We start from the raw sequence: 57671 nt of genomic DNA, 5'->3' as shown, positions 1-57671 counted from the left end.
TTGCACCTGGAAGAGAAGAACATCCTGTTCGCGGATCGTGCAAACCGACGGATGGCCGCATCCGGCAGCCTGATCGACTTCGGTCTGTACTTCTTTCACAATGCGCAGACGCTGATCGATTCCGGGACGGGGCCGTACTTCTACCTGCCGAAGCTCGAGAGCCATCGGGAAGCCCGCTGGTGGAATGAGGTGTTCACCTTCGCCGAAGAGCGCGTTGGAATAGCGCATGGCACAATCCGGGCAACGGTGCTGATCGAGACGATCCAGGCGGCTTTCGAGATGCAGGAGATTCTCTACGAACTGCGCGAGCACTGCGCCGGCCTGAACGCGGGGCGGTGGGACTACATCTTCAGCATTATCAAGACCTTTCGCGCTCGCGGCCGGAGGTTCGTCTTTCCCGACCGCAAACAGATCACCATGACGGTGCCATTTATGCGCGACTACACCGAGCTGCTCGTCGCCACCTGCCACCAGCGCGGCGCATATGCCATTGGCGGCATGAGCGCGTTCATCCCGAACCGCCGTGACCCTGCGGTCACCGCGCGCGCTCTCGAGCAGGTCGCTGCCGATAAGCGTCGCGAGGCCGTCAACGGCTTCGACGGCACCTGGGTTGCCCACCCCGACCTGATTCCAACCGCGCAGGCCGAGTTCGATCGAGTCCTCGCGGAACGACCGAACCAGCTCGGGCGCACGCGCGATTGGGTGCGCATCACCGCGGAACAGCTTCTCGACATCTCAAGCATCGGCGGCGAGATTACTGAGGCAGGCGTGCGCGATAACGTGGTGATCGCCCTGAAATACATCGAAGCCTGGCTGCGTGGGCAGGGTGCTGTGGCCATCGACAATCTGATGGAAGATGCCGCGACGGCCGAGATTTCACGCTCGCAGATCTGGCAGTGGATTCACGACAACTCGATTACCGCAGAGGGGCAGCGCATCGACGTGACCTGGGTTGAGTCGCTCGTGGCCGAGGTGTTCGGTTCGCTTGATCGCACACCGGACGACCGCTTCGACGATGCCCGTGAAGTGTTACGGGCTTCGGCGCTTGAACCAGAGTTTCCGATGTTTTTCACAGTGGGGGCGTACGCCCGCTTCCTCTGATTCACCCCCGCGAGTCGCTGCGAACCGCGAGTCACCGCAGACAAGGCCCCCTGGACACGCTCCGGGGGGCCTTCGTCTGCCGTCATTCATGACCAAAAAAGTTTCACATCTGAACCGGTTGATGTCATCTTCAGGATGACTTCGACCGGTTTTGTGCGTTCTACCCGCGAACTGGGGTATGGCGCATTCGATCCTGCCCGGAATCGAAAAAGAGAGAAATTCAGCATTACTGTCGAGTTTTTCTCGTGAATGGCCTTCGGGCGCAAGGCTCTTGCGTGCCAAGTGGACCCTGCGCCTGTTTTGTGCATTTCGCCCACTTTTCGAAACGGAAAGGTGCGCCCCACACTGGGGTAGTCCGGGGACAGACAAGGCGTTCTATCCGCACATAGAGTTCTTACTGCTGATCGAGCGCCGTCAAATCTGAGGCCGAGCGCACGGCAAGCATCCCAGCCTCTCCCGCCCCTCCGGTGGGCCTCATCGGCATGTCCTGCGCACTGCCACGAAAGGAATCATCATGAACAAGCTCCTCAAGGGATCCCTCGCCGGAGCCGCCGGCATCGCCCTCCTCCTCGGGGGCGCGGGCACGTTCGCCTCGTGGAACGACACGGCAGGCGTCACCGGTGGCACAATTGTCGCCGGCAACTTGAAGCTCATCGACAGCACGACCGGAACCTGGACGGTTTCGCACGACGGAGGCGCGCCCGCGGCGATCGCAAACATCGCTACCTTCCGCGCAGTTCCCGGCGACGTCTTGACCTACAGCAGCAGTGTGAAGGTCGTTGCGACCGGAGACAATCTCGTCGCAACGCTGTCGCTGAGCGCCACGTCGGTCACCCCGACCGTGACCACCAATGCCGCGGACATCGCACTCGCCGCTTACCTCACGAAGAACGCCACCATCACGGCGACCGGTACCGGCATTACGGCGATCGGCTCCACTGGTACGTACAAGATCACCAATGGCGCCAACTCGGTCGCGGCGGTAAAGGTGGCCTTTGGCTTCCCGAAGGATGCCGTTGCAGGCGCTGAGGACGACACGAAGTTGGGTTCGGTCAACTTCAGCGCTCTCGCCGTCACGCTCGCGCAGAACTAGCGGAAATCTGGTGTGCGCCTCGTGACGGAGGTGCACACCAGAATCTCCCGCACATTCGCTTCATCATTCTCCATCCTCACGGTCGGTCTCTGACCAGTCACCACGCATTCGATCCTGGAAGGTACGTCACGCTCATGATTTCGAAGCCTGGCAGCGCGCCGAAGGTGGCGCTGGGACGCATGGCGATGACGGCAGGTGGGTTCGCGCTTGCACTCTTCTTGGCGGTCACCGCGGCAGGAGGGAGCTACGCCTTCCTGAGTCAGCAATCAAACGCTGCGCCGGCAACGACCCTCGGCTCAGGCACCGCAAGCCTGACGGTGACGACACCGCTCTCGCTGTCGGTTGCAAAGCTCTACCCGGGGGCGACCGTCGTGGGAACCGCGACAGTGAAAAACGCGGGCGACGTGGCGCTTGCCCTGCGCCTGAACGGGTTGACGGCCCCGGCCGTGCCGAACGCCTTCTCCAGCTCACTCGTCGTCGGCCTCAGCGTGGTGGCAAGCGCGGCGCAGTGCACCAGCGCGACTGCAGCGGTGTGGTCAGGCAGCTTCGCCGCTGCGTCGACCGGCTCGCTCAACTCGACGTTGCCCGTCGGCTCATCGGGAATCCTCTGCGTGAGCGTGACGCTTCCCTCCACCGCGCCGGCCGCGAGCCAAGGGCAGCTGGCCACCGGCTTCGGAATTCTGATCGATGGGACGCAGGTCTAACCCATGACCGGCTCGACGAAACCCACACGGATGCGGTCGCGACTCAGCGTCGCGTTAGGCTTCACCCTCTTTCTTACTCTGGCCGGTACGGCCGGAGCTTCGGCGTACTGGACGGCTCCAGCCGCGACGTTGAATGCGTCCGCCGGGGCGGGCACCATCGGTATCTCTCAGAGCGGATTCGACGCGCTCGCGGTGCAATACACGGTTGGCACGCTCAGCACGACCAAGCCCGTGACGGTGACGAACACTGGTGCGGGTACCGCGCCGTACAGTCTCACCCTGGCCGCACCGGGCGGCGCCCTCGCTACGGGAATCGTCGTGAAGATCTGGTCAGTCGCACGGACCAACCTGTGCACGACTGGCGCGACGGCGCCGACGACCAGCTACAACTGGACGACGATCCCCGCTCAGACTGGAAGCCTCGCGTCCGGGGCATCGGTGTTCTTCTGCGTGCGCACCTCGATCACGGCTGCGCAGCAGAACACACTGGCCGCGCAAACCGTCACGGGCACGTCAAACGCTGTCACGACTCTTGGCAACTGGACGTCGAGCGCTCCGGTGGCCACCGCCACACAATCGGTGCTCGATACGCAGCCCCCGACCGTTCCCGGCACTCCAACGTTCTCGGGTACGACGACGACGGCGACCACTCTGACCTGGGCAGCCTCGACCGACAACGTCGGTGTTGTCGCCTACGACGTGTATCGCGACGGCGTGCTGCTTGTGCCGGCTTCACCCTCGACGACATTCACCGACACCGCGCTCACCCCGTCGAAGGCTTATAGCTACACCGTCAGGGCAAAGGATGCTGCAGGGAATGCCTCGCAAGTCTCCACGTCCGCCTCGGTGACGACGATCGCGGCTGCCCCTTCCCCGACGCTCTGGTACACGATTTCGAACCCGACCAGCGGATACTGTTTCGACGGTGAAGGGGCCAACTCGGCCTCGGGCACCCGGCTGATCACGTTCGGCTGCCACGGCGGGACGAACCAGCAGTGGAAGTTCCTGGCCGACGGAACGATCCAGGCGCGATACGCTTCGCTCTCGCTGAGGGCGGCCGGCACGAACGCCGGCGCCTCCCTGACCCTGGTCAACTCGGCAGCCGGGCCGACCTCATGGGCGGTGAACGCCGCCACCGGGTTCCCCGGGCAGTTCCAGATCAAGCAGAGCACGGCGAACATGTGCATCGATGTCACAGGGCTGGGATCTGTCGGCTACGTCGTGCAGCAGAGCTGCAGTGCGACGTCGTCGGGTCAGCGATTCACGATGACGGCGGTGAACTGACCATGAGGTTCTCACTCACACAGACTCGTGCGGCGGTGCTTGCAACTCTGGCCGGCGCGGCGTTAGCACTCGGCGGCGCGGTGGCTCCGGCCTCAGCGCTCGACGCTCATCCCACCCAGATCCTGCTCAGCAGCGATGGCGTCACCTGGGGAACGAGTCTCAGCGGCTCGCTCTTCGACGGTCTCGGTCGTTTGATTCCCGGTGAGTCGGCCTCAGCGAAACTCTGGGTGAAGAACCCGACGAGCGAACCGGCAGAGGTGCGGATGAGCGCACGATCCCTGGTGGCTTCATCCGATCTGTTCGCCGAAAATGTCACGATGTCCACCTGGAACTCCGCCGATGACGGAACGCTCTCTACCGTGCTCGGAAGAGTGGGGGCCTGCCAGACCATGGTCGATTCTCAGACACTCGCCGGCGGGGCCACCATGAAGATGGTCGTGACCTTCACGATGGCGGATGTCTCGGGCACGGTTGGTCAGAACGACACGGTCAGCTTCTCGGCACTCGTGGCCATGCGCGCCGCAGATGCCGGGCCGTTCCCCCCATCGGCCTGCGACGATGACGGTGTCATCGTCGGCCCGACCACTCCTCCAGCAGGGCCCCCCGCTCCAGCGGGACCCGCCGCACCGGGCGGCAGCACGGCGAGTGCGCCCGGGTTGGCTCACACTGGTGCACAGGTGGCGACCCCGCTTCTGGTTGTCGGCGGTCTTCTCGGGGGAGGGGTGCTGTTCTTCCTCCTCGGACGCCGTCGCCGAAGGATTGACGGATCATGACATCGCCCGAGATCGTCGGCATCCTGGAACCTCAAGCCGACCCGCTGCCGCACGGTCGGCCCGAGGCACCGACTCCGGAACGGGGACTGTGGGGCTCTCTCGGCCTCGCGCTGAGCGCGGCGCTTCTGATTCTCGTGATCGCGCTGGCGATGCTGGTGATCGTGGTTCCGAAGATTGCCGGCGCCACCCCGATGACGGTGCTGACGAGTTCGATGGAACCGGGCCTGCCCCCGGGCACCCTCATCATCGTCAAGCCCATCGACCCGAATCGACTGCAGTTCGGTGACGTGGCGACCTATCAGATCGAGTCGGGCAAGCCCGGCGTCATCACCCACCGCGTGGTCGCCATCACTCTGCTCGCCAACGGTGAACGCGGCTTCATCTTTCAGGGTGACAACAACAGCGCTCAGGATGCCCCGGTGAAGTCGATTCAGATTCAGGGCAAGCTGTGGTATTCGATTCCGCTGCTGGGTTGGGTGAACAACGCGGTCAACGGTGCGAACAGGTCATGGGTCACTCCGCTGGCCGCCGGAGGGCTCTTCGCCTACTTCGCCTACACGGTGTTGAGTGCGGTGAGCGACGCGAGGAAGAAGCGCCGCGCCCGCGCTGCGGCGCAATCGGCGGTTTAGGCCTCGGGGGAGACGCGCAAGACGATCTTGCCGCGGGTGTGCCCCTGCTCGATCAAGCGGTGGGCCTCCGCACCCTCGGCGAGGTCAAAGATCGCATCGACATGCGGTCGCACCACTCCCGCGTCGATCAGCGTCGTGATCTCGTCGAGCACGCGCGCATCGGGCGAGACCTTGTAGTGGGTGGCCCGGATGCCTGCTGCCGCGGCTTCGTCCGCCATTGTCGGCCAGCTGCCGCTCGGCGCGTTCACCAGAATGCCGTGGGGGCGCACTACGCGCAGTGACCGGCTGCCCGTGTTGTCGTGCACATTTCCGATCAGATCGATGACGGCATCGAGGCCCGAGAGCACCTCGTCGAAACGCGTCGTCGAATAGTCGAGCACCTCGTCGGCGCCGAGGCGACGCAAAAAGTCGTGGTTGCGTGCCGAGCCGGTAGCCACCACATGTGCGCCGAGGTGACGGGCGAACTGCACCACGAAATGACCGACGCCTCCGCTGGCAGCGTGCACGAGCATCCGTGTGCCCGGGCCGACCTCGGCCAGGGCGAGCATTCCCCAGGCGGTCAGGGCGGCGACTGGCACGGCGGCGGCCTCGTCATGGCTCAGGCGTGCGGGTTTGCGGGCGACGCTCAAGGCTGTGACCGGCAGAAACTCGGCATAGCTGCCGGTTGTGCGTGGCACGCGGGCCATGCCGTAGACCGCGTCGCCAGGCTGCAGCGGGAACGACTCGTAGGGGGCGCTGACCACGATTCCGCTGAAGTCGCTGCCGAGCACGACGGGGAATCCGTCGAAGGCCCCGGTCACACCGGACCCGGCACGGGTCTTCGCGTCGATCGGATTCACGCTCGCTGAGACCACACGCACAAGCAGTTCGTCGCTCACGGCGAGGGGCAGCGGAACCTCAGTCAGCCGGAGTTCGTCGGGGCCGCCGGAACGATCGATTGTGAGAGCTTTCATAGTCGGCGGTCGATCAGTGACGCTGGGCATGCCTACAGTGTGGCGCATGAGTAGGCTGCACGTAACGGCGCAGCCGTCGAAACTCGGGAGGCAGCTCGTGAGAAGAACATATGGCGCAATTCGTTTCGTTGCGGCCGCGGGCATCGTCGTCGCAATCGTCGGGCAACTCGTCTACAGCCTCAGCCTTCTTGAGGTCAACACCAGTGCATTCCTCTGGAACTTCTTCAGCTTCTTCACTGTTCTCTCGAACTGCCTGGCCGCTGTGGTTCTCGTGTTCGGCGCCTGGTATTGCTTTCGGATGCCGGCCGACCCGCCCTGGTTCAACCTCGCGCACACCTCAGTGGTCACCTACATGGTGACAACAGGAATCGTCTACAACCTGCTGCTGCGGAACATTTCACTCGACCAGGGCACAACACTCGGGTGGTCGAACGAGATCTTGCACGTCTGGGCGCCACTCTATCTGCTGGCCGACTGGCTGTTCGCCGCGGGGCGCAGCGCCCTCCTCTGGCGTCGGCTCTGGGTGGTCGTGCTGTTTCCCGTCGCCTGGGCGATCTACACGATGATTCGAGGCGGGATCCTCGACTGGTATCCGTATCCGTTCCTCAACCCGGCGCAGCCCGCCGGGTATATCGGAGTGGTGTTGCACGTGCTGCTGATCACCGTGGTGATTCTCGCCATCGCGGCGGGGCTATTCGCGCTCAGTCGGGTGCGCGCGCTGCAACCGCCCGACTAAGCACAGGGAAGGGTCAGGCGTCGCCCAGTGAGATCGCTTCGGCTTCTTCCAGGGCACCTTCGGTCGCGCCGTCGGCTCTGCGAAGATGCTTGCGGCCGATGATCACGATCGCCGTGGCGATGAGCGCCGTGATGGCTCCGGCCCAGAACGGCATCGCCGGCGAGATCGTTGCGGCGAGCAGCGCAGCAGCCGGGGGAGCGATGGCCCCGCCCAAGAAGCGCACACCTGAGTAGGCCGACGACGCCACCGCGCGCGGAAGGTCGGTCGCCTCCATCACAGATTCAGTCAGAACCGTGTTCAAGATGCCAAGGAGCAGGCCGCCGACGATCACGCTGACGATCAGTCCGACTGCGGAATCCACGAGCAACGCCAGGGCGACCAGGTCGAGGGCGAGCAGGGGAAGTACACACCAGAGCACGCGGGTGCGCGGCATCCGTGCGGTGAGAAACGGGGCGACCCAGACCGAGGTCACCGCGACGGACAGGCCCCAGCCAAAGAAGATGAAGCCGAGCGTGATGGCATCGGAGAGCCCGAGCGGCACGAGCGCGAACGGCGTGTAGGCCAGCATGACGAAGAAGCTCATGTTGTAGAACAGTGCGGCGGCGGCGAGAATGCCGAGTCCCGGTCGGGCCAGCGCCCGGAACGGCGCGGAGAGCCGCGTCGGCGTCGGCGTGACCGCTGGCGTCTTCAGCAGGGTGACGATGGCGATGAAGCCGATGGCCATGAGTGTCGCGGTGCCGAAAAAGGGGCCGCGCCAGCTGATGCTGCCGAGCAGGCCGCCGGCGAGGGGGCCGATGGCCAGGCCGAGCCCGAGGGACGCCTCATAGAGGATGATCGCCGATGAGGTGCCACCGGCCGCGGCGCCGACGATCGTCGCGAGTGCGGTCGAGATGAACAGCGCGTTGCCGAGACCCCAGCCGGCCCGAAAGCCGATGATCGATTCAACGTCGCTCGACAGCCCGGCGAAGAGAGCAAACGCCACGATGAGGCCGAGCCCGATCAGCAGGGTCTTCTTGGCGCCGATGCGGCTCGACAGCCAACTCGTGAAGAACATCGCCACACCGGTGATCACGAGGTAGCTCGTGAAGAGCAGTTCGGTTTGTGCAGCGGATGCCTGCAGGTCGTGGGCAATGGCCGGCAGAATCGGGTCGACCAGGCCGATGCCCATGAATGCGACGACGCACGCGAAGGCGACGGCCCAGACGGCTTTCGGCTGGTGCAGGATGCTTGAGGAGGGCTTCGATGTGGCGTTCACAACCGTGCTCCGGTTCCGACGCTGCCGACTGTGTCACCGCCGGCTGCGCCAACGACATCGACGGGGTCGACGCGGGCGGCAACGATCTCGACGGCATGACGGAGCGTCTCGATCTCGGCCGGTCCGAGATCGGCAAAGAGCGGCATCAGCGCGGCGATGAGCTTGTCTCGCCAGGCGTCGAGCGCGGCGAGACCCGCGTCGCTGGCCTCGATCAGGCTCGCTCGGGCATCCGTGGGATCGGCGCGGCGGTGCACCCAGCCGAGCTCGTCAAGGGTCGTCACCAGATTGGTGGCCGTCGGCTGGGAGACCCGGCTGCTCTCGGCCAGCGCGCCGAGCCGCAACGGCCCGCTGCCGCGCAGTACGCTGAGTGTTCGCCAGAGGGCCGGTGATTCAGTGCCTCCCGCCGCCCGCGCGGCGACACGGGTGAGACGGTGATTGACGACGACGAGATCGCCGAGCACCTGGTGCAGATCTGATTCCATTCCTTAACTATACATAGCTTGCCTATGTAAATGCTGAATCTTTGCTGTCACGACGTCGCGACCTGAATTCTCTCAGGAACCAGGTCAATCGCCTCGCGACGGATGGCCGCGGCTACCACCACGCTCAGCACAAGTCCCAGCGCGGCCATCACGCTGAAGCTCAGCAGCCAACTGTTCGTCGCCGTCTGAATGAGCCCGATCGCCAGTGATCCGGCCCCGGCGATCACGTAGCCGGCGCCCTGCCCGATGGCGGAGACCACGCCAGCCGTGGCGGGGTTCGTCGACATCGTGATGATCAGGCTGAGGGAGAGGCCGAAGGCCGCACTCTGCACGGCTCCGAGGCCGCCGACAATCCAGAAGATCTGTTCGTTCGACGACAGATAGAGCGCGAGCATTCCGATCGCAATGGCGACTCCGAGACCCGGCCCGACCCACCGCAGGACCGCGCGACGTCGCGCAAGGATGGGCGTGACCAGGGTGGGCACAAAGCCGGCGATGCTGAACCACGCCAGCAGCCATCCCGTCTGCGCCGAGTCCTGGCCACGTTCGGCGAGCAGAAGCGGCATCCAGGCGGTCATCGCAAAGTAGAGCAAGGCCTGCAGCCCGAAGACCAAGGTCAGGATCGCGATCGTCCTCATGTTGCGAGGGGTGAACACGAGTGCCGCGCGCGGCGGAGTCGGGGTGGGTCCTGCGGCGCGCAGCCTCCGCATCCCCTGCATGAGGGGGATGCCGGCGAGCAGAGCGGGCACCGCCCAGACGCCCCAGGCGATCTCAAGGCGCGGGCCCGACATCGCGTAGATCGGTGCGGTGAGTGCCGCGCCCAGTGCTGCTCCGACGCCAAAACTCATGCTGCTGAGTCCCACCCACAGTGCCGGGGCATCCACTGATTTCAAAAACTGCGGCAGCAGTGTGCCGGCCGCCATGATCGCCGCGCCGGCGACAAACGTTCCTGGCAGCAGAAGTGCGGGCCAGAGAACCCGAATCACCAGACCGGCCGCGAGTGCCCACATCGCACAGAGCAGCACGCGCGAGACGCCGAACCGGCGTGCCAGCCACGGCCCGAGTGGTGCGCTCACGCCAAATGCGATGACGGGGAGTGTGGCCAGCACCGTCGTCTCACTGGCACTGAGCCCGAGCGCGCGGGATGCCTCATCGAGAGTTGCCGCCACCGTCGTCACGGCCGGGCGCAGGTTGAGCCCGATCAGCAGTGCCGCGACGAGGCCCAGCAATCGGGTCGAGTCCGGACGCGCGCGGCTCGACTTACGCCGAGACGACATGGAGCCCCTCGGCCACAACCCGGCCATCATGCAGAACGGTTCGGTCATTCCCGCGATCCATCACTGCGCTGGTGACGGTCTCCCCGTCAACCAGAAGCAGGTCTGCTCGATCTCCGACCGAGACACCGGGCCGGTCGAGAATGCCGCGCAGTCGTGGCGCCTCCGGGCTCATCACGCTCGCCCCACCCATCGTCGCCACCGCGAGTGCGTGCTCGATCTGCTCGTCGCGTCGGAAGTCGTTCGTGAACGCCAGCTGCCAGGTGCGGTCGAGCATGTCGCAATTACCGTAGGGGCTCCAATAGTCACGCTGGCCGTCTTCGCCGAGGCCCACGCGCACGCCCGCTTCGGTCAGGGCGAGGAGCGAGAGTTGAGTGGTGGCGGGTGGCGCGACGGTTGCCATCGCCACATCGAGTTCGGCGAACTGCTCGATCAAACGGCGACTCACGGCCTCGGAAACCGAGCCGAGATCGTAGGCATGCGACAGCGTGACTTTGCCCTGCATGCCGAGCGCCCGGATGCGTTCAAGCACCAACTCGGTGCTGAATACGCCCAGTTCGCCGGGTTCATGCAGGTGAATGTCAATCTCCACCTGGTACTTCTCGGCCAGGCCGAAGACGATGTCGAGGTGCCGCGCGGGGTCGCGGTCGAGTTGGCTCGGATCGATACCACCCATGACATCCGCACCCTGTTTGAGTGATTCCTCCAGCAGCTCGACGGTGCCCTCTTCACGCAGGATGCCGGCTTGGGGGAACGTCATCACCTGCACGTCGGCCTGCCCGGCGAACTTCTGCTTCGCCGCCATCACGGCGTCGAACCGCTGAAGTTTGCAGTCGACGTCGACCTGGGCGTAGGAGCGCACACGCGTCGTGCCGCGCGCGATCATCCGTTCGAGCGTTCCCGCCACGCGCTTCTCGATGCCGATCTCGGCGGTGCGCCAGTTATTGCGGTCGTTCAGCATCATTCCCCAGACTCCGGGCGCACCGGTGTGGGGCCGAAACGGCAGCCCGATGCGGGTGGAATCGAGGTGTACGTGCACATCGCTGAAGGACGGCACGACGAGACGGCCGCGACCGTCGACGACATCGCGATCAGCAGGCGCAGTGGTCTGCGCAGCAGGTATGGAGACGTGCGGGGTGCTGGCTGCGATGCGCCCGTTCTCGATCAGCAAATCGACGGCATCGGTACCCCAGGGTCGAACGTTGGTGATGATCATGGGGCCAAATGGTATACCAAAGTGCTGAGAGCGGTGTAGCTCTCAGTATGATGACGGAATGACAGTCACACCGCGCAACGTCGGCGAGACGGTGCGTGTCACCGGTGTGTTACGAGACCAGATCATTGGTGGCGAACGGGCGCCGGGTGCCCGCCTCGTTGAACGTGAGATCGCCACGGCGCTCGGTGTGAGCCGGGTTCCGGTGCGGGAAGCGCTTCGGGTCTTGCTCGCAGAAGGGCTGGTGCTGGCCCGGCCGCATAGCTGGATGACGGTGCGACAGTTCACCGAGCGCGACATCGAAGAGCTCTTTCAGGTGCGCGCTGCGTTCGACTCGCTCGCTTTCGCGTTGGCCGCACGCGAAGCAGGCCCTGACGCGCTCGCCCGCCTCGCGCTCGTGCTCTCGGCCGAGTCGGACGCGTCCGCCAAAGCCGGCGCCTCTCGCGCGGCGTCTGCCTCGTTTCATGACCTCGTCATCGAGATCTCCGGCAACTCGCTTCTTGCCGAGCTGTGGCGCACACTGAGCGGACGCATGCGCTGGTTGCTCGGACAGCATGACCACCCGATCGAGATGCATGAGGAGCATGCTCGCCTCTACGCTGCCATCGCGGCCGGCGACGAGAAGGCGGCAGCGGCGCTGGCGATGAGTCACCTCGAAACCAGTCGTCGCGCGTTCGAGGCCCGCATCGGCTCCCGCAGCCCCACGCCTGAACAAAAAACACGGCGCCACTCCCGAAGGAGTGACGCCGTGAAAGGAAACGCAGAAGCTACTTGATGGTAGCGGTTGCGCCGGCCTCAACGAGGGCAGCGTGTGCCTTCTCGGCAGCTTCCTTGCCAACGGCTTCGAGAACGGCCTTCGGAGCACCGTCAACGACTGCCTTGGCTTCGCCGAGGCCCAGGCTGGTGAGCTCGCGCACAACCTTGATGACCTGGATCTTCTTGTCGCCAGCGGCTTCGAGAATGACGTCGAACTCAGTCTTCTCTTCGACCTCTTCAGCGGCTGCGGCGGGGCCAGCAGCTGCAGCAGCAGCAACCGGAGCAGCAGCGGTGACCTCGAAGGTCTCCTCGAACGCCTTGACGAACTCGCTGAGCTCGATGAGGGTCAGGCCCTTGAACTGCTCGAGCAGCTCTTCAGTGGAAAGCTTTGCCATGATTTTCTCCTTAGTTTTCTTAATTACTCACCGCGATACCAGGCCGATGCCTAGTTCGCGGACTCCTGCTTCTCACGCAGCGCGTCGATGGTGCGAACAGCCTTCGACAGTGGTGCGTTGAACAGATATGCGGCTCCGAACAGCGAGGCCTTGAAGGCGCCGGCAAGCTTGCCGAGCAGAACTTCACGAGACTCGAGGTCGGCGAGCTTGCCTACCTCTGCGGCGGTGAGCGGGTTACCGTCGAAGTAACCGCCCTTGACCACCAGGAGAGGGTTTGCCTTGGCAAAGGTGCGCATGGCCTTCGCAACAGCGACAGGGTCGCCGTGAACGAATGCGATTGCGGACGGTCCGACAAGCTCGTCGTCAAACGACGTGATGCCGGCGTTGTTCGCCGCAATCTTGGTCAGCGTGTTCTTTACCACGGCGTACGTGGCGTCCTCACTGATGGAAACGCGCAGCTCCTTGAGCTTTGCAACAGTGAGACCGCGGTACTCGGTGAGCAGAACGGCGGTCGAGCTCTGGAATTTCTCCGTCAGCTCGGCGACCGATGCTTCCTTGTTCGCCATGGTGCTCCTCTTATAATCATGTGCCGGTAGCCCCGGGCGCAGACATGAAAAAAGCTCCAGCGCAAGGCCGGAGCTGAGGTGCAATTCTTTCGAACAGCGACAAAACTTCGAATCCTGCGCGGGCCGTTCACATCGTGAACCTTCGATTGCTGCATACATTTCTGCACACGGCAATAACCGGCGGTCTTTGGCTTTGCTCCACACTACGGGATGCGCGCATCCGTTGGCAAATCGTATGCCGACGCGTCGGCGCCACGGAAGTGGTTGACATGAGTCCACTAGTTATATATAGTTGACACTTATCAATTACTAGCAGGAGACAGATGTCACGCGCCGAGAACACGGTTAAAGCACCACCCAAAAACCCTAAACGTCCAATTTCCGCTGACGGAACCATGACCAAGCGCCAGGTGCTCGAGGCCCTTTCGGGGCTGCTCCTCGGTATGTTCGTGTCGATCCTCGCGGGCACGGTGGTGAGCACGTCGATGCCGCTCATCATCTCTGACCTCCAGGGCAACCAATCGGCTTACACCTGGGTCATCACCTCGACGATGCTGGCGACCACGGTCTCCACCCCGCTCTGGGGCAAGTTCGCCGACCTCTTCAACCGCAAGCTGCTCATTCAGCTCGCGCTGGTCGTCTTCGTACTCGGCTCGGCGCTGGCCGGCTTCTCTCAGAACACCGAGACGCTCATCGGGTTCCGTGTGCTGCAGGGTCTCGGTGCCGGTGGCCTCGCCGCACTGAGCCAGATCATCATGGCCGACATCATCAGCCCGCGCGACCGTGGAAAGTACGCCGGATTGTTCGGCGCTGTCATGGCGCTCGGCACCGTCGGCGGTCCGCTGCTGGGTGGCGTCGTCACGGATGCCTTCGGCTGGCGCTGGAACTTCTTCATCGCGCTGCCCGTAGCAATCGCGGCGATCATCATGCTGCAGCTCACCCTGCACCTGCCCAAGCACCCCAAGCGCGCGGTGCGCATCGACTACCTCGGCGCCGTGCTCATCACGGCCGGTGTCTCGCTGCTGCTGATCTGGGTGAGCATGGGTGGAAGCCAATTCGAATGGTCCTCCATTGAGTCGTACTTCATGATCGGCGGAGCGGTGCTTCTGCTGATCGCTGCGGTGATCGTCGAGTTCAAGGTTCCCGAACCGATCATTCCGCTCACCATGTTCAAGAACCGCACCTTCACCCTCTCGGTGATTGCCAGCATCGCGGTCGGCGTCAGCATGTTCGGCACCGCAGTGTTCCTGTCGCAGTACATGCAATTGGCCCGTGGCGCAACGCCGACACAGTCCGGACTGCTGACTATTCCGATGATGGGTGGACTGCTCATTGCCTCGACCTTCTTCGGAAACCTGATCAGCCGTCGCGGCACCTGGAAGTCAATCATGGTGGTCGGCAGCGCGCTGATCGTGGCCGGTTCGGCTCTGCTCGGTACGCTCAACGCCACCACCTCGCTCGTGCTTGTCGGTGTGTACATGGCTATCCTCGGCGCCGGCGTCGGCATGATCATGCAGAACCTCGTGCTGGTTGTGCAGAACTCGATCGAGGTCAAGAACCTCGGCGTGGCAACGAGCGCCGTCACATTCTTCCGGAGCCTCGGCGGCACCATCGGTGTCACGGTTCTCGGTTCCATGCTGGGAACGTTCGTGGCCCAACACATCAAGGACGGCATTCCGAAGCTCAGCCCCGCCGACCAGGCTGCTGCGGTGAAGGCTCTGGGCAGTGGAAACATCCCTCACGTCTCGCAGCTGCCGGATGTCGTTCGCTCGCTCGTTGAGGGTGCCTACGGTTCTGGTGTCGGCATCGTCTTCCTGTACAGCGTGCCGCTGGCGATCGTCACATTGATCGCGGTGATCTTCATGCCGAACGCACCGCTCGGCACCAAGACCGCGGTGCAGCTGAAGGCCGCGGCTCGGTCCAAGACCGGTGCGATCAACACGGCCGACGTCGCCGCAGTGCGCAAGCGCGAGATCGAAGATATGGAAGACATCCTGATTGAAGTGAGTGCGGCCGCCGTCGCCTTGCCTCCCGTGGGCGAGGCGCACCCCACCGGGTCGATCCAGGCGGTCACGTCATCTGAACTGGAGCCGTCGGGACTCGATTCGGATCTTGATTCAGGGCTTGAGCTGGAACTCGAGTCGAAATCTGAGTCAACCCCCGGTTCCGGTCGATAGCCTGACATCATGACCGAGAATGCTTCGACAGATACCCGGGCTCGGCTGTGCTCCTGCCTGTGCTCGTGTGCCGATGTGCCCAGCTCACAGCGCGCGGCTGGCAGCGAGGGCGCCTCGGATGCCGTCGCCGTGGCAATCGCAGAGGTCGAGGAGCAGATCGGGGTGCTCGCCGGACACATTCGGGCGAGCATCCGGATCGCTGCAATCTCGATCGACCCGGCGTTGCAGCCGTTCGGCCTGAAGATGCTTCGTGTGCTCACCGCGCACGGACCGATGCACGCCAGTAAGCTGGCCGAGGTGATGCTGGTCGATCGCAGCATCATCAGTCGGCAGACGAGGCAGCTTCACGAACTCGGGCTGGTCGAACTGCAGACCGATCCGGATGACGGGCGTGCGCGTTATGTGGCAGCCACCGCGGTTGCGATGGAACGGCTTAATGCCGTGCGTACCGGCGATGAGCTGGCGATCGTCACTCACATGAGCACCTGGCCCGTCGATGATCTTCGTCAGTTCACCGGTCTTCTCAAGCGACTGACTCAGTCGGACTCCTAGCGACGCACCGCAGTGCGTGAACGGCCTCGTCGGCATTATCGGCGGGGCCGTTCGTTGTGGGTAGCGCCGGGGTGATGCGGGGGCAAACGCTTCGTGCAACGCCGCGTGCGCGACGAAAAACCGAGTTCTTTCTACCCCCGTCGGGAAATCCTGCGAGGGGAGCGCGGCCGGTCAATCCGGTGTGATCCGGGGCCAGCTGCAGGGTGCGACCGAGCCCAGATACCGCAAAAGCGAAAAACAACTGTTTTAATCACCCCAGTCTTGGGGGAAATAGTCGTCATAGCACGCTTTCGCCCCAGGGGTGCTGGTGCTCCATGTCATTCTTTATGAGGACAGAACTTTCAAAAACGTCACGATCTATAAATCGTGGCCGGCGATGAAGCGTTCGGTCTCACTTTGCATCCTGGTCACGGCTTCGTCGGCTCTCAGCATCCTGCTGCGGGAACACGTTGGCGTCCGACATAAATAGAGGTAGTAGCTCATGAGTTCACGTCGCCAACTCGACGCTCCGCGGCCCCGTCTGCGCACTCGCGTGATGAAGGTCGTCGCGGCAACCGCCACGACCGCGTTGCTCGTGGGCAGCTTCGTTGCGGTCGGCTTCGCCGGCACCGCGCTCAGCGCGCAGGCGGTCGACGACACGACGCAGACCTCGGATGTCACAGCGCCCGAGGCGGAGAGCCCCGCCCCGGTCGCTCCGGTCGTTCCGCAGAGCGCTCCGGTCGTTGACGACGCTGCTGGGGGGACGGACGCATACCCCACGATGGAGCAGGTCGCCGCCGCGATCGAAACCGATGGCACTAAAATTCCTCTCTCGGGCGCGGTGACACCGTTCCCTGAGGGCATGGGACGTGCCTGGATCGTGCAGGGCGCGGGATCAAACTCCTCGGTGCGCAACGTCATCAACAGCCCCACCGGCATGACCTTCGCGGACAGCACCGGCACTATCGGCAAGATGACGCTGAACGCCCTTGCCTTCGACCAGAAGAACCGCATTCTCTATGCCATGCGCATTTATAGTGGTGACGCTCAGATGATCCGCATCGGCGCCAACAGCGAGTATCAGGTCGTTCCACTCAAGCGCCAGGGCGGTGCTCCGATTGGAAAGGACTCCTGGTATTCCGGAACCTGGGGCTTGAATAGCGCAGGCGCGGGTGTCTACTACTTCCGTGCCCAGGCCGGAATCCAGACCATTGCCAATCCCGAATCGAACAACGTGGCCTACCAGCACAGCGTGGCGGGCGAACTGCCCGACACGATGGACTTCTCATTCAAAGACGGTTTTCTGTGGGCGGCAATGGGGCTTGTCGCAAAGCCGCGGATGTACCGCATTAACGTAGCGAATCCGAGTAGCTACGTCGCCGAGTCCTGGCCGCTTGCTGGTGTGAAGGGTGCTTCTCCATATGGCGCCCAGTGGTTTTATGGAAACGGCGATCTCGCGATCTCTCGGAACACCCTTCCCGGTCAAAGCCTTCAGCCCTACTACCAGATCCAGATCACGAACGGCGAAACAGCACAGCCGAGCTTCGCTGTCTATGCCACCACCCCCGGTACCTCCAGCGACAACAACGACGGTGCTGCATACATGGGCCTGCCGGTCGACCTGGGAGTTGTGAAGACGTCCAGCGAGCTGTTCATCGGCGGCCCCACCTCGAGTGGCCCGAACATCATTCAGTACACCATCACGGTGACCAACAATGAAGACCCGAACGGAGTTCCGCAGCGCACCTCGAGCGGCTTCCAGCTGACCGATAAATTGCCGCTGAAGCTCAAGAATCCCCGAGTGGTCCAGCCGGCCAGCAACTCGTGCGAGCTCACCCCCGGCACGGCGACCGTGCAGGGCACCTACGCCTGCGCCGGTGGTGAACTGGCGCCGGGCGCAAGTATTGCGTACGTCATTGAGGGCGAAACCGAGGGCATCGTCAAGGACGAGTGCATGCGCAATGACATTCGGGTCAAGGGTTTCGAGCGTGACGATAACCCGGCCAACGACACCTCGTTTGCAGAGCCGTGCGCGGGCAAGAAGGCTCCCGAAGGCTTCCTCGTGAGCAAGGCCGCCGTGGTAGCGCCGCAGGCCGGCACAACCGCGACGTCCACGGTTCCCGGCGGTACCGTCAACTACGGCATCACCGTGAAGAATATTGACAAGAATGCGTACACCGTTGGGCGTCCGGCGTCGTTCATCGACGACGTGTCGGCTGTGCTCGACGACGCCGACATCACGCTGACGGCACCCGTCGACCCAAACCTGGTGTTCGACCCGGTGGCGAAGACAATCAGATGGTCCGGCCCCCTGGCTCTGGACGAAGAGCGCACGTTCCGCTATTCGGCCAAGGTAAAGGCCCCGGTCACCGGAAACTACTCGCTGGACAACGTCGTGTCGCCCGGAGTGAGCGGCGACTGCGTGAGCGCTGCAGCATGCCGCACGAGCACGCCGGTGAGCAGCTTCGTCGTCACGAAGAAGGCAAACAAGACCGCAGTCCACGCTGGTGACACCATCACGTACACCGTTGATGTCACGAACATCGGCCAGGTCAACTACACGGACGCTTCGTTCAGCGATGACCTGTCGAAGGTCACCACCAACGCCACGTTCAACAACGATGCCAAGCTCGTCCCCGTCGCCCCGCAGACCGCGGCGGACGGCGGAGCATTCAGCTTTGACGCCGGAGCGTCCCGCCTCGACTGGGTCGGCGCTTTGAAAATCGGCGAGAAGAAGACCTTCCGCTACTCCGCAACAGTCAAGACGGGTGCGGCCGGAAAGCTGACGAACACCGTCAAGCCCACCGAGGTCACCGGCCTGTGCACCACGGTCGCCGAGTGCACCGTGACAACCCCGATCGGTTCCTACGTGTCGGCAAAGGTGGTCGACAAAAAGTCCGCAAAGCCGGGCGAAACTGTCACCTACACCGTCACAATGACGAACACCGGCCTCGTCGCCTATGACAAGGCGATCAACCCGGCAGTGTTCACCGACGATATGACCGACGTGCTCGATGACGGAAAACTCGTCAAGAACACGGTCTCGGCAACCGTCACCGTCGGCGCCGGCCCGGCAACAGCCACTGATCTGCCGGTGTTCACCGGGGCCGACCCGGCAACGAACACCCCGGCGCAGGCAATCTGGAGCGGAAGCCTGCCCCTGAACGCCACGGTCACAGTCAGCTACCAGGTGAAGATCAACAACCTGGTCAAGGGCAACCACGTTCTTCGCAATGGGGTCACCTCACCGGGCTGCGACACGGGCATCTGCCGACCGGTAGAAACGCCCATCTACGATTTCACGGTCGACAAGACCGCGGACAAGGTCTCGACGGCTACGGGCGACATCGTTTCCTACACTCTGACGGTCACGAACACCGGACAGGTCGCCTACACGAACGCCGTTCCCGCTGCCTGGGAGGATGATCTGACCGGAGTGCTCGACGACGCCGTCTTCAACAATGACGCGAACGCGAGCGCTGGAGCACTGAACTACACAGCACCGAAGTTGAGCTGGACCGGGCCCCTTCCCCTCGCCGGTGTCGTGACGATCACTTACACCGTGACCGTCAAGCCGACGATTGACCCGGCATCCACCGCCATTCTCGAGAACCAGGTCTGCTGGACGGTCGCCGTTGCCGGTGCACCGATTTGCGACCGAGTTGATGTGCCGATCGTCAGCTACAAGGTCGAGAAGGTCGCCAGCAAGACCGTTGCCAAGCCGGGCGACAAGGTGCTGTACACGCTCACCGTAACGAACACCGGCGATGTGCAGGGTGGCCCTGCAAGTGGCTTCTCTGCAGAGATTACAGACGCCCTGACCAACGTCTTTGATGACGCGAACCTCGACCCGGACTACGCCATTACCGGTGGCGCATCATTTGTGGCCGCGGGTTCTGGTTTGCCGGCACGAATTGTCTGGACGGGTGACCTTCCGCTGCTGCCCATTGCCGGCAATGACAACGCCCACGTGATTACCTTCCAGGTGATTGTGAAGCCGATCAAGAATCAGACCGGTAACAACCTTCTCGTCAACGCAGTGTGCGCCGGACCGAGCTGTGTGCCGCCGCCCGTTTGCACACCGACCCACCAGCAGAACAAGCTGTGCGCCATCACCAACATTCAGCGCAGCGACGTGACAAAGTCGGCCGACAAGACCGACGCCAAGCCCGGCGACGCCGTCACCTACACCGTGACGGTCGCGAACACCGGCACGGTCGACTTCACCGCTGCCGACCCGGCCACACTGTTTGACAACGTGAGTAATGTGCTCGACGATGCCACGTTTGACCCGGCTACGATCACAATCGTGGGCGGCAACGGCGTTGCGCCGACGTACACCGCTCCGACACTGAGTTGGTCTGGTGCTCTCGCCGTCGGTCAGACCGTGAAAATCAGCTACGTGGTGGTCGTCAAGGGTGCTGCGCGCGGTGACAACATCCTTCGAAATGCGGTGTGCTTTGATGCCGCACTGAAGGAGTGCAAGCCACCTGTTCTGGTTCCGGTGCGTGCCCACGAGATCGTGAAGACGGTCGACAAGCCTCGCGCCGCTCCGGGCGAAACCGTTAACTACACGATCACCGTCACCAATACCGGCGAGCTGGATTACACCGCCGCTAACAAGGTGACGTGGAAGGACGACCTGTCCGACGTGCTCGATGACGCAACGTTCGACTACACGACTGTTCAGCTGAGCAGCGTTCCGGCTGCCGGCGCCGTGGGAGCCACGAGCTATACGAAGCCGACACTGTCCTGGTCGGGAACACTCGCCAAGGGTCAGACGACAACCATCACGTTCTCGGTGGTCGTCAAGGCAACCGGAAGTCGCGGCGATAGCGTCCTGAAGAATGCGGTCTGCTGGACCGCGACCGACTGTGGCGGACTGCTGCTCACCCCGGTCTACGACTACACGGTTGACAAGTCGGCCGATAAGTCAACCGTCGCTCCGGGCGAGACCGTCACCTACACGATTACCGTCACCAACACCGGTGCTGACCCCTACACGCTGGCCAAGCCGGCTACCTGGAGTGACAGCCTCGCCGAGGTTCTCGATGACGCCACGTTCGATGGGACCACCCAGATTCTCAGTGGTGGCGGAACCGTGACCTACGTCGAGCCAGTGTTGAGCTGGTCCGGTCCGCTCGAGGTCGGTACTCCGGTCGTGATCACCTACTCGGTGACCGTGCCCAAGCCGACGCTGGCGGGCAGTGACAACGTTCTGACGAACGTCGTGTGCAAGACGCTCGCCAACAATTGCGGTCCCGTGATTCGAATTCCAGTCATGGAATACGACGTGGCGAAGACTGCGTCCCCCGGAGCAGCACAGCCGGGCGATGTCGTCACCTACACACTGACGGTGACGAACACGGGTGAGGCTGACTACACGACGGCGAACCCCGCCAGCATCACTGACAGCCTCAGCGCTGTCCTGGATGACGCAACGTTCAACGCAGGCAGCATCACCACGAAGCTGAATGGCGTGACTGTCGCACCGGGGCAGAAGGCGGCCTACGCCGCTGGCGAGCTGACCTGGGCGGGTGCCCTCCCGCAGGGTGGAGTCGTGGTCATCACCTACACGGTGACTGTGAACAAGCTGGTCGGAGCCGGAGACAACATGCTCACGAACTTCGTCTGCGCCGGTGTCTGCTCGCCGCCGCCGCCCGTGTGCCTTGATGGTGACACCACGTGCACCAATACTCCGGTGCTGCGCTACGACTACAACAAGGTGCCGAACCGTGTTACGGCACGCGTCGGTGAGATTGTCAGCTACACCATCACCGTCACGAACACCGGCGAGGGCGACTTCACTGCCGCCGACCCGATCAGCATCAAGGACATCATGACCGGCGTGCTCGATGACGCCGAGTACCAGGGTGACGCAACCGCGGTTCTGGGCACCATTGATGACACGACGACGCCCGGAACGCTGCTCTACACCGGCGCGCTAGCCCGGGGAGAAGTGGATACCGTCACCTACTCGGTGAAGGTGCTCGCGGCCAACCAGGGCGACCGTCTGCTGAGCAACGTGGTGGAAGATGACAACATCTGCCCGCCCGGCTCGAACGACCCGAAGTGCAACCCGCTCGTCACGATTCCCGAGTACACGGCTAAGAAGGTGGCCGACCGCACCGAGACCAAGCCGGGCGAGACCGTCAACTACACCATCACGGTGACGAACTCAGGAACGGTCGACTTCACCGTCAACACACCGGTGAACTTCACTGACGACCTCACCGCAGTTCTGGACGACACCAGCTTCATCTCCGGAAGCGAGAGAGCCTCCACGGGCGCTGTCTCGTACACGGAACCGACACTGGCCTGGACGGGTGCGCTGAAGGCCGGCAAGACGGCCACCATCACCTACTCGGTGAAGGTGGACGACACCGTCACGGGCGACCACACGCTCGTCAACACCGTGGTCACCGGCTCGACGCCACTCTGTTACGACGAGACGAACCTCGACTGCCAGCCGCCGCTGCCCCCGTGCCCGGTGGACAGCACGAACCCGGACTGCACCAGCACGGTGCTGGTTCGTGACTTCGACATCGTGAAGACCGCCGACACGCAGACCGCGAAATCGGGTGACATCGTGATGTACTCGATCACGTTCACCAACACCGGTCAGGTCGCCTTCACCGACGCGAAGCCCTTCACCCTGAAGGACGACCTGTCGAAGGTGCTCGATGACGCAACCATGAATGTGGGCAGCATCACCGGTGGGGCCAAGTACGACACGCCCCCGGTGCTGACCTGGTCGGGCCCGCTCGCCGTGGGAGCAGAGCACACCATCACGTACACCGTGAAGGTCGATCTGAAGGCTCACATCTCGGGCGACAAGAAGCTGATCAACAAGGTGGAGACCCCGGACGGCAAGTGTGTCGTCGGGTCCAACGATCCCGCCTGCACCACGCTGGTCAAGCTCGAGCTCATTCACGTGACGAAGAAGGCCGACAAGCTCTTCACGAAGGCCGGCGACGTCGTCACCTACACGATCACTGTCAAGAACGTTGGAACGGCTCCGTCGCCGGAGGCTTCCTTCACCGACGACCTGACCGATGTTCTGAAGCTGGCCGACTACAACAACGACGCGACGAAGGGTGCAAGCTACGTCAAACCGATCTTGTCCTGGACTGCACCGTTGGCCGTCGGTGAATCAGCCACGATCACGTACAGCGTGACCGTGAAGGCCACCGCGGTGTCGGGCACCATGAAGAATGTGGTCGTCACGCCGCCGACGCTCGGAAACTGCGACGAAGGCAGTACCGACCCGGACTGCCAGGTTGATGTTCCTGTGCTGCCGCCGCTGGCTGAAACCGGCATGCAGCTGGGTGGGGCGCTGCTCGTGGCCCTGCTCACGCTCGGTGGAGGCTTCGCTCTGGTCAGCATCCGTCGTCGTCGGGTTACCGGCACACGATAGCAACCGACAGTGAGAGGCGGGGCGTCTGACGCCCCGCCTCTGCTGTGCTTAACCTCGGCAACACGCCGGACTCTCAAAGGAAAATTCAGCATCATGACGAACTCGTCGAGACGGGCTCCGCGGCTCACGCGCCGCGTTCGCACAACCATCGCCGGGGTGGCCGCGGTATTCGCTCTCTGGGCCGGGGCCGCCCCGGCACTGGCGGTGGACACGCCTGTGGGGATGTCGGTCTCGATCACGAATTCCGTCGCGGAAGCAACCGCCGACAGCACGATGGATTACGTCACTGTGCTCGAGAACTCGGGGCCGGAACCGGTCGATCTTCGACTCGTCGTCACCGTGCCGGGCTACGCCACGATCGCCGCAGCACCCGATGCCACGATCGACGAGCACAGCGCCACCTGGGCCGTCACAGTGGAGCCGGGGGCACCGCAGACCATGACGACATCCGCTGTGCTCACCTCGATCCCGGCCGAGACCCTGTGGGTGAACGTGACGGCGGATGTGTTCGTCGAGGAGTCGCAGAGCGCCGTCATCGGGTCCGCGGCAGTCACGCCCGTCGTTGGAACTGAAAAGGCTCGAGCGGATGCCGCCACGGCGTCTGAGCAGCACTTTGCTGCCGAGGCCGCGGCGACAGGTGTGAGCGGCTTTTTCGCCTCGCCGACCACGGTTATCGCTGTGATCATCGTGGCGGGGGTGCTCGCGATCGCCCTGACCGTGGCATCAATTCTGTTGCGCCGCATGAATCGGGAACGAGCCCGGCTTGCCGGTGACGCGGGTGCGAGCCTCCAGCCCCGAACCGTAGACGCTCCGGAGCGGCAACAATAGTAGACGCGACGTTTCGTTGATCTGATAGGATTTCCCCGCGCACGACGAGCATTCGAGCCTGAACTCGAAGTTCGTTCGCTTGAGCCCCGGAGCACAGTCCATTCCTCCGCACGGCTGAGCGAACCCGCTTCATGCGGCGCTGGCTTCACCGACAACGGTGAGGCGTGCAGCCGCTCGGGTGATGAAGAGGACTCAATGCGCTTTCGTGCGATATCAAAAGGCCTGGCGTGGGTTGCAGCCGCGGCGCTGTGCTCAACACTGCTGAGCCCGGTCGGCTCGGCCTGGGGGATGGACGCTACTCCCGTGGTGCGCAGTGACGTGCACGAGGCCGCCGTTCCGGAAACCGACATGCTCGACCCGGAAACGTTGGAGCCGGTCGATCATCCTTCAGAAGAACGAGCCCCCGTGCCTGCCGCCCGGCTGCTCGCTCTGCCTGAAGCGCTGCCGGGATCGAGCGAACACATCGTCGACGTGGCCATCGTCAGACCACAGGGTAACGCCGGCCCCTTGAATCTCACTCCAGCCAAGATCGAGGCGCTGATCGGCACGGCATCGGGCTACTGGAACGTCGAGACCGCGGGGGCAATCTCCTCGATCAGTATGAACCCTGCTGTGTTGAGCTATAGCAGTCAGTTCAAGTGTGACGCCGTCCAAAGCTTGGCGCAGGAGGCGAGAGCAAAATTCGGACAAACGGCGGACGGCTACAAGCTGACGGCTCGCCACCTTCTGCTGCTTGTACCCGAAACCTGTGGCTCGTCCGGTGAGGGCTCGTTCGGTACGGGGGATGGGATTGCGCGCCCCAGTAACGGTGGCTTCCTCTGGGTTCAGGATCGTCTCCGTACCCAGAATGTCTTGATCCACGAAATCGGTCACAATCTCGGCTTGGGCCACGCAACCACTCACGTGTGCCCAAACTCGCCATCGGGTGAGCCCTATTTTGAAGGAACGCGGGCGCCCCACGCCAGCCCGTGGAGCACGGTGCTGTCGAACGGCTGTTACATCGAGGAATACGGCGACTACGTCGATGTGATGGGCTTTATGTCAGCGGTGGCCAACCCCGACAACTTGCTGCCGCCGGCACTGACATCATTGAATAGCATCCGGCTGGGGGTCATGCCAGCAGCGGCAATTCAGCAGATCGCGATCGGAGCCACACAGGCGACCAGCAGTCAGACCGTGGCACTCTCGTCGCTCACCTCCGACTCCGACGGAACCCGCGTTCTCGCTGTCACTGATCCGATCAGTTCGGATGTCTATCTTTTCGAATATCGCGACGGCACGGGTCGGGACGCGCCCACACAGTTTGGCCGGGGAAACATGGTCAGCTACGGTGCTGCCCCCGGGGTGCGCATGCTCGCGACACGCAATCCGGACGACACGGAACTCATGACCAAGGTTGATCCCTCGATCAGGGGCACACGAAGCCAACACTTTGAGCCGGGCCAAACAGCCACGACCCGCACCCGCGGTGTGTTAGTCACGGTCGATTCCATCGTCGGGGGCCTAGCCACTCTGACGGTCACGCTCTCCCGGAAACCGATGGTTCCCACAGAGGTCGGGTCGTCGCCCCCGACGATCAGCGGCACGCTGACGCCGGGGTCAGTTCTCACGGCCGTGCCCGGTGCCTGGTCTGCGCAAACGTTCACCTACCAATGGTCGTCGAACGGTGTGCCTCTCGCAGGCGCGACGGCATCGCGTTACACGCTGACCTCCGCACACCTCAATGCGGCGATGTCGGTCACCGTGACCGGATCGCGACCCGACTACATCTCTGCAACGGCGACGTCTCGGCCGGTTGCGATTGTCGCCGGTGTGGCACCGGTAATTGCCGGGGTGACGGCGGTCGGATCGACGCTCGAGGCCACGACCGCAGGGTGGGCAGACGGTACGAACTTCTGGTACCGGTGGTATGCGGACGGCTGGCAGATCAAGGGGGCAACGGCTTCGACCTTCACGCTCACCCCGCTGCAATTGGACATGGTGCTCACCGTCGATGTGACCGGCACACAACCGGGCTACGAGACTGGCACCTTCAGGTCGGCACCGACAACGAAGGTCACGATCGGTACCACGACGTATTCATTCGCTCCCTCGGCTGCATCGGTGCTCGAATGGCCCGACCGGGCGGCCTATAGTGGGGCTCCCTACCGATACAGCTACCAATGGTTTCTGAATGGCGAGCGGATCGAGGGTGCGACGAAATCCGATCTCGCGACGGGCCAATTCTCAGCTGCCGCTGACGCGGTGTTCACGCTGGAGGTCACGGCCGGGCTCTATTCCGGCGCGGACCGGGTGCTGAAGGTCGCCGTCAGTGGTGAGCCGGCGCTCGGATCGACGCTGCAGGCGACTGTGACGGGTTTCGGGTTGGGCGACCTGACCTACCAGTGGCTCTCGAAGGGAATCGCAATTCCCGGCGCGACAGGGCCAACGTGGACGTTGCTGGCCCCTCAGGCCGGCAAACGCATCAGCGTGCGCGTGACCCCGAGTGCGCCGCTGAAAGCGGTAACCTCACGGGCCACCGGGATGGTGACGAAGGCGCCCATTCCTCAGATCACCGGCTCAGCGCAGACCGGGAGCGTCATCACTGCGGTGCCCGGACAATGGTCGACCGGCATGAAGCTGAAATACCAGTGGTTCGCTGACGGTGCGCCCATCGCGAAGGCGACGACCTCGAAGCTTTCTGTCACGATGGCCTTCGCCGGGCAGCGCATCACGGTCAGAGTGACGGGTGCACAAGCAGGCTTTGCGACGGTTGCTCGGACGTCGGACGCGACCGCTGGCGTCTCGCTGGCGCTGACCAGCGTCGTGCCGAAAATCGCCGGAACGGCGAAGGTCAACGCCCTCCTTACTGCTGTGCCCGGAGCGTGGGTGCCGGCGCCGGTAGCACTCAGCTATCAGTGGGTGGTCGGCGGAATCGCCGTCGTCGGTGCGACCGGCCAGACCTACCGGCCTGTCGCCGCGGATAGGGGCAAGGTCGTCACCGTCATGGTCACCGGCTCGAAGGTCGGCTATCCCGCGCTGACCCGCGTCTCGCTCGCCACGAGGGCAATCGTCACCTAAGCGATCCCGCGTCATCTCGGGCGCGCGGCACCGACACCGTAAAGCAGGTGTGTCCCGGCCTGCTTTCGACCGAGAGGTCGCCGTGGTGCGCACCGATGACAGCCTGCGCGATCGCCAACCCGAGTCCGGTGCTGCCCGTGCCGCGAAAACGTGAGCTGTCGCCCCGGGCGAATCGCTCGAACAGGGTTCCCTGCAGCTCGGTCGGGATGCCCGGCCCGTCGTCGGTGACCGTGACGAGTGCGCGGTCGCCCTCCGTCGACAGTGCGGCCGTCACCGTGGTTCCGGCGGGCGTGTGGGTTCGAGCGTTGGTGAGCAGGTTTGCGATGACCTGGTGCAAGCGATGCGCATCGCCGAGGCATTCGATGGGTTCGTCGGGAAGGTCGAGATCCCACTGATGGTCTGGCCCGGCGGCGTGGGCATCGCTGACGGCGTCGACAAGAAGCATCGTCAGATCGACCGGTTGCATCTCCAACTCGCGGCCCTCGTCGAGCCGGGCCAGCAGCAGAAGATCTTCGACCAGGCCCGTCATGCGCACCGATTCTGACTCAATGCGACTGAGCGCGTGCTGGATGTCCGGGGGGAGCTGCTCGCCGCTTCGTCGGGTGAGCTCTGCATAGCCACGGATCGACGCGAGGGGTGTGCGCAACTCATGGCTGGCATCCGAGACGAACTGACGCACCTTGTGCTCGCTGGCCTGACGAGTTTCGAGGGCGAGGTCGACGTGATCGAGCATGCGGTTGAGGGCGGAACCGACACGACCGACTTCGGTACGTGGATCGGTATCGGCCACGGGCACACGATCGACGAGGGTGACCTCGCCGCGATCCAGCGGCAACTCGGAGACTCGCACCGCCGTCTCGGTGACGCGCTGCAGCGGGCGCAGCGCCAGGCGCACGATCCAGGTGGCGAGCAAGGCCACCACCAGCACGCCGGCGAGTGAAACCAGAGCGATGATGAGACCGAGGTTCGCTGCCGTGCTGTTCACGTTGCGCAAGGGAAGACCGATCAGGTAGGCCACGCCGGTGCGGGTGGATGCTGTGACCACCCGATAGCTCCCGACGGCGCCACCAAGGTCGATGGTCACCGCGCGGCCCGCGCTGGCGCCGTCGACGAGAAGCTGCACCTGTTGGGTGCCCAACGGTTGCACGACACCGCTGTCGTCAGTGTAACCGGCTGTGATGGTTGCGCCGTCGAAGACCAACGCGAGCGTGCCGGGCTGTTGAGCGGGGCCGTTCAAGATATCGGTGGCCGACGGCGCTGCGAGGGAGAGGATTCCAGGTCGACCAGTCCCGCCTTCCAAAACGATGAGCGACCGGGAGACGGCCGAGGCGAGCTGGGCATCGAGTTCGTCCTGCAGAGACGCGCGCAAAATGGTGACGCTGACCACACCGATGATGACGCTGACGAGCGCGAGCAGGGCGACGACGGTGAGAACCAGGCGTCGGCGCAGGGTCCACGGTCGGTGGTTCCGCGGCGCGGAGACAAAAGGCACCGCTTCTTCCGGTGCCGCTTCGTCGGCGGTGTCGTCGGGCGGCGGCGGTGGGGGAGCCAGCGGCCGGGCAGCGGCGGCATCCGTCTCGGGCATCGATTTGTCGGTCTTCGGCATCAGGTGACGGCTTTGAGCATGTAGCCGGCGCCGCGCACGGTGTGAATCATCGGGGCGCGCCCGGCATCGATCTTCTTGCGCAGGTAGGAGATATAGATCTCCACGACCGAGGAGCGGCCGCCGAAGTCGTAGCTCCAGACCCGGTCGAGAATCTGCGCTTTGCTCAGCACTCGACGGGGGTTGCGCATGAGAAAACGCAGCAGCTCGAACTCGGTGGCGGTGAGTTCGATCGGCTCTCCGGCCCGGAACACCTCATAGCTGTCCTCGTCGAGTGTGAGGTCGCCGACCTGAATCAGCGGGTCGTTCGTGTCGGCCACCGAGAGCGTGGAGCGACGGATGAGCCCGCGCAGGCGAGCCACCACTTCTTCGAGGCTGAACGGCTTGGTGACATAGTCGTCGCCGCCCGCCGTGAGACCGGCGATGCGGTCGTCGAGCGAATCCTTCGCGGTGAGAAAGAGCACCGGAGTCTCGTTGCCATCGGCCCGTACCCGTTGCAGCACCTGCAAGCCGTCGATGTCGGGCAACATGATGTCGAGAACGATCGCATCCGGACGAAACTCTCGAGCGATCGACAGCGCTTTATGGCCGTCGCCGGCCGTGCGTACGTCCCAGCCTTCATAGCGCAAGGCCATGGCCAGCAGGTCGGCCAGGGTCGGTTCATCGTCGACGACGAGAACGCGAATCTGGCTTCCGTCGGCCTTGCTGAGGCGCGGCCCCTGCGCGGGACGGTCGTTCACGCGAGTACTCATTTGCCCAGTATCCGTGCGCTTTCTATGAATAGGCCATGAACCGGCCCTGAGTGGCCTCAGCGACGTGGGGCGGGCGCGACCGGGCCTCACCTGATCGTCGTCACGCATGACGAGGCGAACTGAGTGCTTCCTGGCAGCTTCCGCGCCGATGACGGGAGAGAATAGAGGAGTGACCGACACCTTGTTCCCGCTCTTCGATGAGGCGGCGAACCCCGCACGTCGGCCCCAAATTCCCTCACACGTGCAGCGCATCGTCGCCGATTCGACCGACCGGGTCGCCTGGCTGCGCGCCCGTAACCAGGGCATTACCGCCACGGATGTCGCCAAGCTCGCCACCCCCAAATCGGTGCAGAACGCGGCCTACGACAAAATGCACGGCACCAGTTTCAGCGGCAACAGTTACACCGACCATGGTCGGGCGCGTGAGCCGGAGATCGCCGCCTGGGTGCAGAACAACTACGGCATCGAGCCGAGCACTGCGCTGTTTCGCGCTGAACATCACGTGCGGCACTTGGCCACCCCCGATGGTGTGCTGTTGACACAGAGCGGCAATCTTGAGCTCGCCGAGATCAAGACCACGAGCAAGCCGTGGCGCAGCATCCCGCGTTCCTATCTGCGACAGGTGTGGTGGCAACAATATGTGCTGGGCGCCGAGCGCACTCTGCTGGTCTGGGAGCAGCACGAGAACTTCGTGCCGGTCAGTGCGGTGCCGGAATGCCGATGGATCGAGCGTGACGAAGACCAGATTGCGATCCTGGTGGGCTTTGCGAACGACCTGATCGACATTCTCGATCATCAGGCTCGGCAGAATCGGCAGCCGTAACCGCGGGGCGAGCCGGCGCGCCTCCGGGTCGTCGGGGCCCTGCAGGGCAACGGTTCGATAACAACTCCGAGACCGGGCTGCTGCGCCGTTGTCGGTGTGAGGGTCGAGGCGTACCGTGCCCTGTGGATTCGGTCCCACGCAGTGGGCTGTTCCTGACTCAATGAGGAGCACAGATGAACACCATGCGGCAACGCCGTTACCTCGCACCACTGGCCATTGCGGGATCGATCGCCGTCGTGCTGTCGGCCTGCTCCAGTGGGGCGAGCACGACCAGTGCGAGCCCGACGAGCCCATCCGCCGACCTGAAGGGCGTCACTCTCAACGTGGCCGCCGACTGGTCGGGCACCGAGCAGACGAATTTTGAAAAGGTTCTGGCCCAATTCACCGCCGACACCGGGGCGCAGGTCAACTACACGAGCTACGGCAGCAACGTCGCCACGACTCTGAACACAAAGATTGAGGGCGGCGATCCACCGGATGTCGCGGTCATCCCGCAGCCGGGATTGTTGAACTCGCTGGCGAAGGCCGGCAGCCTCATCCCGCTCGATTCGGCAACCCAAGCCACAGTAAAGGCCGACTACTCGCAAGACTGGATCGACCTCGGTACCTCGGACGGAAAGATGTACGGCGTCTGGTTCAAGGGCGCCAACAAATCGACCGTCTGGTACAACACGACTGTGTACGACGACGCCGGTGCAACGGTGCCCAAGACCTGGGATGACTTCCTCACGCAGCTCGGAGTGGTCGCCAATTCCGGGGTCTACGGACTCTCCATCGGTGCGGATGCGGGTTGGCCGCTGACCGACTGGTTCGAGAACGTCTACCTCCGCACCGCCGGGCCGGCCATGTACGACAAGCTCAGCACCCACTCGATTCCGTGGACGGACGCCTCCGTCACCACGGCCCTGACCGACTTGGCCACACTCTGGTCGAACGCGACTGTGGTGCAGCCCGGCACTGCGCAGCGCACCTTCGGAGATTCTGTCATCGCCGTGTTCGGCGATCCGCCAGCCGCCGGTACCGTTTACGAGGGCGATTTCGTGGCCAGCAACATCGCGAGCGACACCAAGTCGGTCGTCGGCAAGACGGCGAAGTTCTACGATTTCCCCTCGATCAACGACTCCCCGACATCGGTGGTGGGCGGCGGCAACGTCGCAGCCCAGCTGAAAGACAACAAGGGTGCAGCAGCGCTCATGAGCTATCTGGCCACACCCGAAGCGGCAACCATCTGGGTGAAGGCCGGCGGCTTCACGTCGCCCAACAAGAAGGTCGACATGGCGGCCTACCCGGATGCGACGAGCAAGCAGATCGCCCAGGCCCTCGTTGACGCCAAGACCTTCCGTTTCGACATGTCAGACCAGGCACCGAGCGCATTCGGCGGCACCCCGGGCGCCGGCGAATGGCAGATTCTGATCGACTTCTTCAACAGCCCGACGGACATCGCGGGAACCCAACAGAAACTGGAAGCAGCCGCGGCCGCAGCCTGGGGCAACTGACCCTCCGGGGGAGGGGCGAACAATGACACGCTCACTCGCCGGCGCCGCCGACCGGTCCGGCGGTGCCGGTACTGCTACGGAAGCGACTCGACCCACCGGATCCGGGACACCATCCTCCCGGCATCCGGTGGCGGCTGGCCGCCATCGCGCCCTGATCGCGGCCGCCTTCCTGGCGCCGGCCCTCCTGCTGCTCGGTGTGCTCGTCGCGTACCCGGTGGTCTACTCGGTCTGGCGTTCACTGTATGACGCGGCAGGCACGAATTTTCTCGGCCTGGGCAACTACGTGACGATGTTCACCGACCCGGCCACCTTTATCTCCATCCGGAACAACGTCATCTGGGTGCTGGTGGTTCCGGTGAGCGTCACGATCATTGGGCTCATCTTCGCGGTGCTGATGGACCGCATCAAATGGGGGACCGCCTTCAAGCTGATCGTGTTCATGCCCATGGCGATCTCGATGGTCGCGGCCGGCGTGATCTTTCGCACCACATTTCAAGAGAACCCCAATCTTGGCCTGGTGAACGCCACACTGGTGGGCATCCACAACGCCGTGGGCGGCGGTTCGGTCTACCCGAACGCCCGGCCGCGCGAGAACACCGGGCTGACGACCACGGATGGCGCGGTGCTGGCCGCCAACCCGGTCAGTCCGGGCTCCATGCAAGATTTTCCGTTGATCGGTGTCACCCCGAAGTCGCTTCCGGGCAATGCAACAGTCGCTGTCGCAGCCCCCCAGCCCGCCGCCGACGCGATCGCCGGAACCGTCTGGCTCGACTTCGTCAGGGGCGGCGGCGGAACAGCGGGTGCTCTCGGCGACGGCAAGAAGGGCTTGCCGGGCATCGAGGTTAACGCCGTCAACTCGGCGGGCACGATCGTCGGCACGACGCGCACGGCCGACGACGGCAGCTATGTGCTGGCGAAGCTGCCGGCCGGGGCGGTGTCGGTGACACTGCCGGCCTCCAATTTCAGCGCGCCGTACGCCGGGGTGTCCTGGCTCGGGCCGACACTCGTCACCGCCGTCGTGATCCTCAGCTACATCTGGATCTGGGCCGGTTTCGCGATGGTGATGATCGCATCCGGCCTCTCGGCGATGGATCGTTCCCTGCAGGAGGCCGCCCGCATGGACGGTGCCAACGAGTGGCAGGTCTTCCGACGCATCACCGCGCCTCTGCTCTCGCCGGTGTTGATCGTCGTCTTTGTGACTCTCATCGTGAACGTGCTGAAGATCTTCGACCTGGTTTATGTCATTCCACCGCCGTCATCGCTGCCGGCTGCGACGGTGATCGCCGTGCAGATGTGGACGGTATCGTTCGGCGGCGGTAACGACCAGGGGCTCGGATCCGCGCTCTCCATCCTGCTGCTGGTGCTGGTGCTGCCCTTCATGATCATCAATGTGCGCCGTTTCAGATCAGACCGGGACCGCTGATGACCGCCGTCGACCCGCTCGCTACCCCCGACCTCGCCGAAGTGAGAAACGTGGCGAGTGCGACGAGCGCCCGCAACCTCACCCTCGTCAAACCCAAGCGTTCTCTCGGCGGTCGCATCGTCGGGTTCTTCAGTCACGGCATCGTCAACCTGGTGCTTTGCGTCATCGCGGTGTTCTGGCTGGTGCCCACCGTCGGGCTGTTCGTTTCATCGCTCCGCAGCAGCCTGAACAACAGCCAGTCGGGGTGGTGGACGGTCTTCACGAAGCCGGCCGAGTTGACCCTCCAGAATTACAGCAACCTGGTCGGCAACTCCCAGTTCATGGGTTCCTTTGTCAACACCATCCTCATCACCGTTCCAGCGACCTTGCTCGTCATCGGCATTGGCGCTCTGGCCGGTTACGCGTTTGCCTGGATCAAATTCCCCGGGCGGGACTGGCTGTTGATCGCTGTGATTGTGCTGCTGGCCGTGCCCGTGCAGGTCGCACTGATTCCGATTGCGAAGCTCTTCGGTTCGATTGGGCTCTTCGGCTCCATAGTCGGCGTGATCATCTTCCACGTCTCGTTCGGGCTGCCATTCGCGATATTCCTGTTGCGGAATTACTTCACCCAGGTTCCCGGTGAACTGCTTGAAGCCGCCCGCATTGACGGAGCGAGCGAGTGGCGAATCTTCTCGCGCATCATCCTGCCGCTGGGTATGCCGGCCATCGCGTCGCTCGGTATCTTTCAGTTTCTGTGGGTGTGGAATGACCTGCTGATCGCCCTGATCTTCACCAACGCGTCGTCCCAACCGGTGACCGTGGCGATCCAAAGCCAGTTGCGGCAGTTCGGTGCCAACATCGACGTGCTCTCCTCCGGCGCGTTTCTGTCGATGATCATTCCCTTGATCGTCTTCTTCGCCTTCCAGCGCTACTTCGTCACCGCGCTGCTCGCTGGTTCGCAGCGCTGACGCAACCGACATCCGTCGAACGGCTCAGCGTGTTCGCGCAGCCACGCGCACAACGTAGGGTGAATGAATGAGCGGAATGCGTGGTGGTGGAGGCGGTGGCGGCCGGCGTGGTGGCGGGCGCGTGAGCAGCGGAGACGCACGAGCCCAACGTGCCGAGAATGCGTCGGCGCCCGTTATTCATAACCTGCTGAGCCGAATCGGCGGGCTGTTCACCCCCTATCGGCGCCCGCTCACGCTCACCATCATCCTCGTCATCGTGAGCGCCGCGCTCTCGGTGATTCCGCCGCTACTCACCCAGCGCGTGTTCGACGACGCACTCTTTCCGCGCGGGCAGGAGCCCGACCTCCGATTGCTGGCGATTCTCGTCGGGCTGATGGCCGCGGTCTTCGTCAGCTCGGCGCTGCTCGGCGTCTGGCAGACCTGGTTGACGGCCACCGTCGGCAACAAAGTCATGGGGGCCTTGCGCGTCAAGCTCTTCTCCCACTTGCAGTCCATGGAACTCAGCTTTTTCACGCGCACGAAGACCGGCGTCATCCAGTCACGTTTGCAGAACGACGTCGGCGGCGTCGCGAACGTGCTCACCAACACCATCTCGAGTGTGCTCGGCAATACCGTGACGGTCATCGCGGCCTTCGCCGCCATGGTGCTCCTCAACTGGCAGCTCACTATCGTGGCCGTGATTCTGATGCCGGTGCTCGTCATCGCGCAGCGCCGGGTCGGTCAGGTGCGCGCCCGAATCGCGGGTAAGACGCAGGAATCCCTCTCCGACATGACGGCGATCACCCAGGAGGCGCTGAGCGTGTCCGGCATCCTGCTGTCGAAGAGTTTCACGCGGCAGAGCGCCGAGACGGCCCGTTACTCCGACGAGAACCAGAACCAGGTGAACCTGCAGGTGCGCCTGGAGATGAGTGGCCAGTGGTTCTTCGCAATGGTCAACATTTTTCTCTCGAGCATTCCGGCCATCGTCTACCTGGTGGCTGGCTTTTTGTTGAACAACGGTGCAGCCGATGTGACGGCGGGCACCATCGTGGCCTTCACGACGGTGCAGGCCCGACTGATGTTCCCGCTGCTGGGGCTCATGCGAGTCGCGCTCGATTTGCAGACCTCGAGCGCGCTGTTTGCACGCATCTTCGAGTACCTCGACCTGCGCCCGGCGATCAGCGACCGTCGCGACGCCCTCGCCGTTCCCGCGACGAGCGCTGCGTCGGGTCGCGTGGAATTCGATCAGGTGTCGTTCCGGTATCCCGACATGGCAACGGATGCCCGTCCCACCCTCGATGATGTCTCATTCACCATCGAGCCCGGGCAGTTCGCAGCCTTCGTCGGCCCGTCCGGCGCGGGCAAGACCACGGTGTCGTATCTGATTCCGCGCTTCTACGAGGCGTCGGCGGGACGCGTGCTTTTCGCCGGGATCGACGTGCGTGACCTCATCCAGAACTCCCTCGTCTCTCACATCGGCATCGTGAGCCAAGAGACCTACCTCTTTCATGCCACGATCGCCGAGAACCTGCGGTATGCGAAACCGGATGCGACGCTCGAAGAGCTCGAGACCGCCGCGCGGGCCGCGAATATCCACGACACAATCGCCTCGTTCCCTGAGCGGTACGACACCGTGGTCGGCGAGCGTGGGTACCGGCTGTCCGGGGGTGAGAAACAGCGCATCGCCATCGCCCGAGTGCTGCTGAAAGACCCGGAGGTGCTCATTCTCGACGAGGCCACGAGTGCGCTGGACGCGATTTCGGAGCGCGTCGTGCAGGCCGCGCTCGACACCGCCTCGCGCGGACGCACGACGATCGCCATTGCCCACCGGCTCTCGACGATTCTCGCCGCCGACGTCATCTTCGTCGTCGACGCGGGTCGGATCGTCGAGCGCGGCTCGCACACTGAGCTGCTCGAACGCGGCGGTATCTATGCGCGGCTCTACTCAGAGCAGGTCACGACCTCGTAGCCGGGGCATCCGTATGCCCGCCGCTTGAGCCCCGGAATCCGTGTGCAGTCCGGCCCAGCGCTGTCACGCTGCTCACGGTGCTTCCCGTCCTCGGATTCGGTTAAGGCCGCGACACGCCGTTCTTCGGCGCGACGACGCGCGGTAGAACTCTCTGTTAACCGAATCCGGGCACAAGAAGCGGCCGAGAAACGGCGCAACGAAAGTGAGGGAAGGCGAGGTGAGAAGGCTACTGCCGCTTCGCCAACATGCTTTGCATCAATTCAATCTCTGACTTCTGACTCAGCACGACGCTGTTCGCGAAGGTGAGCACCGAGCTGTTGTTGGCCCGATCCTGCACCGACTCTGCCATGTCGACTGCGCCCTGGTGGTGGGCGATCATGAGCGTGAGAAAGATCTTCTCCGCCTCCACCCCGGATGCCGCCGTCAGTTCAGCGATCTGCGCGGGAGTCGCCAGGCCCGGCATGGGCTGGCCTGCCGCATGCATCGATTCGTGGGTATGTCCGGTGTCGGATCGGCCGGGGCGGGTCATCCAGGTCATCGGCGGCTCGGGGGAGGCCTGTGACACACCCCATTCGGTGAGCCATCCGTACATTTGGCCGGACTGCTGGGACTGCGTTCTCGCAATGTCGTAGGCGAGCAGGCGCACGTCAGGGGCATCCGTACGGTCACGCACGATCATCGCGAGCTCGACGCCCTGATCGTGGTGCACCTGCATGTCGCGGGAGAAACCGGCTTCGGCGCTGGTCGTGCCGGGCGTTGACGTGCGAAGCGTGCTGAGCCGCCCGGCCGCGAACGAGCCGATACCCACGACGACGACAAGCGCGAGCACGGCGATCACGAGAACTGCGCGACTACGAGGGCGCGGCACGTCTGTTTCTGACACGGAAGGACTCCAGAGAAAAGTCTCGTCCAGCCCGGCGGCGGGCCGGACGAGAGGGGAACGAGTTAGCTGACCTTGCCGGGGGCGTCGAGTGCGCCCGTGCAGGCGGAGCCGGGCTCTGGAACGCTTTCGTTCTTCCAGTACTCCTCAATGAACTCGGAGATACGCGGGTCGTCAGCGGTCTTGACCTGCAGCTGAGCGTTCCAGGCGCTGACCACGATCGGTGCAGGGATATCTGCAAACGGCGAGAGAACGACATACGTCGACGGCAGCTTCAGCTTGAGAGCTGCGAGGTCGTCGTCGCTGATCGACGGGTCGTAGGTGACCCACACGGCGCCGTGCTCGAGCGAGTGCACAGCATTCTCGTTAGGAACGGGTTCGGTGTAGACACCGCAGTTGAGCCACATGGGGTTATGCTCGCCACCGGCGGGTGGCGTCTGCGGATACGTGACGGCGGTCTCAACGTGACCGGCGCCGTTCGTGAATGTCTCGGCGCCCGAGACCTTGGCGCCCGTGCCCCCAGCGGTATATGTCGTCTTTTGTGGGGTCAAAACGACGGATGTGACAACGAGGCCGACAACCGCCACCACAGCGACGGCACCAGAGACGATTCCGATCGTGCGGTTACGCTTGCTGCGCTTCTCCTGACGACGGAACTCTTCAAGCTTCTTGTCGCGCTGAATCTGGCGTTGCTGCTTGATGGTCGGGGTCTCTGCCCCGGCCTTCGAGCCGGAGGATGAAGCGGGGGTCATAGAGGCCTCTCGTAGTTGTCCTTCCCCAATTCGAACGTATGCGGGGGGCGGAATGCTTCCCGCGTGCCCTCTCTCACAGATGCTTCTCAGGTTGAAACGGGGTCGCGGCGACTGACTAATCTCGTCGATGTGGTCGCACCCGTGGGGCAAATGTGCGGCGCAGGTACACACTAGAGACTGCACAGAGCGTCAGTGGCGACCCGCACGGGCATCCGTTGCCGTGCCGGGCAGCACTGTCAGGGAACCGACCATGGAATTAGGAACTGTGAAGAACGACGAGACACCAGGCGTCGAGATGCCGATGAATCCCGGGGCGACCGCTGAATCGAATTCATCTGAGACCAGCATCCCGGGAACGCCCCCAACGACACCGATGGTACTCGACGCCGCGCCCGGCGAGGGGGTGCTGAGCCCGCGTTTCCGGTGGATCAGCGTCGGCATGTTCTCGCTGATTCTGCTGAGTGCCTTCGAGTCGATGGCCGTGACCACGGTCATGCCGGGCGTCAGCAAGCTGCTCGGCGGCGAATCGCTCTACGCGTTGGCCTTCGCCGGCCCTTTGGCGGTCAGCGTGGTGGGCATGGTGCTCGCCGGAAACTGGTCGGACCGGCGCGGTCCGCGTGGGGCGCTGTTGGCATCCGTTGTGCTCTTCACGATCGGACTGATCGTTGCCGGTACGGCGCAGACGATGGAGGTGCTCGTCGTCGGTCGTTTGATTCACGGGCTGGGTGGCGGCGCCATCATCGTCGCGCTCTACGTGATCGTCGCGCGCGTCTTCCCAGCGATTTTGCACCCTCGAATCTTTGCCGGTTTCGCAGCAGCCTGGGTGATTCCCTCGCTGATCGGCCCCTTCCTGGCCGGTGTTGTGGCCGAGACCTTTACCTGGCACTGGGTTTTTCTCGGCGTCGTGCTGCTTGTCGTTCCGGCCCTGATCATGGTGCTTCCGGCGCTGCGCGGCATGGGCAACAAACTGGGCCCGGATGCCGCGCCCTGGAGTATCTCGCGCATCGCCTGGTCGGCGCTGGCCGCCGTGGCCGTGCTCACCCTGAACCTGTCGGCCACAGCTGAAGGTGTGGCGCGCTGGCTCGTCCCCGTCGTGGCCATCGTCGTCGTGGCACTTGCCGTGCGCCCGTTGCTGCCGGTAGGCACTCTGCGCGCCGCAGCCGGCCTGCCGAGCGTGGTGCTGTTTCGCGGCATCATCGCCGGTGCCTTCTTCAGCGCTGAAATCTATGTTCCGTACCTGCTGTCGTCGCAGTACGGCCTGACCCCCTCGATGGCCGGGCTGGCCCTGACCCTCGGCGGTGTCGCCTGGGCGATCGCGTCGCAGGTGCAGGGGCGATATCCGATTCAGCTCACCCATCCGCGCTGCTTCGGCATCGGCTTGGCGCTGCTCGGCTTCGCGCTGGCCGTGGCCATCGTTGCGCCGCTCTCCGGGATGCCGCCGTGGGCGCTCATCGTGGGTTGGGGCTTCGGAGGCGCCGGCATGGGGCTCATGTACCCGCGCACCTCCGTCATCGCGCTTCAAGCGTCGACCGTCGACAACCAAGGATTTGTCAGCAGTGCGATCTCGATTGCGGATGCGATCGGCTCGGCGGCCTGTATCGCCCTCACGGGAATCGTGTTCGTCTCGTTGGCGGCATTGGGCGGAGTGTGGCCGTTCGTTGGCTGCTTCACCCTCGCCGCGCTGATCTGGGCAGCCGGCCTGGGCGCCGGCTGGCGTGCGGTCGGGCGGCCCGCCACTCGCTGACTCTGACTGCAGGGCGCTTCGCTCCGGCGCCCGACCGCCGCGGACCACGTTCGGGAAGCGGGCCCACGACTAACCGTGGGCCCGCTTCCTGGACGTGGTCCGCGGCGCTACACGCGCGGGCGCGGGGGCGAGAGGGGTCCTCCCCGATCGCACGCTGCGCGAGTTATGCACTGGATCGGCGCGGATGCGTGCCGCGCCGCCGCCGCGGGCGACAGAGTGAGGTGTGGTCACCTGTGAAACCGCGGCATCCTTCGGGCGCGAGCCGAGCGATGCGGCACTCGCCGACATCGTGCAGATTCTGAGTGCTCGAAATCAGGGCCTCGTTCTGGGGACGGCACTGAACGAGAACGGGGTGAACTCGCATGAAATTGAGCGGATGATCCAACGGGGACAGTTGGTGCGCATCCGTCGGGGTGCTTATGTGGGAGCAAGCGGGTGGGAGCAGGCGAGGCCCGAACTGCGCTACCGGATGTTCGTCCGGGCATGCGTGGCCCTGACTGAGCGGCCCACGGTGCTGTCTCATTTGTCGGCGGCGGTGATCCATGGGCTCCCGATCGTCGGGCCGTGGCCGACGACCGTGCACACGCACGAGCCGGATGCCGCCGGCGGGAATTCCTCGAGGTACGTCACCAGCCATCGTGGTGGGCTTGTGGCTGAGCCGGTGCGCGTCGACGGGATGCTGGCCACGTCGTTGGCCCGGACGGTCATCGATGTGGCAGCGCACAGTAGCTTTCTCACCGGGGTGGGGGTAGCCGACCAGGCGCTGCGGCGTGAAGCAGAACGCGCAGAACAGGAGCGGCAGCGCGGTGTGCGTGGGCTGCCGACCCTCACGAAAGACGGGCTGCGCGAAGAGCTTGCTCGGGTGAACCCCAGGGTGGGGGTCCGCAAAGTCGAGCGGGTTATCAACTTCGCCAACTCTGGAGCTGCAAATGTCGGGGAATCACTGAGCCGAGTGCGTATTTTCGAACTGGGGTTTGAAGTGCCTGAGGTGCAGGTGCACTTCCGGGGCGGTGATGGTCGCGACTATTGGGTCGACTTCTTCTGGCGTGGGGTTCGGAAGATCGGTGAGTTCGATGGCTGGCACAAATACACCCGTGGCATCATTCTCGGCGATCGTGATCCGGCCGAGGTCGTTCGAGCGGAGAAGAAGCGTGAGGACACGCTGCGTAAGCAGGTGAGCAGCTTCTGGCGCTGGGACTGGAATGAAGCGCTCTCGCCACGCACGTTTGCTCGGCTTCTTGCAGAGCATGAGGTACCGCGAGGCTGACGCCGCCGTGAGGCTGCGGCCCAGCCCGGCCCGAATGTGACTGTCACATTTCTCGGTCTGATGACGTTGAAACAGGCATAATTGACACGCGTTCACAATTGTGACCGTGCACATTTCGCAGAGACATCTTCATGACACCGGAATTACCGTCAGGGCGCGCGCCGAGTATTCGCGATGTCGCACGCCTCGCTGGGGTATCCCACCAAACGGTTTCCCGGGTTCTGAACAACCACCCGAGTATTCGTGACACCACGAAGGCGCGTGTGCTCCAGGTGATGGAGGAGCTGCAGTACCGGCCGAACAGGGCGGCTCGGGCTCTGGTCAAAGGTCGCTCGCGCACCATCGGCGTACTGTCGGCGTCGAGTTCCGAGTACGGCCCGGCTCGCAGCATCGAGGCGATCCAAGATGCGGCACGAGAGGTCGGGTACTACGTCAACACGGCGAACCTGACCGCGACCGACCCCGAAGCGATCGAGGCTGCCGTGGGCCACCTGATGGGCCAAGCGGTCGAAGGACTGGTCGTGATCGCGCCGCAGGTGCGGGTGTTCGACACGCTGGACCACCTGGCAATCGACGTGCCGTTCGTCACGCTTCAATCCACCAGGCGGCCCGGCGAAAAAGCGCTCTCGGTGGACCAGATCGCGGGCGCTCGACTGGCAACACGGCATCTGATCGAGCTTGGTCACCGCGATATCTATCACCTCGCCGGGCCCCAGGACTGGATCGAAGCAGAAGCGCGAATGCGCGGATTTCTTGACGAGATGGGGGCAATGGATGTGCCGACAACGGCCCCCATCCTCGGCGACTGGACGGCAAATTTCGGCTACTACGCCGGCCGGGAGCTGCTGAGAGTACGTGACTTCACCGCCATCTTCTCGTCAAATGACCAGATGGCACTCGGGCTGATGCACGCCATCCACGATGCCGGCCTCAATATTCCCGGCGATGTGAGCGTCATCGGGTTTGACGATATCCCCGAGGCCGCCCATTTTTGGCCGCCGCTCACGACCGTGCGGCAGGACTTCGCTGAACTCGGGCGCCGCGCGATCGCGATTCTGTTGGCCGAAATCGGCGGCCAAGAGACCGAGGGCTACCACGGCACAATCGTGCCCGAACTCATCGTTCGATCCTCGACGGGGCGCCCGGCGGCGTAAGAGGTCCCGCTGAATATCGGCGACGGGCGCCGGTCGGTTGGGGCGGATGCGTGTGACGTGGCGACCGAATTCTCGTGCAGAACCGCATCCGTCATCGCGTCTCTCGACGTATTTTCAGACCGTTGTCAATTCGAGACATTGATGGATTGACACAGGAATCACGCTTGCGGCTAACATGGGCAGAACTCAATGTGACCGTTCACATTTTGATCTGTTCGCACAAAACGCACCAGCTGTATCCGACAAAGGAGTCCCGCCGTGAGCTCGACCGCACGCCAGCATGACGAACGATCGTCAGTCGACGGCGAGTCGTACGTCATCGGAGTCGACTACGGCACTCTGTCGGGTCGTGCCGTCGTGGTGCGCGTCTCCGACGGTGCCGAGCTGGGGAGCGCAACGCTCGACTACCCGCACGCGGTGATGGACACCACGCTCGCCGCAACCGGGGCGAAACTCCCACCCGAGTGGGCTTTGCAGGTTCCGCAGGATTACGTTGACGTCTTGAAGAGCGCGGTCCCGGCTGCCGTTGCCGCAGCGGGCATCGACCCGGCCCACGTGATCGGTGTCGGCACCGACTTCACCGCCTGCACCATGATCCCCACCCTGGCCGATGGCACACCGTTGAACGAGTTGACCGAGTACGCCGATCGCCCGCATGCCTACGTGAAGCTGTGGAAGCACCACTCCGCTCAGCCCCACGCCGACCGGATCAACGACCTTGCCTCCGAACGCGGCGAGAGCTGGCTGCCGCGCTACGGCGGACTGATCTCAAGTGAGTGGGAATTTGCCAAGGGCCTGCAACTGCTCGAAGAGGACCCCGAGTTGTACCACCGCATGGATCGTTGGGTGGAGGCGGCCGACTGGATCGTCTGGCAGCTCACCGGTCGGTACGTGCGTAACGCCTGCACCGCCGGCTACAAGGGGATCCTGCAGGATGGGTCGTATCCGAGCGAGTCATTCCTCGGTGCGCTGAACCCCGAGTTCGCACGCTTCGCCGCCGACAAGGTAGACCACGAGATCGGCCAGCTCGGTGCGTCCGCCGGCACTCTCTCGGCTCAGGCCGCCGCGTGGACAGGCCTGCCCGAGGGCATCGCCGTGGCCGTCGGCAACGTCGACGCCCACGTGACGGCCCCGGCCGCACAGGCCGTCGCGCCCGGCCAAATGGTCGCCATCATGGGCACCTCGACCTGCCATGTGATGAACTCCGACGTGCTCGCCGAAGTGCCGGGCATGTGCGGCGTCGTCGACGGCGGCATCGTCTCCGGACTTTACGGCTACGAAGCCGGCCAGTCCGGGGTCGGCGACATTTTTGCCTGGTACGTGAACACCCAGGTTCCGCAGCGCTATTTTGAGGCAGCGGATGCCGCCGACCAGTCGATCCATCAATACCTGACCGATCTCGCCGCCCTCGAACCCGTGGGTGCTCACGGTCTGATCGCCCTCGACTGGCACAGCGGCAACCGCTCGGTGCTGGTCGATCACGAGCTGTCGGGACTCGTCGTGGGAACCACCCTCACCACGCGCACCGAAGAGATCTACCGGGCTCTGCTCGAAGCTACCGCGTTCGGCGCGCGCACCATCGTTGAAACCTTCAACGCGAGCGGGGTGCCGGTCACTGAGTTCATCGTCGCCGGCGGGCTGCTGAAGAATGCGTTCCTGATGCAGACCTACAGTGACATCCTGCGCCTGCCGATCTCGACGATCGCGAGCGAGCAGGGCCCGGCGTTGGGTTCGGCCATCCACGCCGCGGTCGCTGCCGGAGCCTACGTCGACGTGCGCGAGGCCGGCCAGGCGATGGGCAAGCTGAACCGCAACGTCTATTCGCCGAACCCGCAGTCCGCTGCGGCGTATGACCTCTTGTTCGAGGAGTACTCACTGCTTCACGACTACTTCGGCCGCGGCGTAAACGAGGTGATGCACCGGTTGAAGGCCGTGAAGCGTTCGGTCGGTGCGGCATCGGTTGCGTCGGCGCCTTCGGCGACGGGGATCTCGACAAGCTCGATCAACGGAGGCGGCTCGATCAGCGGAGGCGGCTCGATCAGCGGAGGCGGCTCGATCAGCGGAGGCGGCTCGATCAGCGGGGGCGGCTCGATCAGCGGGGGCGGCTCGATCAGCGGGGGCGGCTCGATCAGCGGGGGCGGCTCGATCAGCGGGGGCGGCTCGATCAGCGGGGGCGGCTCGATCAGCGATGACGCCTGCGAGGTGCCCGCATGAGCACCTTTGGCCCGCAGATCGAGGTTGCCATCGCCCGGATACGCACCGAGATTGCCCACCTCCATGCCGAGCTGACCGCCAACAACCTGGTGGTCTGGACCGGCGGCAACGTGTCGGGACGAGTTCCCGGCGCCGACCTGTTCGTGATTAAGCCCAGCGGCGTCGACTACGCCGACCTGGCCCCGGAAAACATGATTCTCTGCGACCTCGACGGCACGGTGATTCCCGAAACTCCCGGTGCCGAACGAGCACCCTCGAGCGACACCGCCGCCCACGCATACGTCTACCGGAATATGCCGGAGGTCGGCGGGGTCGTGCACACACACTCGACCTATGCCACCGCGTGGGCAGCCCGGGCCGAGGCCATTCCGTGCGTGATCACGGCGATGGCCGACGAGTTCGGAGGCGACATCCCGATTGGCCCGTTCGCCATCATCGGCGACGATTCGATCGGCCGCGGCATTGTCGAAACCCTCACCGGCCACCGGTCGCGTGCCGTTTTGATGCAGAATCATGGCCCGTTCACAATCGGCAGCACCGCCCGCGACGCGGTCAAGGCCGCCGTCATGGTCGAGGACGTCGCCCGCACCGTGCAGTTCGCCCGATCAGGCGGCGCGCTTGTGCCGATCCCGCAAGAGGCAATCGACTCCCTCTATATGCGTTACCAGAACGTCTACGGACAGACCCCACAGGGAGAACTGCAGAAATGACCGCCCTTTCAACGACGCTCGACCACTACGAGGTCTGGTTTCTCACCGGAAGCCAGAACCTGTACGGCGAGGAGACCCTCCGCCAGGTGGCCGAGCAGTCGCAGGAGATCGCCCGCGCTCTCGGTGCCGCCCACGACGTGCCGGTCACCGTCGTCTGGAAGCCGGTTCTCACGAGCTCGGAGTCGATCCGCCGCGCGGCACTCGATGCCAACGCCGCCGACAATGTGATCGGGCTGATCGCCTGGATGCATACCTTCTCTCCGGCAAAGATGTGGATCGCCGGCCTCGACGCGCTGACCAAGCCGCTGCTGCACCTGCACACGCAGGCCAACGTCGAACTGCCCTGGGCCGAGATCGACTTCGACTTCATGAACCTCAACCAGGCCGCCCACGGCGACCGGGAGTTCGGCTACATTCAGACTCGCCTCGGCGTCGCCCGAAAGACCGTCGTCGGCCACGTCTCGAACCCGGCCGTCACCGCCCAGGTCGGTACCTGGATGCGCGCCGCCGCCGGCTGGGCCGCCTCACGCAGCCTCAAACTCGCCCGCTTCGGTGACAACATGCGCTACGTCGCTGTCACAGAGGGCGACAAAACCGAGGCCGAACTGCGCTTCGGTGTGCAGGTGAACACCTGGGGTGTCAACGAGCTGGCGGATGCCGTGCACGCGATGTCCGAGACCGCCATCGATGCTCTCGTCGCCGAATACGACGAGCTTTACACGGTCGTTCCCGAGCTGCGACAGGGCGGCGAACGTCACGACTCGCTGCGCTACGGCGCCGCAATCGAGCTCGGGCTCAAGGGATTCCTTGAAGCGGGCGGCTTCGGGGCCTTCACCACCAGCTTCGAAGACCTCGGGGCTCTTCGCCAGCTGCCCGGACTGGCCGTGCAGCGGCTCATGGCCCAGGGGTACGGGTTCGGAGCCGAGGGCGACTGGAAGACAGCCATCCTCGTGCGCGTCGCCAGTGTGATGGGGGCGGGCCTGCCCGGTGGCGCCAGCCTGATGGAGGACTACACCTACGACCTCACGCCGGGCAAGGAACTGATCCTCGGCGCTCACATGCTTGAGGTCAGCCCCGCACTGACCAGCGCCAAGCCGACCCTTGAGATCCACCCGCTCGGCATCGGCGGCAAGGAAGACCCCGTGCGTCTCGTCTTCAACGCTGACCCCGGTCCCGCCGTCGTGGTCGCGATGTCGGACATGCGCGACCGGTTCCGCCTGGTCGCCAACGTCGTCGAGGTCGTCGAGCCCACGCAGGCGCTGCCCAACTTGCCCGTCGGACGAGCGGTCTGGTCTCCGGAACCCGATTTCGCCACATCCGCCGCAGCCTGGCTCACGGCCGGTGCCGCCCACCACACCGTCATGTCGACCGCCGTCGGCATCGAGGTGTTCCACGATTTCGCCGAGATGTCTCGCACCGAGCTTCTCGTGATCGATAAAGCCACCACCCTGCGCGATTTCACACGCGAGGTGCGCTGGAATCAGGCCTATTACCGCTTGGCACAGGGCCTGTAATCACACGCTTAACCCCTCCGAAAATCCTTTGACATCAATGTCGATCGAAGAAAAACGAAAGGTAACACAGTGAAGAAGAAGTCATTCCTCGCGATCCTGGCCGCTGGCGCCATGGTTGCGTCATTGGCCGCATGCTCCGCTTCCGACACGGCTGACGCCGGCGCCGGCGCCGGCGGGCTCGTGGGCGTTGCAATGCCGACCAAGTCCTCCGAGCGTTGGATCCAGGACGGCAATGCCGTCAAGAAGCAGCTCGAAGACCAGGGCTTCAAGGTTGACCTGCAGTATGCAGAAGACGACATCCCCACCCAGGTCTCGCAGATCGAGAACATGATCACCAAGGGCGCCAAAGCCCTGATCGTCGCCTCGATCGACGGCACGACGCTCACCAGCGTTCTGCAGGAAGCGGCCGACAACAAGATTCCGGTCATCGCATACGACCGCCTCATCCGCGACACGAAGAACGTCGACTACTACGCGACATTCGACAACTTCAAGGTCGGGCAGCAGCAGGCCTGGTCGCTGCTCAACGGCCTCGGCCTGACCGAGCTTGACGGAACGGCCAAGGCTGACGCTCCGGCCGGCCCGTTCAGTGTTGAGCTGTTCGGTGGTTCCGCCGACGACAACAACGCCACGTTCTTCTTCAACGGTGCCATGGACGTGCTCCAGCCGCTGATCGACAAGAAGACGCTCGTCATCAAGAGCGGCCAGACCGACTTCAACACGGTCGCCACCCCGCGTTGGGACGGCGAAACCGCTCAGAAGCGCATGGAGAACATCCTCACGTCGACCTACTCCGACGGCTCGAAAGTCAACGCGATCCTCTCGCCGTATGACGGAATCTCGCGTGGAATCATCTCGGCTCTGACGGACGCCGGCTACTCGGTCGGCGCTGAATGGCCGATCATCTCGGGCCAGGACTCCGAGATCGACTCGGTCAAGGCCATCATCGCCGGCGAGCAGTACGCGACGATCTTCAAGGACACGCGTAAGCTCGCTGCAGTCGCCGTTGAGATGACCGTCGCCGTGTTGAACGGCGAGAAGCCCGAAATCAACAACACCACGGACTACGACAACGGCAAGAAGGTTGTTGACTCGTACCTGCTGGACTCGACCGTTGTGGTCAAGGACAACATCACCAAGGAACTGGTTGACTCCGGTTACTGGACTCAGGCAGACATCGACGGCTAGTCCGTCACGACGAACCGGCGGGGAACTTCGGTTTCCCGCCGGTTCGTCACCTCATTCCCCAGCACTACTGAGAAAGGCACGTCTGTGACTACCAACATTCTCGAGATGCGCGGCATTACCAAGACCTTCCCCGGCGTCAAGGCGTTGCAAGAGGTCACTCTGAACGTTGCACGCGGCGAGATCCACGCCATCTGCGGTGAAAACGGTGCCGGCAAGTCCACCTTGATGAAGGTGCTCTCCGGCGTGTACCCGCATGGCAGCTATAGCGGCGACATCGTCTTCGAAGACGAGGTTGTCGGCTTTCGCGACATCACCGATAGCGAAGCCAAAGGCATCGTCATCATTCATCAGGAGCTGGCGCTCAGCCCCTACCTCTCGATTGCGGAGAATATCTTTCTCAATAACGAGTTGCGCGGCGCGTTCGGCCTGATCGACTGGAACAAGACCAACCACGAGGCCGCCAAGTTGCTGGCCCGCGTCGGCCTGCGCGAGAACCCGACCACCCGCATCCTGGACATCGGTGTCGGCAAGCAGCAGCTTGTCGAAATCGCCAAGGCGCTCTCCAAGCGCGTGAAACTTCTTATTCTCGACGAGCCGACAGCCGCCCTCAACGACGAGGACTCCGCTCACCTGCTCGACCTGATGCGCCACCTCAAAGAGCAGGGCATCACGTCGATCATCATCAGCCACAAGCTCAACGAGATTAAGAAGGTCGCGGACTCGGTCACCGTTATTCGCGACGGCAAGGCCATTGAGACGATTGCCCGTGACGACGTCACCGAAGATCGCATCATCAAGGACATGGTCGGTCGCGATCTCGAGCACCGCTATCCGGATCACACGCCGCACATCGGCGAGGAGATTCTGCGGGTCGAGAACTGGACAGCCCACCATCCGCAAGACGCGAGCCGCGTCATGGTCGACAACGTGAACATCAACGTTCGAAAAGGCGAAATCGTCGGCATCGCCGGCCTGATGGGTGCCGGACGCACCGAGTTCGCGATGAGCTTGTTCGGGCGCAGCTACGGCAGCCGCATCTCGGGCCGCGTGTTCAAGGAAGGCGTCGAGATCAAGACGCGTACCGTGACCGAGGCGATCGAGAACGGCTTGGCGTATGCCACCGAGGACCGCAAACAGTATGGTCTCAACCTGATCGAAGACATTCAGCGCAACATCTCGATGGCGTCGCTGGGCAAACTGAGCAAGCTGGGTCTCGTCGACGGCAATGAAGAGTTCAAGGTTGCCAACGAATATCGCACCAGCATGAACATCAAGGCACCGTCGGTGTTGGCCAAGACCGGCAAGCTGTCGGGCGGAAACCAGCAGAAGGTCGTGCTGTCCAAGTGGATCTACTCCAACCCGGATGTGCTCATCCTGGATGAGCCGACCCGCGGCATCGACGTGGGCGCCAAATACGAGATCTACGCGATCATCAACGAGCTCGCGGCGCAGGGCAAGGGCATCATCGTGATCTCCTCTGAACTGCCCGAGCTGCTCGGCATCAGCGATCGCGTGTACACGCTCTCCGAAGGCTGCATCACGGGCGAGTTTCCGATCAAGGATGCGACGCCGGAGACCCTCATCAAGCACATGACCATGGAAAAGGCCCGCTAGCGTCGGCGCTTGCGGAAAAGGAGAACGTCAATGAGTGACCTCGATAACAAGCCGACGCTCGCAACTGCAGCGGGTGCACAAATCAATCCAAGCTCGTCGAAGGCCGGCGCCTGGCTGGCACACGTCGCCAGCGACCTGGGCAAAAACGGCATCTTCATCGCCCTGATCGTGGTGGTGGTGCTCTTCACCTTCCTGACCGATGGCATCCTGCTGCGCCCGCAGAACATCTCGAACCTGATCGTGCAGAACGGGTACATCCTCGTTCTGGCAATCGGCATGGTGATGGTCATCATCGCGGGGCACATCGACCTGTCTGTCGGCTCGGTCGCCGCATTCGTCGGCGCCGTCTCGGGTGTGTTCGCGGTGAGCTGGGGTCTGCCCTGGTGGCTCTCGATCATCCTCTCGCTGCTCGTCGGCGCCCTCGTGGGTGTCTGGCAGGGATTCTGGATCGCGTTCGTCGGCATTCCGGCCTTCATCGTGACCCTGGCGGGCATGCTGATCTTTCGCGGGCTCGCGCTTGCGGTGCTGGGCAACGCCAACATCGGCTCCTTCCCGGAGCAGTACCGGGCGCTGGGCAACGGATTCCTGAACAACGTCTTCGGTGAGTTCACACTGGACCCGCTCACCCTCGGCATCGCCGCGATTGCGATCCTCGCGCTCATCGTGCAGCAGGTGCGCACGCGCACCGGTCGGGCCAAGTACGGCCAGGCGGTGGAGCCCCTCGTCTGGTTTGTGGGCAAGCTCGTGTTGATCTCGCTCGCCATCGGCGCGTTCGCCTGGGCACTGGCCAGCTACAAGGGCATCCCGGTCACGTTGATCGTGCTGGCCGTGCTCGTGCTCGTCTACGGCATCATCATGAACCGCAGCGTGTTCGGTCGCCACATCTACGCGATCGGTGGCAACCTGCACGCCGCCGAGCTCTCGGGTGTGAAGACCCGCAACGTGACCTTCTGGCTGTTCGTGAACATGGGCATCCTGGCCGCTCTGGCCGGTTTGATCTTCACGGCTCGCCTCAACCTGGCCGGCCCGAAGGCCGGTGACGGTTTCGAGCTCGAGGCCATCTCGGCGGCATTCATCGGTGGCGCGGCTGTGACCGGCGGTATCGGCACCATCGGTGGCGCCATCATCGGTGGTCTGATCATCGGCGTTCTGAACAACGGTATGTCCATCATGGGTATCGGGATCGAGTGGCAGCAGGCCGTCAAGGGCCTCGTGCTGCTGCTGGCCGTCGCCTTCGACGTCTACAATAAGCGACGCGCGGGCGGTCGCTAAGCATCACACCTGCCGATGCCGGGGGTGGGGGAGGAAGCCTCAGGCGTCGATAAATGGGAAACAAAAGGCCCCGTTATCATCGGATGACGGGGCCTTTCGCCTGCGTTCAGGGGCCGTTCGGCGCCGCTGAAGGATCCGGTGTCGGATCCGGTGTCGGCTCGGCTGGCAGCCCGCCACGTCCGAACAGAAACAGGATGAGCGTCTCGGCCGTTCCGGGGAGCGGTCGCCCCCGACCCACTTGCCAGTTCGCATCCGCTGCCACGAGCGTGCGCGAGCGCAGCACGGCCTTGATCTCGGTGGGAACGATGAGGCTCCGGCGCAGGGCGACGGCGCCGGACGCAGCCGGTGCGACCGGCAGCGCGATGCCGAGCGGCTGTGCCAGGTCGTAGCCATGCACGACAGCCTCGGTCAGTTCGGTGATGCCCCGGCGGCCGTGCCCGGCTGCTGCGTCGGTGGCGATGTCCCGGATGCGTCGCACGAGTTCAGCGGGTTCAGCGGCAGCCGCGGCCCGACTGAGCTGATCGATGGCCGTGTTCGGGTTGAGCGAACGCCGCCCCCACGAGGCGCGCACGATCGAGCCGAGAAGCTCGCGGTTCGAACTGCCGATGCGCCAGACGAGGTGGCCGGCCACATCGCGCACCCGCCAGCCAGCACACCTGCTCTGCGTCTCCCATTGCGGAGGAGTGAGCGTGGCCAGCACGTCGGCAATGGCCGTGAGGGTGACGGAGAGGTGTCCGCCCCAGTTCGAGTTGGCGCCGGCTTCGTCGACGGAGGGGCGGTTGCTCAAGGGCAGGTCTTTGGCAAAGTCGGCCATGCCTCCAGCCTAGATGTTCTTCCCACTGACGTTATGAATACGTTCGAGGGTGACTTGCCTCCGATGCCGGTATGGGGTCTGTGGCAAGTAGCTGTGGTCCGCAGGCCCGGGTAGGTGTCGGCGCGGGCTTGGTCTGAGTTGTAGTTGAGGGCGGAGGCCCCCTCGGCGGCGAGGGGGCGGTGCCCGCCGCCGTCGGGGATGCGGCCGAGTTTCTTCACGTCCACGTGCACCAGATCGACGGGAGCCGTGCGTTCGGAGCGGATCGGTTTACCGATCAGGTCCGGCCCCCAGCGGTACTGGAAGGGTTCCGAGACGCGGGACTGCGCCCAGCCGCCCTCAACGACGAGCAAAATGAGCTGCAGGCGGCCAGCCGGGGTGAGCTTGGCGTTGGCATGGGTAACGTGGGACACGAGAACCTCCGTGGATCGGAATGAGTGTGGTAACCCATATCGATACCGGAGGTTCTTGCTTTAAGCCGTCATGGCCGCTGATCACAACCTGTGTAGGAAGAACACCAAAGCCAGCGCTCGAGTTCGGATGTCGCCCCCCTGGAGCATGCCGAGGATCGCCTGGTCGGTGTTGGCCGCGATCGCCGGACTCTCCCTCAACTTGTTCGCGGCGGTGGAGGGCCTGGCCCGGTGAGTTCCTCCGGTGGCCGCCATCGGTATCTCAGCCCACGCGTTGCACCGGCTACTGCCGATCGGACCGTTGCGGGCATGGGTTCATTTACCCGAGCACCATTGGTGATGGCCTTGCAGTCCGCAGCGCCCGCGGAGGCGGATTGCTTCAGATCGGCAATCTTGATTTCTGATGGAATCGGTTCGGCGGTGTCGATCGCGCTGACGGCGATCGTTTTCGTGGGGTTGGCACCGTTTGGCGGGGTGTGGCAGTTCGTTGGATGCTTCGCCCTCGCCGCAGCGATCGGACTGTTCGCGGTCGTGACGAGAGGTCGTACGTCGGTCGCGTCTCCTGCGGCCTGAGTTGGCGCTGCAGCAGAAGCGACTGAGCGCATTTGGCGGATACTCGTCTGCTCCGCGGCAGCAGCCCGGTTCGGTTAAGCTTTCTCATGGTGCGAGACGCGCTACAGCTGCGTTATCGGGACGTTTCTGTCGATTGATAAAGGAATCAAGTGACGATCACGGCCCAGAATATTGCTGCACCGAGCGGAGCCGAGGATCTGAGCCCACGTGCAGTAATCAGGCCTTCTCGGATTCGTGCAGACGTGCAAGGGCTCCGCGCAATCGCTGTTCTCGCCGTTATTGCCGACCATCTGTTCGGCTGGCCAACAGGCGGTTTCGTCGGCGTGGACATCTTCTTCGTATTGAGCGGTTTTCTAATCACCGGAATCCTCATGCGGGAATACGAAAAGTCCGGCCACATTTCCTTCCGCGACTTCTACGCGCGCCGGATTCGGCGAATTCTCCCTGCCGCGATGTTGGTACTCGTTGCAACAGTTGCCGCTGCGGCGTGGTTGCTCCCCCGGGGGCGCGCGTTGGAAGCCATGGTCGACTCTGTCTGGGCTGCCCTCTTTGCGGCAAACTGGCGGATGGCATCGGTCGGCACCGACTACTTTCAGAAAGGTCTGCCGCCGTCACCGTTTCAGCATTACTGGTCGCTCTCTGTCGAGGAGCAGTTCTACTTCGTTTGGCCCGTGGTGATGGTCATCGTGCTTTTCCTGGCCGCCCACCTGTTCCGCTCTCGGAAAGCGCCTCGTGTCGCTGTCTTTTCGGTGCTGGTCGCCCTGACACTCGGCTCAATGGTGTGGGGGCTGGCTGAGACCTCCAGCAACCCCACCGTCGCCTATTTCTCGTCGTTGACACGCGTGTGGGAGTTGGGCGTCGGCGCCATTCTGGCGCTTGCTGCGCCGCTATTCATGCGGGTTCCCGCTTCTGTACGTGGATTGATGGCCTGGATCGGACTCGTCGGAATTGGCCTCGGGGCCTTCCTGCTTGACTCGTCGACTCCTTTCCCCATGCCGGGGGCGATTCTGCCCGTCTTAGCAACAACGTTGGTGTTGGCGGCTGGCATTGGGACTCCCGGACTCGGTTACGACCGAATGCTGTGGCCGATTACGAATCGACTGATGGGATATGTAGGGAATATCTCATACTCGTTGTACTTGTGGCACTTACCGGTGATCGTGCTTCTCGTCGCGATCTTCCCAGCCGACTCGAAGAAGTACTACCTCACCTGTCTCGTGCTCATCACAGCACTGTCGATCGCGTCGTACCACTGGGTCGAAAACCCAATCCGCAAATCGAACTGGTTGCGCCCGGCGAAACCCGACTCACCGCACGAACACTCCGGGAAAGCCCGACTAATCGTCGTGATCGCCATCATTGCTGCCGTTACCGTGGTCGGTGGCGCAGTCGCGGTCGTGAAGAGAGCCGAAGCAGCTGCGAGCCCGCCATCAGACCTGCAGTCTCAGGCTTGTGTCGGGGCGGCCGCATTGGACTCTGCCGGGGCTGCCTGCGACAGCTCAGCGAACGGCGATACCGTTTGGCCGGCGGTGAGTGACGTCGAAGACGATACCGGCGGGGCATTTTCCTGCTGGCGCAAACAGGGCGGTGAGCTTCGCTCGTGCAACTACGGGGCACAAGGCCCCAGTGCCCTTCGGGTGGCCCTCGTGGGAGACAGTCACGCCGCGATGCTCGTGCCTGCCCTGTTGCCTCAGCTCGAGAGACTGAACTGGTCCCTTGACACCTACTTGGGTTACGGCTGTCAGTGGCGCGAAAGTCCGATCGGCTCGGATTGTGGCACCGTAATGGCAGAAACCCAAGCTCGATTAACTGAGAAGGCCAAACCGTACGACCTGATCATTACGACTTCCGCGCGTTGGGCCAATGGAAATGACCTTCGTCCCGCAGTGGATGGAGCCGCCCGCTATTGGGCGGAGGCAACGGGATTGGGCACAAAGGTCGTCGCTGTGGCCGACAACCCCGGGGTCTCCGAGGACGCGATGAGCTGTATCGCGCGCGTGGGTTTCAACCCCGCCACTTCTAACTGCTCGACACCTCGAGACGAAGCAACGGCCGTACCTGACCCGTTGGTGCAGACTGTGGAGAGGGTGAAGGGTTCAAAGCTTGTCGACATGACCGACTTTTTTTGTATTAGGAGCACCTGCCCGGCCGTCATCGGAAATGTGATTGTGTATCGCGACACCGCCGGTCATCTAACCGCCACCTACAGCAAGACCCTCGGTAAGCCACTGACCGACCGCATTCTCAGTGCAAGCGAGTAAATCGGCGGCGGCTGATTATCAGGTCGTCTCTTGGTATAATCTCACGGGCGAACAGGCCGTATCGGTAAGAGAGTAGTCAATTGAGTAAGAATTCCGGCCAGATCGTTGCGTTTCCTTATTGGTCCGACAACCCGTACCTGAACATGCTGTATTTGGCGCCTCGGGCGGCTGGCTGGAAACTCAAGACTTCGACTTTGCTCACCTCGCTCCTGATTCAGCTCGACGAGGTCGGCGCAGGGGACGTCGTCCACATTCATTGGACGTCGCCGATTGTGCAGAAAGCCGACACCCGTGAAGAAGCTGCCGAGCAGCTCCGTGCCTTTCAGCAAGGCCTTGACACGGCGTTGGCCAATGGGGCCGTCCTGGTATGGACAGTGCACAATGTGAGGCCGCATGAGTGCCTCTACCCAGAACTAGAGTTGGAGCTCGTTAATTTTCTCGTCGATCGCGCCGCAGCGGTTCATGTGCTTTCAAAGGGAACCGAGATTGAAGCCTCGGATTACTACACGATTCCAATTGCGAAAATCGTGCATGTGCCGCACGCGAGTTATTCGGGGGTCTATGACCAGTCTTTGTCCCGGGCTGACGCACGGAATCGGCTCGGGCTAGCTGATGACGAAAAAGCGCTGCTCTTCTTCGGCCAGATGCGGGCATACAAAGGGCTGGATGTGCTCTTCGGTGCGGTCGAGCGCGCTGCCGCATTGGGGGAGACCATAGTGCTCTTGCTCGCAGGTAAGACGAAGGAAGAAGACCTGCTGGCGATCGAAGCGGTCCTTCCGCGCAATGTCAGAATCATTCGTGACCACAGCTACATTCCTGATGATTCAACGCAGGATTGGTTCGCCGCCGCAGACCTTGCAGTATTCCCGTACAAGAATGTACTGAATTCTGGCAGCGTCTTCCTCGCGGCCACGTATGGTCTACCGACAATCTTGCCGAATCAGGACCATATGCTTCGACAATTTCGTGCACAGAAATGGATCCAGTTCTATGACACGGCGAACGAGGTCGACAGCCTCGGGACGTTGATCGCTGATTTTGACATGACCGACGTGAGCCTTCGCGAGGAAGCAACTGCGTTTGCAGAAGGCTATACGCCCTATGACATGTCGAGAGAATTTCTGAAACGCCTGGAGGCAGCGCTCAGCTAGCCGAGATTTTTGGATCCAGCCTTCGTTGTCGCGAACGTCTATCGCGGCGTGACTTCTTCAGCATCTTGAAAGGCAAATAGAGTGCGCGGATAGCGGCCGGGTGACGCAGATCGGTAACCAGTGCGTGGCCGACGCGTCGAATCGGAAGAACGATGAACTGGGGTGACTTTCCGGCAGGGATCTGAGGGAGCCGTCGATCGGAGAGAACACGTACCTCTGCCTGTACGAAATCCACTGTGATGAGCAGGTGGGCATCCCAGATCCCCTTGCCGCTGAGCTGTGATCGATCGACAATAAACCCCAGTGTAGAAATAGCACTGTTGGGCTGAAGCTCCACTGAGTCAGAGGTGAATTCAGCACCTGAGCGACGATGTTTCATACGCAGAGCGGCACGGCTTCCTGCGGCAACTCCATTCAATTCGATCTCTACCGTCAGGCGTCGACCGTTTGCTTGAACGGCGGTGCTTGTCGCTCCGGCATGACGAATAACGCCGCTGAGAACGAGGAGTTCAGGCGTTGACCCACGCTCACAAATCGCAACGGCTTCACGTTCATTGTGGAAGAACGGTAGTCGCTCGCCAGAAAGCCAGGTAGCCCGATACTGCGCGACAGCGTGCATAAGCGAGGCCAGCGTGCCCTCGTCGAGCAGGTGTGCGATGGCAAGAAGCGGGCGGACCATGCGATAGCGCAATGCATCTGCCGCGAGATTGGGCTCATCGGGTAGCGCTTCGACAACTGCGGCGGTGGCAATGATTAGGGCCTCGAAGGCCTCGATGGTCGCCTCTGGCTCGCCAGCGCCAATTTGGCCCTCACTATTCAGAAGCGCCAGAACATCACTCCGCCCGTCGGCGAACAGGGTGAAGACGCGCACCTGCGCTGTAGTAAGGCTGTGCCGCGTGTGTTCAGGAGCTGCACGAAGTAGAGCTTTTACAATGAGTGCAGCATGCTCCATGACTGCAGGGTCTTCATTGCCGGAGCGCGTCTGGAGGAACCTGGTGAGGTGGACCCAACCGTCCGCTTTAAGGAACATCGAGTAGTACTGACTCTGCAGTTCTTCATCACCGTATTCAAGGAGAAGCCGCGCGCATTCCGCCTCCTGTGAGAGATAGCTGATCAAAGCGCTTGCTTTATCGGCTCGTGCAGTCATCGATTGATTTCCGGGTCGAGCACGATAAAGGTAGACGATCTCAGGAATGATATCCAGTGATCGGGCTGATACGAGAGCTCTTGTCATCGGCACGATGTCGTTGGAGCGGGTGACTTCCGGGAACTCGATTCCGGTGGACTCCCAGAACGTGCGTCGGAACATCTTGTTCCAGCATGCACGTCCACGAATGAGCGATGGCGCTTCCCTGAGTGAGATTCCAACAGATGGCTGATCGAACACTCTCCACGCTCGGCCGGGCTCCCACGTTTCCTTGGTGGAGAACTTGAGGAAATTGCCGATTGCCATATCGGACCCTGACCGCTCAAGCGACGCAATCAGCGCCGAATAGGCGCCATTGGGAATGATATCGTCACCATCGGCAAAGATCAGATAGCGCCCTTGCGCGAGCGCGGCGCCCTGGTTACGAGCATGCGCTCCGCCGAATTGCTCGGCAGACACCAGCTTGATGCGAGTATCGGTCGCGGCGAATGCGCTCACGATGGCCTTGGTCGAGTCTGTGGAATGATCGTCGACGACGAGGACTTCCATTCCCACGACATCTTGCCGGAGAATGCTTCGGATGCAGTCCGAAACCCACGGGCCGACTTCATGCGTGGGCACAACTACTGACAGAGAAACGCGATCGATTTCAAAAGTGCCGGTCACAGTCTCGAGCCTCATCTAGTTCGGGTATTTCGTACCCCAAGCCGATGACGTTGTGCGAGTGCACAACAGCCGCCCGTGAGTGGGCTGTTCTCTGAGGTGTGAATGGTGCTCATGAAATCCTAGT

General features: G+C 63.3%; 43 protein-coding genes and 1 pseudogene (1 of these 44 cut by a window edge). 30 read left to right on the top strand and 14 right to left on the bottom strand.

What is annotated here, in order from left to right:
• From aceB to HNR05_RS12010, 6 genes are all read left to right on the top strand, one after another.
• Positions 1-1101: the 3' portion of a malate synthase A gene (gene aceB, locus HNR05_RS12035; protein ID WP_246318399.1), read on the top strand. It extends 864 nt beyond the left edge of the window; 1101 of the gene's 1965 nt are visible here — the last part of the coding sequence; its start codon lies off the left edge, out of view; it ends in the stop codon at positions 1099-1101.
• A 514-nt stretch (positions 1102-1615) separates the two neighbouring features.
• Complete coding sequence (locus HNR05_RS12030) at positions 1616-2194, top strand: alternate-type signal peptide domain-containing protein (RefSeq protein WP_179579265.1); 579 nt, start codon at positions 1616-1618, stop codon at positions 2192-2194.
• A gap of 134 nt (positions 2195-2328) precedes the next feature.
• Positions 2329-2898, top strand: coding sequence for a hypothetical protein (locus HNR05_RS12025; RefSeq protein WP_179579249.1), 570 nt, complete (start codon positions 2329-2331; stop codon positions 2896-2898).
• A 3-nt stretch (positions 2899-2901) separates the two neighbouring features.
• Positions 2902-4182: an RICIN domain-containing protein gene (locus HNR05_RS12020; RefSeq protein ID WP_179579247.1), complete on the top strand. Its 1281-nt coding sequence runs from the start codon at positions 2902-2904 to the stop codon at positions 4180-4182.
• Positions 4183-4184: 2 nt separating this feature from the next.
• On the top strand, positions 4185-4955 hold the full coding sequence (locus tag HNR05_RS12015; protein ID WP_179579245.1) for an LPXTG cell wall anchor domain-containing protein: 771 nt from the start codon (positions 4185-4187) through the stop codon (positions 4953-4955).
• Positions 4952-5584, top strand: coding sequence for a signal peptidase I (locus HNR05_RS12010; RefSeq protein WP_179579243.1), 633 nt, complete (start codon positions 4952-4954; stop codon positions 5582-5584). Before HNR05_RS12015 ends, HNR05_RS12010 begins: the two co-directional genes overlap by 4 nt.
• Here HNR05_RS12010 and HNR05_RS12005 read toward each other — a convergent pair.
• Positions 5581-6537 carry an NADP-dependent oxidoreductase gene (locus HNR05_RS12005; protein WP_246318398.1) on the bottom strand — a complete coding sequence of 319 codons (957 nt, stop codon included), beginning with the start codon at positions 6535-6537 and terminating at the stop codon, positions 5581-5583. The two genes, HNR05_RS12010 and HNR05_RS12005, sit on opposite strands and share 4 nt — an antisense overlap.
• A 97-nt stretch (positions 6538-6634) precedes the next feature.
• On the opposite strand from HNR05_RS12005, the gene HNR05_RS12000 reads away from it, so the two are divergent.
• The gene (locus HNR05_RS12000) at positions 6635-7273 is read left to right on the top strand and encodes a Pr6Pr family membrane protein (protein ID WP_343062573.1); all 639 of its coding nucleotides are present in this window, start codon (positions 6635-6637) and stop codon (positions 7271-7273) included.
• A gap of 13 nt (positions 7274-7286) precedes the next feature.
• Here HNR05_RS12000 and HNR05_RS11995 read toward each other — a convergent pair whose 3' ends face one another.
• The 4 genes from HNR05_RS11995 to HNR05_RS11980 are packed head-to-tail and all read right to left on the bottom strand — an operon-like array spanning position 7287 to position 11500.
• Entirely contained in the window at positions 7287-8528 is a 1242-nt protein-coding gene (locus HNR05_RS11995; protein WP_179579237.1) for an MFS transporter, read from the bottom strand.
• Entirely contained in the window at positions 8525-9010 is a 486-nt protein-coding gene (locus tag HNR05_RS11990) for a MarR family winged helix-turn-helix transcriptional regulator (RefSeq protein ID WP_179579235.1), read from the bottom strand. Before HNR05_RS11990 ends, HNR05_RS11995 begins: the two co-directional genes overlap by 4 nt.
• A gap of 47 nt (positions 9011-9057) precedes the next feature.
• Positions 9058-10287: an MFS transporter gene (locus HNR05_RS11985; protein WP_218868884.1), complete on the bottom strand. Its 1230-nt coding sequence runs from the start codon at positions 10285-10287 to the stop codon at positions 9058-9060.
• The gene (locus tag HNR05_RS11980) at positions 10271-11500 is read right to left on the bottom strand and encodes an amidohydrolase (RefSeq protein WP_179579231.1); all 1230 of its coding nucleotides are present in this window, start codon (positions 11498-11500) and stop codon (positions 10271-10273) included. Before HNR05_RS11980 ends, HNR05_RS11985 begins: the two co-directional genes overlap by 17 nt.
• A 58-nt stretch (positions 11501-11558) precedes the next feature.
• On the opposite strand from HNR05_RS11980, the gene HNR05_RS11975 reads away from it, so the two are divergent.
• Entirely contained in the window at positions 11559-12272 is a 714-nt protein-coding gene (locus tag HNR05_RS11975) for a GntR family transcriptional regulator (RefSeq protein ID WP_179579229.1), read from the top strand.
• Here the strand turns inward: HNR05_RS11975 and rplL are convergent.
• Entirely contained in the window at positions 12265-12648 is a 384-nt protein-coding gene (gene rplL, locus HNR05_RS11970) for a 50S ribosomal protein L7/L12 (protein WP_179579227.1), read from the bottom strand. The genes HNR05_RS11975 and rplL overlap by 8 nt on opposite strands.
• 50 nt (positions 12649-12698) lie before the next feature.
• Entirely contained in the window at positions 12699-13214 is a 516-nt protein-coding gene (gene rplJ / locus HNR05_RS11965; protein WP_179579225.1) for a 50S ribosomal protein L10, read from the bottom strand.
• Between the two features lie 395 nt (positions 13215-13609).
• Here rplJ and HNR05_RS11960 point away from each other — a divergent pair, with 395 nt between their 5' ends.
• The 5 genes from HNR05_RS11960 (at position 13610) to HNR05_RS11940 (ending at position 27227) form a co-directional block, all read left to right on the top strand.
• The gene (locus HNR05_RS11960) at positions 13610-15391 is read left to right on the top strand and encodes an MDR family MFS transporter (RefSeq protein ID WP_179579223.1); all 1782 of its coding nucleotides are present in this window, start codon (positions 13610-13612) and stop codon (positions 15389-15391) included.
• A 9-nt stretch (positions 15392-15400) separates the two neighbouring features.
• A complete protein-coding gene (locus HNR05_RS11955) occupies positions 15401-15943 on the top strand; it encodes a MarR family winged helix-turn-helix transcriptional regulator (protein WP_179579221.1) in 543 nt (180 codons plus the stop codon).
• 481 nt (positions 15944-16424) lie between these two features.
• Positions 16425-23339 carry a DUF7927 domain-containing protein gene (locus tag HNR05_RS11950; RefSeq protein ID WP_179579219.1) on the top strand — a complete coding sequence of 2305 codons (6915 nt, stop codon included), beginning with the start codon at positions 16425-16427 and terminating at the stop codon, positions 23337-23339.
• A 93-nt stretch (positions 23340-23432) separates the two neighbouring features.
• Positions 23433-24167 (top strand): hypothetical protein, encoded by a 735-nt coding sequence (locus tag HNR05_RS11945; protein ID WP_179579217.1) that lies wholly within the window; start codon positions 23433-23435, stop codon positions 24165-24167.
• Between the two features lie 195 nt (positions 24168-24362).
• The gene (locus HNR05_RS11940; RefSeq protein ID WP_179579215.1) at positions 24363-27227 is read left to right on the top strand and encodes a hypothetical protein; all 2865 of its coding nucleotides are present in this window, start codon (positions 24363-24365) and stop codon (positions 27225-27227) included.
• On the opposite strand, the gene HNR05_RS11935 is transcribed toward HNR05_RS11940, so the two are convergent.
• Together HNR05_RS11935 and HNR05_RS11930 are read right to left on the bottom strand one after the other, a co-directional pair.
• A complete protein-coding gene (locus HNR05_RS11935; RefSeq protein WP_246318397.1) occupies positions 27220-28833 on the bottom strand; it encodes a sensor histidine kinase in 1614 nt (537 codons plus the stop codon). The two genes, HNR05_RS11940 and HNR05_RS11935, sit on opposite strands and share 8 nt — an antisense overlap.
• A complete protein-coding gene (locus tag HNR05_RS11930) occupies positions 28833-29582 on the bottom strand; it encodes a response regulator transcription factor (protein WP_179579213.1) in 750 nt (249 codons plus the stop codon). The genes HNR05_RS11935 and HNR05_RS11930 overlap by 1 nt, the downstream gene beginning before the upstream one ends.
• Before the next feature lie 169 nt (positions 29583-29751).
• On the opposite strand from HNR05_RS11930, the gene HNR05_RS11925 reads away from it, so the two are divergent.
• The 5 genes from HNR05_RS11925 (at position 29752) to HNR05_RS11905 (ending at position 36219) form a co-directional block, all read left to right on the top strand.
• Positions 29752-30405 carry a YqaJ viral recombinase family protein gene (locus HNR05_RS11925; protein WP_425485082.1) on the top strand — a complete coding sequence of 218 codons (654 nt, stop codon included), beginning with the start codon at positions 29752-29754 and terminating at the stop codon, positions 30403-30405.
• A 173-nt stretch (positions 30406-30578) separates the two neighbouring features.
• On the top strand, positions 30579-31901 hold the full coding sequence (locus HNR05_RS11920; RefSeq protein ID WP_218868883.1) for an ABC transporter substrate-binding protein: 1323 nt from the start codon (positions 30579-30581) through the stop codon (positions 31899-31901).
• 22 nt (positions 31902-31923) lie between these two features.
• Positions 31924-33324, top strand: coding sequence for an ABC transporter permease (locus HNR05_RS11915; RefSeq protein WP_179579209.1), 1401 nt, complete (start codon positions 31924-31926; stop codon positions 33322-33324).
• Positions 33324-34271, top strand: coding sequence for a carbohydrate ABC transporter permease (locus HNR05_RS11910; protein WP_179579207.1), 948 nt, complete (start codon positions 33324-33326; stop codon positions 34269-34271). The genes HNR05_RS11915 and HNR05_RS11910 overlap by 1 nt, the downstream gene beginning before the upstream one ends.
• Before the next feature lie 76 nt (positions 34272-34347).
• The gene (locus HNR05_RS11905; RefSeq protein WP_179580909.1) at positions 34348-36219 is read left to right on the top strand and encodes an ABC transporter ATP-binding protein; all 1872 of its coding nucleotides are present in this window, start codon (positions 34348-34350) and stop codon (positions 36217-36219) included.
• A 226-nt stretch (positions 36220-36445) separates the two neighbouring features.
• On the opposite strand, the gene HNR05_RS11900 is transcribed toward HNR05_RS11905, so the two are convergent.
• Both HNR05_RS11900 and HNR05_RS11895 read right to left on the bottom strand, forming a co-directional pair.
• A complete protein-coding gene (locus HNR05_RS11900; protein WP_343062572.1) occupies positions 36446-37102 on the bottom strand; it encodes a DUF305 domain-containing protein in 657 nt (218 codons plus the stop codon).
• A gap of 62 nt (positions 37103-37164) precedes the next feature.
• Positions 37165-37851: a thioredoxin-like domain-containing protein gene (locus HNR05_RS11895; protein WP_179579205.1), complete on the bottom strand. Its 687-nt coding sequence runs from the start codon at positions 37849-37851 to the stop codon at positions 37165-37167.
• A 250-nt stretch (positions 37852-38101) separates the two neighbouring features.
• Here HNR05_RS11895 and HNR05_RS11890 point away from each other — a divergent pair, with 250 nt between their 5' ends.
• The 9 genes from HNR05_RS11890 (at position 38102) to mmsB (ending at position 50528) form a co-directional block, all read left to right on the top strand.
• Positions 38102-39595, top strand: a complete 1494-nt coding sequence (locus HNR05_RS11890; RefSeq protein WP_246318396.1) for an MFS transporter — start codon at positions 38102-38104, stop codon at positions 39593-39595.
• A 223-nt stretch (positions 39596-39818) separates the two neighbouring features.
• Positions 39819-40862 carry a type IV toxin-antitoxin system AbiEi family antitoxin domain-containing protein gene (locus tag HNR05_RS11885; protein WP_179579203.1) on the top strand — a complete coding sequence of 348 codons (1044 nt, stop codon included), beginning with the start codon at positions 39819-39821 and terminating at the stop codon, positions 40860-40862.
• 131 nt (positions 40863-40993) lie between these two features.
• Positions 40994-42016, top strand: coding sequence for a LacI family DNA-binding transcriptional regulator (locus HNR05_RS11880; RefSeq protein WP_179579201.1), 1023 nt, complete (start codon positions 40994-40996; stop codon positions 42014-42016).
• Positions 42017-42274: 258 nt separating this feature from the next.
• Positions 42275-44230 carry a ribulokinase gene (araB, locus tag HNR05_RS11875; RefSeq protein ID WP_343062571.1) on the top strand — a complete coding sequence of 652 codons (1956 nt, stop codon included), beginning with the start codon at positions 42275-42277 and terminating at the stop codon, positions 44228-44230.
• Positions 44227-44940, top strand: a complete 714-nt coding sequence (locus HNR05_RS11870) for an L-ribulose-5-phosphate 4-epimerase (RefSeq protein ID WP_179579200.1) — start codon at positions 44227-44229, stop codon at positions 44938-44940. The genes araB and HNR05_RS11870 overlap by 4 nt, the downstream gene beginning before the upstream one ends.
• Positions 44937-46454 carry an L-arabinose isomerase gene (gene araA / locus HNR05_RS11865; protein WP_179579199.1) on the top strand — a complete coding sequence of 506 codons (1518 nt, stop codon included), beginning with the start codon at positions 44937-44939 and terminating at the stop codon, positions 46452-46454. The genes HNR05_RS11870 and araA overlap by 4 nt, the downstream gene beginning before the upstream one ends.
• Positions 46455-46565: 111 nt before the next feature.
• On the top strand, positions 46566-47642 hold the full coding sequence (chvE, locus tag HNR05_RS11860) for a multiple monosaccharide ABC transporter substrate-binding protein (RefSeq protein WP_179580903.1): 1077 nt from the start codon (positions 46566-46568) through the stop codon (positions 47640-47642).
• 84 nt (positions 47643-47726) lie between these two features.
• Entirely contained in the window at positions 47727-49256 is a 1530-nt protein-coding gene (gene mmsA, locus HNR05_RS11855; RefSeq protein ID WP_179579198.1) for a multiple monosaccharide ABC transporter ATP-binding protein, read from the top strand.
• A 30-nt stretch (positions 49257-49286) separates the two neighbouring features.
• Positions 49287-50528, top strand: coding sequence for a multiple monosaccharide ABC transporter permease (mmsB, locus tag HNR05_RS11850; protein ID WP_179579197.1), 1242 nt, complete (start codon positions 49287-49289; stop codon positions 50526-50528).
• Positions 50529-50634: 106 nt separating this feature from the next.
• Here mmsB and HNR05_RS11845 read toward each other — a convergent pair whose 3' ends face one another.
• A complete protein-coding gene (locus tag HNR05_RS11845) occupies positions 50635-51342 on the bottom strand; it encodes a maleylpyruvate isomerase family mycothiol-dependent enzyme (protein ID WP_179579196.1) in 708 nt (235 codons plus the stop codon).
• Between the two features lie 170 nt (positions 51343-51512).
• A pseudogene (locus tag HNR05_RS17625) lies at positions 51513-51752 on the bottom strand (hypothetical protein); the annotation flags it as partial.
• A gap of 306 nt (positions 51753-52058) precedes the next feature.
• On the opposite strand from HNR05_RS17625, the gene HNR05_RS11835 reads away from it, so the two are divergent.
• From HNR05_RS11835 to HNR05_RS11825, 3 genes are all read left to right on the top strand, one after another.
• Positions 52059-52322, top strand: coding sequence for a hypothetical protein (locus HNR05_RS11835; protein WP_179579195.1), 264 nt, complete (start codon positions 52059-52061; stop codon positions 52320-52322).
• Between the two features lie 149 nt (positions 52323-52471).
• Complete coding sequence (locus tag HNR05_RS11830) at positions 52472-54583, top strand: acyltransferase family protein (RefSeq protein WP_179579194.1); 2112 nt, start codon at positions 52472-52474, stop codon at positions 54581-54583.
• An 80-nt stretch (positions 54584-54663) separates the two neighbouring features.
• Positions 54664-55734, top strand: coding sequence for a glycosyltransferase (locus HNR05_RS11825; RefSeq protein ID WP_179579193.1), 1071 nt, complete (start codon positions 54664-54666; stop codon positions 55732-55734).
• On the opposite strand, the gene HNR05_RS11820 is transcribed toward HNR05_RS11825, so the two are convergent.
• Positions 55727-57547: a glycosyltransferase gene (locus HNR05_RS11820; RefSeq protein ID WP_179579192.1), complete on the bottom strand. Its 1821-nt coding sequence runs from the start codon at positions 57545-57547 to the stop codon at positions 55727-55729. The genes HNR05_RS11825 and HNR05_RS11820 overlap by 8 nt on opposite strands.
• Positions 57548-57671: the final 124 nt, after the last annotated feature.

Origin of the sequence: Leifsonia psychrotolerans, assembly GCF_013410665.1 — a bacterium.
Taxonomy (GTDB): Bacteria; Actinomycetota; Actinomycetes; order Actinomycetales; family Microbacteriaceae; genus Cryobacterium; species Cryobacterium psychrotolerans_A.
Note: the sequence above shows the minus strand (reverse complement) of the source record. Positions and strands in the feature narration are given on the sequence as shown.

Coding starts and splice junctions, on each gene's coding strand:
- HNR05_RS12030 (WP_179579265.1), top strand. CDS start 1,616: ATGAACAAGCTCCTCAAGGGATCCCTCGCCGGAGCCGCCGGCATCGCC.
- HNR05_RS12025 (WP_179579249.1), top strand. CDS start 2,329: ATGATTTCGAAGCCTGGCAGCGCGCCGAAGGTGGCGCTGGGACGCATG.
- HNR05_RS12020 (WP_179579247.1), top strand. CDS start 2,902: ATGACCGGCTCGACGAAACCCACACGGATGCGGTCGCGACTCAGCGTC.
- HNR05_RS12015 (WP_179579245.1), top strand. CDS start 4,185: ATGAGGTTCTCACTCACACAGACTCGTGCGGCGGTGCTTGCAACTCTG.
- HNR05_RS12010 (WP_179579243.1), top strand. CDS start 4,952: ATGACATCGCCCGAGATCGTCGGCATCCTGGAACCTCAAGCCGACCCG.
- HNR05_RS12005 (WP_246318398.1), bottom strand. CDS start 6,537: ATGAAAGCTCTCACAATCGATCGTTCCGGCGGCCCCGACGAACTCCGG.
- HNR05_RS11990 (WP_179579235.1), bottom strand. CDS start 9,010: ATGGAATCAGATCTGCACCAGGTGCTCGGCGATCTCGTCGTCGTCAAT.
- HNR05_RS11985 (WP_218868884.1), bottom strand. CDS start 10,287: ATGTCGTCTCGGCGTAAGTCGAGCCGCGCGCGTCCGGACTCGACCCGA.
- HNR05_RS11980 (WP_179579231.1), bottom strand. CDS start 11,500: ATGATCATCACCAACGTTCGACCCTGGGGTACCGATGCCGTCGATTTG.
- HNR05_RS11975 (WP_179579229.1), top strand. CDS start 11,559: ATGACAGTCACACCGCGCAACGTCGGCGAGACGGTGCGTGTCACCGGT.
- rplL (WP_179579227.1), bottom strand. CDS start 12,648: ATGGCAAAGCTTTCCACTGAAGAGCTGCTCGAGCAGTTCAAGGGCCTG.
- rplJ (WP_179579225.1), bottom strand. CDS start 13,214: ATGGCGAACAAGGAAGCATCGGTCGCCGAGCTGACGGAGAAATTCCAG.
- HNR05_RS11960 (WP_179579223.1), top strand. CDS start 13,610: ATGACCAAGCGCCAGGTGCTCGAGGCCCTTTCGGGGCTGCTCCTCGGT.
- HNR05_RS11955 (WP_179579221.1), top strand. CDS start 15,401: ATGACCGAGAATGCTTCGACAGATACCCGGGCTCGGCTGTGCTCCTGC.
- HNR05_RS11950 (WP_179579219.1), top strand. CDS start 16,425: ATGAGTTCACGTCGCCAACTCGACGCTCCGCGGCCCCGTCTGCGCACT.
- HNR05_RS11945 (WP_179579217.1), top strand. CDS start 23,433: ATGACGAACTCGTCGAGACGGGCTCCGCGGCTCACGCGCCGCGTTCGC.
- HNR05_RS11940 (WP_179579215.1), top strand. CDS start 24,363: ATGCGCTTTCGTGCGATATCAAAAGGCCTGGCGTGGGTTGCAGCCGCG.
- HNR05_RS11935 (WP_246318397.1), bottom strand. CDS start 28,833: ATGCCGAAGACCGACAAATCGATGCCCGAGACGGATGCCGCCGCTGCC.
- HNR05_RS11930 (WP_179579213.1), bottom strand. CDS start 29,582: ATGAGTACTCGCGTGAACGACCGTCCCGCGCAGGGGCCGCGCCTCAGC.
- HNR05_RS11920 (WP_218868883.1), top strand. CDS start 30,579: ATGAACACCATGCGGCAACGCCGTTACCTCGCACCACTGGCCATTGCG.
- HNR05_RS11915 (WP_179579209.1), top strand. CDS start 31,924: ATGACACGCTCACTCGCCGGCGCCGCCGACCGGTCCGGCGGTGCCGGT.
- HNR05_RS11910 (WP_179579207.1), top strand. CDS start 33,324: ATGACCGCCGTCGACCCGCTCGCTACCCCCGACCTCGCCGAAGTGAGA.
- HNR05_RS11905 (WP_179580909.1), top strand. CDS start 34,348: ATGCGTGGTGGTGGAGGCGGTGGCGGCCGGCGTGGTGGCGGGCGCGTG.
- HNR05_RS11895 (WP_179579205.1), bottom strand. CDS start 37,851: ATGACCCCCGCTTCATCCTCCGGCTCGAAGGCCGGGGCAGAGACCCCG.
- HNR05_RS11890 (WP_246318396.1), top strand. CDS start 38,102: ATGGAATTAGGAACTGTGAAGAACGACGAGACACCAGGCGTCGAGATG.
- HNR05_RS11880 (WP_179579201.1), top strand. CDS start 40,994: ATGACACCGGAATTACCGTCAGGGCGCGCGCCGAGTATTCGCGATGTC.
- HNR05_RS11870 (WP_179579200.1), top strand. CDS start 44,227: ATGAGCACCTTTGGCCCGCAGATCGAGGTTGCCATCGCCCGGATACGC.
- araA (WP_179579199.1), top strand. CDS start 44,937: ATGACCGCCCTTTCAACGACGCTCGACCACTACGAGGTCTGGTTTCTC.
- chvE (WP_179580903.1), top strand. CDS start 46,566: ATGGTTGCGTCATTGGCCGCATGCTCCGCTTCCGACACGGCTGACGCC.
- mmsB (WP_179579197.1), top strand. CDS start 49,287: ATGAGTGACCTCGATAACAAGCCGACGCTCGCAACTGCAGCGGGTGCA.
- HNR05_RS11845 (WP_179579196.1), bottom strand. CDS start 51,342: ATGGCCGACTTTGCCAAAGACCTGCCCTTGAGCAACCGCCCCTCCGTC.
- HNR05_RS11835 (WP_179579195.1), top strand. CDS start 52,059: ATGGGTTCATTTACCCGAGCACCATTGGTGATGGCCTTGCAGTCCGCA.